Below are 57671 nucleotides of genomic sequence, written 5' to 3' on the forward strand. Positions count from 1 at the left end.
GCCCGATGCGCAGCTTCTTTTTTGGCTTGGGCTGCGGCTTGACCTGTTTGCTGTAGGATTTGCCCTGGTATGCCATGCTTCCATCCCCTTATTGCCCATTGCCTTGCCTAAAATCAAAACAGGCACTGCGAAGTGTTCACAGTGCCTCCTGTTTTTATTGAATGGTGTACGTGCCGCGCACCATGACATACGGATCGTTGGCCACCGCTTTGATCCCGCGCCCGTCATTGCGCGGTACGAGGATCAGGTGGTTGCTCGGCACGGCTGCGCCGTCCGCCAAGTCGGTGCTGGTCGACACGTCAGACAAGCCGCCGGAAGAAGAAGCGATCGCCGCAGCAGTGCCGGAGCGAACGATGATCTCCGTGCCTTCGCCGCCTTTCAGCGTCTGTCCGGTCCGCAGCTGAATGACCTTAAAGGTATCGACCCCGGAGACGGGAGTGGTGCTGCCGCCGGTAGTGCCGCCCGTGTTACCGCCGGTGTTGCCGCCAGTGCCGAGGCTTGCGATCTTCGAATCGACATAGCTCTTCGTGACGATCGGGTCGTCAGCAGAACCCGGCGTGGAACCGGTGTCAGCCTGACCGATCTGTCCGATCATCACCCCGACTGCGAGCGTCAATACCATGGTGCCTGTAAAGGCGATGCGTCTCTTCATCTCTGTGAGTCCTCCATCCACTACTGTATCTATGGCGACTCACTTCGACAAAAAAGTACCCTTTTCCTGCCAGACCCGAGACCTATTTCGACCCTTTGACGCGGTTTTTGTCGGACAAAACGGTGATCACAAACTGCGGCAAAACGAGCTGCCGTTTCCAGCGGCTGGGCTGGGCGAGCAGGCGGTAGAACCATTCCAGACGCATGTTCTGCCAGATTTTCGGCGCGCGCTTGACGGTCCCGGCAAAGATGTCGATCACGCCGCCGATGCCGATCATCACCGAAGCGCCAAGCTCCGCCTTGTGTGCGGAGATGAACAGCTCCTGGCGCGGCATGCCGAGGCCGACGAGCAGCAGCGACGGGCCAAACGCTTTGATCTCGCGAAGGATAAACGCGGTGTCTTCGTCTTTGAAATAGCCGTCATGCCCGGCCACGCGCAGGCCGGGGTGCTTTTGTTGCAGGTTGGCGACGGCCAGGCGGTTGGAATACTGGGACGCGCCCAGCAAAAAGACGCCGAGGCCATTTGCAGCGGCGTGTTCGATCAAGGCGGACGACAGCTCAGCGCCGGTGACGCGGTCGTGGAGCTTGGTGCCATAATACTGCGACGCCCAGACGGCGCCGATGCCGTCCGGGGTCACAAGGTCTGCCTCGTGGAGCAGTCGCATCACGGTCTCATTTTGCTGCGCGATCATGACGATCTCCGGGTTGGCTGTGATGATATGTTGGGGAGCATCCCCGTTTGTCATCGCCGTCTGCAGACGGGCGACGGTCTCGTCAAATGTCAGGGTGGAAAAAGGCACACCTAAAATGTTTACCATCTATGCATTCCCTCGCCTCAGTTGATCCAAAACGCCGTGGATGCGCTGGCGCTCTCCGTCACCTACGAAAAAGTACCAGAGCTGGTCCTGGTCGGAGATGCGGTTGACGCCGTCGATCTTCAGCGTTTTGATCTGTTCCGGTTTGTTATAGGCGTAGGACATCACCAGACGCACCCACTCGCGGGGCGGAACGTCTGTCTTCACATGTTCGCCAACGATGTCGGCCAGCTTGAACATGCGACCCCAGTTGTCCGGTTTGCCTCCTTGTTGAATCATAGCACGAATCACCTGCTGCTGTCTGCGCATGCGTCCCGTGTCCGCTTCGGCGTCATTGCGGAAGCGGGCGTAGTCGAGCGCCAGTTTGCCGCTGGAGAGCTTTTGGCCTTGGGCGATGTGGATCGCGGTGCCGTCGGTCGGATCGTCGTAGTGCATGGTCTTTTCGGCTTTCAGGTCGAGTCCGCCGATCTTGTCAACCACTTTGCGGAAGCCTTCAAAGTCGACCAGCACGGTGTGATCGACCGGCACGCCGATAAAATCCTGCACGGTGCGCTTGAGCAGAGCCAGCCCGCCCCAGCTCATCGCGTGGTTGATCTTCGTGTACCCGTGCCCGGCCACATTCACATACGTGTCGCGCGGGATCGACAGCAGATGCACATTGCCCCCCGCTTCCGGCACCGTCGCCAGCAAAATCGTGTCTGCCCGCGCCTGCTCCCCCCTCTGCCGCGAGTCGACGCCGAGCAGCAGGAAAGTCTCCACCTTCTTCGACTTCTTCTCCGCGAGCGCCTGACGGCGGACAGAGGAGGCCTTCGGCCGATCGGGCTGCATGCCGGGTTGACCGGACTGAGCACCCGTTTGATCGCTTGTCTGATTGCCGTTCTGACTGCTTGACAGGTTGTCTGTTACAGCGTTCGTATTCCCTTGTTGTATTGAATCAGGAGGCGGATTGCCTCCTTGGAGATAATGCAGATACTGAGTTGAATTGTCGCTGAGCGAGAACTGTTGGGCCTCGCCCGCTAAATGGGATGGATCGGGCTCGTATATTTGCGTTGCCACGCGGTAAAACTGGTAGAGTCCGCCTATTGTGAAGGCAACTGCAATACAGAGAACGACCCAACTGGCCATCCAGAAACGTCTCCGGTTTGGACTCCTTTTGTTCATCTCTGTCACTGCCCCTTTTTTCTGGTCTCCTCAATTAATATGGAGCAGGAACAGGCATTTTACCCGCAACATGTTTTGCCAGCGGAAGGGGCTGTCGGATGCTAGGTTTTGCTTTCCAACGGGGTAGCAAGCTGTTATACTAGTTCTGTATTTTCAGGCGTGAAATGGCAGATTTTGCCGCGCCCGACAAGTTAGGAAGTGACATGCTATGCCTCGCATTCTGGTATCCGGCTATTACGGATTTGACAATTTAGGGGACGACACCGTCTTGTACGGGATCATGTCCAGCATCCGCAAACGGCAGCCTGACGCGGAGATCATCGTGCTCTCCAACCAGCCTGACCGCACCGAAGCGCTTTTTGGCATCAAAGCGGTGAATCGTTGGAACTTCGGCGTCATCATCCGCGAGCTGATGAAGTGCGACATGCTCGTCATGGGCGGAGGAAGCCTGCTGCAGGACGTCACCGGCGGCCGCAGCATTCTCTATTATCTTGGGATCTGCAAACTGGCTCAGTTCATCGGCAAGCCGATCGTCTTTTATGGACAAGGCATCGGGCCGATCACCAAGCCGTTCTCTGAAAATTTGATTCGCCGCGTCGTCAACAACGTCAACCTGATCACCGTCCGCGATGAGAAGTCCCGCCAGGACCTGCTCCAATACGGCGTGACCAAACCGGAGATCTACGTGACGGCCGACCCGGCATTTGCCATCGACCCGGAACTTTTTTCAAAAGACGCCGGAGCGAAGATGTTAAAGGAATTCGGAGTAAAGACGAGCTATTTGGGCGGCATCAAGAAAGTCGCCGGGATCGCCATCCGCAACTGGCCGTCGAATAATACGTACTATAAAGTGCTGGCAGAAAATGCGGACGCACTCGTTCGCGACGGCTGGCAGGTCGTGTTTATCCCGATGCAGTACCCCGGCGACGTCGGCGCTTCGCAGCGCGTGCTGTCTTATATGAAAGAACGGGCTGTGCTGCTCAACCGCCAGTTCTCGTTCCGCGACATCGCCAACATCATCGCCAACAGCGACCTGATCATCGGGATGCGCCTGCACTCGCTGATTCTCGCCGCACACTGCGGCGTGCCGTTTGTGTCCTTGTCGTACGATCCAAAGATCGACCGCTTCGTGCAGCGCGTCGGCTACGACTATGAGATCGATTCGGTCAGCACCGTCACCTATGACTCCCTGCGCGCCCGCATTCTCGACTGCATCGAGAACATGGAGCATTACGAAGTGATGATGCAGCCACACGTCGAAGCCTTGCGCCAGGAAGCGGAAACGAGCGGGGAACTCGCCGTCGGCCTGCTTGGCAAACGCAAGAGCCAGCCGCAGCGCGCCTGATCCCAATTTTTATTCCAGTTGAAAATTTACAGTTGTTAAATCAGCTGGAATCTTCTAAAATAAGGGTATGGCAGATTAATTGAAAGGACGATTAAGGCCCATGCAAATTCACTTAGAGGAAATTGAGCGTTGTCGGCAGCAATTGGAAGAGGTTGTGTCGAGACACCAAGGGAATCTACTTCATCCGATCGTCCTCCAAGCCAGCCAACAGCTCGACACGTACATTGTGAAGTACCAACACTTCAAACATAATGGCATGACCAGCCAAAGACAGCATACGTTCAGTCATCAATAGCAAACCTCCGCCTGCGCAAGCCGGAGGTTTTTTCTTTATCAGGGGAGGAACCGGGAAAACATGAAAAAGATCCTGTTCATCGCAGCCGCTATCATTGTATTGAATTTCTTTTTAATCGCCGGGGAAGACGAAATGACGGCCAGCACGTACGCACAAGTCATCGTGACCTACAAAACGCCGTGCGGTGAAGAAAACCCGTGCCAAATCACCGTGCAAAACCAAATGGGGCAGCAAACAGAAATCACGGTGGAACAAAACGTCTGGAATCTGATCGAGCCGGAAACGGCGTACATCGTCAACTACACGCAGGAAGGCAATGAGCCTGCCGTGCTGACTTCGATCGAAAGAGCAGTGGTGACGCAAACAACGTCGTTATAAGCGCACAGCAAAAAAGAGAGGGGATCTGCTCCCCTCTCTTTTTGTGTGCCGTGATTTACTTCAGCGTTGCCATCTCGGAGGATTGATCCCAGCCGACAGTGAGGCCAAAGAAGTCGCCGAGGGCGCGGAGCGGCACCATGGTGCGGTCGCCGATCGTTTGCGCCGGGACGTCGAGCTTGACTTGCTTCCCGTCGACGGTCGCCACGTTGTTGCCGAGCTTCAAGGTAACTTTCTTGCCGTCTTTGTTGATCAGGGTGACCGTTTTGGTCTTCTCCTCCCAGAGCACTTGCGCGTCAAGCGATTCGCCGATCGCGCGCACCGGTACGAGGGTGCGGCCGTTTTTGACGACCGGTTTGACGTCAAACGCCGGCTTTTCGCCTTTGACGTAGACTTTTACGCCTTTGTCGCCTTTTTTGACGAGCTTCTTGGAGAGCTCGGTGTAGACTTCTTCGTTGTTGTAGTCGAGCTGCAGCGCGCGCTCCAGGGTGGAAACGGCCGCTGCGGTGTCGCTGAGCTGGTCTTGGGTCTCAGCGAGGACAATCAGGTCTTCCGGAGCTGCTTCGCCAACTTCTTCTTTTGCTTTCAGAGCTTCTTCGATCGCCAGCAGTGCATCGCGGTCAGACTGGGAGCCGTTTTCAGTCTTCGCCCAGAGGGTCAGCTGTGCCAGCTTCTCCTGCAGGTTGCCGACTTTCTTGCCGGACTCGAGGTGTTTCAAGATGTTCTTGATCTTGTTCGACCAGCCTTTTTTCTTGCCTTCGATCTCACCGCAGGAGAGCGTGTTATCATCATCGTCAGAATCGCCGGTGGTCACGCCGCCCTTGGAGTCTTTGCCGGAGTTGCCTTTGCCGTTCGAGCCTTTGGAGCTGTTGCCTTTGCCGTTCGAGCCTTTGCTTACTTGCGAAACGGTGGTGCCGTCGTCGGTAGTGCCGCCATCATCGGTAGTGCCACCGTCGTCAGTCGTGCCGCCGTCGTCGGTGGTGCCGCCATCATCAGTGGTGCCACCATCATCGGTGGTGCCGCCATCGTCTGTGGTACCGCCGTCATCTTCACCTGTATCGGTATCATCATCAGAACCGTCATCGTCCTGATCGTCATCATCTTGCGGTTCGCACGCACTGGTCGGCGGGGTGGTTGCATCGTCCTCGCCCGGCGTGGTCGGTTCGGTGGTAGTGGTGCCGCCGTCATCGGTGGTCGGCGGGGTGGTGGTGCCATCTTCAGCCAGTGCAGCCACCGGTGCGGTGGTCAGGGCTACTGCGGTCAGCAGTGCGATAAAGGTAGACTTTTTCATACGAATTACTTCCTCCTTTTGTCGTGTACGGATCAATAAGTGCGTTTGCCGAACATTCGGCAGCCCGGCTGCCATCGCATGAATTCATGCTTTAGGCCCGTGGCTTTGCGCCCTTGCCTTTCGGACAAGTTTGCCAGTAGGGGAATATAGTACTACTAATGGATCTAGTATAATAAGAAAAGGACCTCTTTGACAGAGGTCCTAAGAACTATTTAACGAATTGCTTTAACGTTTATGATCTCCACGCCCAAAATTTTGTTTGTCTCCGGGAATTGGTCTTTGCCGTTCGTATCGGTCTTCCACACGTTCAGGAACGCAAACTCCCCGAACGAATCATACAGCGCCACGCCGGCGTATTCGATGCGCTTGCCCGCTTCGGTCACCGGAACGTCCGGCTCCATCGCGAGGAACACGATATCTTCCGACGGGTCGCCTTCGCCGACCGCATCTTGCACAATCGCGCCTTCCAGACGGCCGTCCTTGTAAATGCGCAGCGTATGCGCGCCCGGCGTCAGGCTGAACATCTTCCACTGCGAGCTGTTTTGCCCCAGCACCGAGAACGTGCCTTTAAACTGGCTCGTCACGTTCAGCGTCACTTCCACGCCTTGGCTCGACTCCTTCAGCTCCTCGGCCAGCGTATCGCGAAACGCAGTGCCAAACTCGCTCATGCTCATCCCAAATTCACCGCGGAAGTTCGCATCGGGCGACCCCGTCCCCGCAAAGCGCTTCAGGTAGGCCTTCAGTTTCTCTTTCCCAAACTTCTCCGTCAGCTCCTGCACCGCCATGTAGTCCTGCAGCTCCAAGTTGTACGTCGCCTCACCCAGCGCGACCAGCTTCGAGTAGCTGCCGTTGATCAGCGGACGGTACGAACCGTCATTCAACGCGCCGAGCACCTCATCGCGGGACAGCATGTCCTGACGGTCGCGCAGCACCTGCGGCCCGTTTTCAAACGCGATGTCCAGCGAGGCCTGCCAAGCAAAGCCTTCATTCACCCAGCTCGGCAGATCCGCATCATTTTGGTTGAACAGCACATGCGCCAATTCATGCGCGATCGTCCGCACGCGCCCGTAATCGGACTCCTGCTTGTGCAACGGAATCACGATCGTATCGCCGTATGCCACACCGTTCGCCCATTCCACCAACTGCGCCGCTTCGGTCGACGAGGCGTCCGTCTCACGCATCAGCGCGGTCTTGTAACCCCCATCGCTGTTCGACAGGTAGATCCAGACCGGCCCGTCAAACGTGTACCCGGCCTGATTTTGCACCTTTTCCACGATCTGCTTCTGGATGATCTCCTTCTGCACATTGTAGACTTGGCCTTCGACCAGCTTCACGTCGCCGCCGATCACGCGGACTTGCGGCGCGTTGACCGACGTGATGTCGACCACTCCCGCCGGGTCCCACTCGACCCCGTTGCCAAACGACTCGTTGATAAAGCGCACCGGCACCATCGTGCGGTCATTGACCAGTTTCGCCGGCACGTCGAGCGTCACCGTCTTGCCGCCCACGGTCGCCGTCTTCTTGCCGATCGGCAGGCGGATCGTCACGCCGTCCTTCTTGCCGACCACCGTCGATGTTTTCGCTTCCCACGTCACTTCCGCCCCGATGCTTTCAAAAATCATCCGGAGCGGCACCAGCACGCGTCCACGGTCATTGATCGGTTTTACATCAAACGGCAATTTCTCGCCGTCCACATATACATCCGGCTGCGAGATCGTGCCCGCATGCGCCGGTTGGTTGCTGCCAATCGTCAGTACAGCCAGGCCCAGCACGGTACCGGCCAGCAATTTCGTCCACAAGTTACGCATAAGTCACGACTCCTCTCTCCACTCTATCATCCTACCTGTTCAGAAAGGAGAAAGGCAATTCACAAAGATTGGAAAAAGGATGAAAAAAAGAGCCTCTGCACGAGACTCCTTCCGTTTACCTCATATATACTTTTCGTTTCAAAAAGAAGATGACGATCCCGATCAGCACCCCGAGCCACAGCGTCACGAGGCGGATCAACAGCGTGATCGACACGGCGGTGCCTTTGGCGAGGCCGAAGTACATAAACATCCCGGTCATGCTGCCTTCCGCGATGCCCAAGCCCCCCGGCAGCATCGACAGTGCGCCTGCCACCGTGCCCAGCGAGAAGATAAACACGACATGCGTAAGTGTCAGCCCGAGGTCGAGGTTCACGATCAGCACATACAACGAGATGCACTCCATAAACCACGCGATCACCGACAACACCGTCGCGAACAACAGCGGCTTCCAGCGCAACAGCTCAAACGTGCTCTCATAGAGCGTCAGCATGCTGCCTTTATGCTTCGTCAAAAACGGCAGCCGTGCCAGCCAGTCGATCACTCGCAGCGAGATCCCTTTCGACTGCAAAACCAGCGTGATCAACAACAGCCCGCCCAGCACGATGAAAAAGGCCAGCTTGCCAAACGCAAACAAAGAGATCCCCACCCCGACCAGGCAGAGCATCGCAAACAGGTCGGTCAGCCGGTCGGTAAACACGGCCGGCGCCGAGCGCGCCATCTCCACCCCGGCCGTATTTTTCAGCAGGTACGACTTGAGCAGTTCACCGAGCTTGCCCGGCGTGATCGACATCGACAAGCCGATGAAATGAATGTTCAGCGATTCCTTCCACGGCACCTTGATCCCCAGCACCTGCAAAAAGAACTGCCATTTGAAAAATCGGACAAAATACGAGGCCAGCGTGGTCACCACCGCCAGCACGTAGGTGTACCACGAGATCGAGAAAATGACATCTTTCACTTCGCGCACATCGCCCCAGAGGAAAAACAGCACCGAGACGACCACCCCGACCATGACGCCGGTGATGATGCGCGAAGTGAGCTTCTGCCCTTTCCCCGCCATCAAATCCTGCGATTTTGCTTTCATCCGCCAACTCCGCTTACAGGCTCAAGCGCTTGAAAATGCGCTCCGGCACCGATTTGATGATCAGCATGATATAGCGCCAGAAAAACGGCGTGTACGCCACGTCGACTTTTTTCTGGATCATCTTGTAGATCGCTTTCGCCACATCTTCCGGCTTGGCAACCAAAAACATGCCCGGCTGCCCAAACGTCATTTTCGTATCAACAAAGCCCGGCTTCACCGTCGTCACGCTGACGTTCGACTTGCTCAAGCGGTTGCGTAAGCCTTGCAGGTACAAGGACAGGCCTCCTTTGGCCGACCCGTACATGAAGTTGCTCTGGCGTCCTCTGTCGCCTGCCACCGAAGACAGCACGCAGAGGAAACCTTCCTTTTTCGATTCAAAGTAGTTCGCCGCGATGTTCAGCATCGACACGGCGGAGAGATAGTTGGTCTCGATCACGCGCCGCGCTTCGGCAAACTCATTCTCGGCGCGCTTCTGGTCGCCGAGGTAGCCGTACGCCAGCACGATCCCGTCGATCTCCCCCGCCGCTTCCAGGCAGTTCGTGAAAAAGTCGGCGTGGCCGTCATAATCCAGCGCATCAAAACGGTGTACCGTCACTTCCACTCCGTGGCGGATGTTGATGTCCTGCGCGATCCTCTTCAGTTCTTCCACATCGCGCCCGGCGAGCAGCAGATTGTGCTCCTTTTCCGCAAAATGATAAGCGAGCGCCTTGGCGATGCCCGATGTTGCGCCCAAGATCAGTACGTTTTTCATCGCGATTCCTCCACAATCCCGAGTCTCCGCGCCTGTGAGGAGGAGAACACGTTCTTCGGATCGACACTCCCTTTGATCTCCTGAAACTTGCCAAGCGTCGGATACATCTGCGCAAATGTCGCCGGGTCAGCCTCCGAATCTTTGGCGAGGTAGATGCGGCCGCCGTGGGCGATCACCATCTCGTCGAGTTCGCGCAGGAACGGGAACAGCCCCTCGTCATGCACCGGGATGTCCAGCGCCAGCGTGTAGCCTTTGAACGGGAACGACAACAGCCCGCCGTTCTGCTCCCCGGAGCTCTTCAGCACGGCGAGGAACGACGAACGGCCCGACTCGCTCAAGCGCTTCAGCATCTCGGTCAGGCCGGCACGGCTCGTCTCCGGCGGGAACACCGCCTGATATTGCACGAAACCTTTCTTGCCATACGCCCGGTTCCAGTTGTGAATGCTGTCCAGCGGGTAGAAAAACGTGTCATAGTCGACGATTTTCCCAACTGCATCTTTATTCAAAATGTTGTAATAGCCAAAATTAAACGCCCGGATCGACAGCTGGTTCAGCACAAACGGCGGGAAGTTGAACGGCACGTTCAGCTTGGGCTTCTTCTTGATCCGCAGCGGATCGGCCTGCTTCACTTTCGCAGCGGGCGCGTGGTTGCCAAGCATCAGCACGGAGCGGCCGAGTTGGTCGCCTTTGGACAGGCAGTCGATCCACGCCACCGAGTACTGGTACTTGTCGTTCGTCTCGGCAAACAGTTCAAACGCATGATCGAGGTTCTTGGCTTTGATATAGTCGACTTCGATGTACGCCGACTCCACCGGGATCAGTTTAAAGCGGGCCGACAAAATCACCCCGGTCAGGCCAACGCCGCCGATGGTCGCGTGGAACAGGTCGGCATTGTCCTCCGGCGAGCAGTTGACGATCTTGCCCGACGCGAGCAGCAGTTTCAGATCGAGCACATGCTCGGAGAACGTGCCGTCGACATGGTGGTTCTTGCCATGCACGTCATTGGCGATCGCGCCGCCGACGGTGACGTATTTTGTGCCCGGCGTGACCGGCAGGAACCAGCCGCGATGCAGGAAATGGTCGATGATCTCTGCAAACGACACCCCGGCCTCGCACTCCAAAATGCCCTGCTCCTCGTCAAAATGCAAAAAGCGGGCAAACTGCGTGTGCAGCAAAACGCCCGATCCATCGTTGAGCGCGGTGTCGCCGTAGGAACGGCCTAAGCCCCGCGAAATATAGTTCCGTTCTGCTCCCGCCGCGATCAGGTCGGTGATGTCCCGCACCCGGTCCGGCCGATACACGTGGCAGACTTCCGCCGGATGGTTGCCCCAGCCGGCGATCAGACTTTCTTTATGCTTCAGCATCGATTGTTGTCCCCCAAGGATTACTCAAAATACTTCAAAATCACCACGACCGCCAGCCCGTACAGGAGCACTGTGACCAGAATGTGCTTGTCCTGAAACAGGTCGCGCTCCGGTTTCCCGCCCTTTTCCTCCATAAAGATCAGGTACAGGTAGCGGAAGATGCCGTAGATGACCAGCGGAATCGTCCACATCAGATGAATCGTGCGCCCCGAGGTAAACGTGAACAAGGCATAACTCATGATCGTCGCCGTGATCACGATCGAGTTGAGCTGGTTGAGCAGCTCCGGCGAATAGCTCTCCAGCACTTTGCGGTGCGAGCCTTTGTTGTTTTGCAGGAGCAGCAGTTCATGGCGGCGTTTCGAGATCGCCAGGAACAAGGCGAGCAGCATCGTGCAGAGCAGGAACCACGGGGTAAACGGCACCCCGATCACCAGCGCCCCGCCGATCGCCCGAAACACAAATCCAGAAGCGATGATCATCACGTCGATGATCACAACGTGTTTCAAACGGAACGAATAGGCCACATTGACCACAAAATAAAAGAACAGCAACGCGCCAAACAACGGCTCCAGATAGAGCGCCAGCGCGATCGACGCCACCAGCAGCACCAAGCCAAAGGTCAGCGCCAGATAGGGATTGAGCGCGCCTGACGCCATCGGGCGATACCGCTTCTCCGGATGCTGGCGATCCGCTTCGCGGTCGACAAAGTCATTTAAGATATACACACATCCCGACACAAAGCAGAACAGGAAGAACCCGACCACCGAGCGGAGCAGCAGATCGACATTGGCGACCTGAAAGGAAAAGATCAGCGCCGCAAAAACCAGCAGATTTTTCGTCCATTGCTTCGGACGGAGCTGCTGGAACAGCAGCATCATCACGTTCGCATCGGCGCGAACCGCTTCTTGTTTCAATTCTGACACCTCCAAGATGACACGCCGCGCCAGATGAAGCTCACCGCCAGCACGGCACAGACAGCCAGTAAAAAGAGCACCGGGAAATTATAGCGCGCCTGGCCTTCGAAGACAAAATAGATCAGGATAAAATAGCTCACATTCACCGTCGGCAAGATCATCCCCACCGGCAGTTTCTCCTCGCGCCGGAACAACGACCGCACGACCGGGATCGCCGCCAGCACCACAAAGGCAAACGCCAGCCCGTTCATGCTGTTCAGCAGCGCGTCCGACACCGCCCGAAACGCTTTCAGATCGCGCTCCAGTTGAATCGTCCACTGCGGTACGCCCGGATAGAGCCCGTTCATCGCCCAAGAGCCGATGTCCCACGCCCCGTTAAAGAACGTCGTCTGCACGCGCAAGATGCCGAGTTTCGCAAATTCCAGCGGATGCGCCAAGATCCAGCCTTTGCCTTCCGCCTTCAGCAGCGGGTCGAGCTCATAGGCCAATTTTTCGCTGCGCTTGCCGTGTTGCAGAATCTCGTCGATCTGCGCGCGCAGCTCCGGCGACGCCGCCGCGTCTTTCAGCGGCATCCAGCCTCCATTCACATTATTGGCATTGTTATTCAGGTATAATACATAGCCCGAGTTATACGAGACCGGGATGAACGCGTCATATTTCTGATAGTTGCGGTACGTCCACGGCGCAACCGTCACCGCCATCAACAAAGCGGTGGTCAGGACAAAGGCCAAGGTTTCCTTGAGATTCTTTTCACGAAGATAATGCACCGCAGCCGCCACGACCGGGTAGACGAGAAACACCGGCTTGGTCAATGCGGCCAGTCCGATGAAAATGCCGAGCAACGGCCAGCGCACCCATTTGTTGAACGTGGCCAGCTGCAAGTAGATCACAGCGGCAAACAAAAACGCCATAAACACTTCCGCCCCGATCACGCTGACATACGCGATATAGTTCGGTAAAAAAGCGGTCAATGCGTAGGCCGCGATGGAAAGTTTCCAGCTTTTCGTCAACTTTCGAAAAATCGGATAAGCCAAAAACAAGGTCAAGGTCGACAAAATCACATTAAAAGCCTTGCCCCACAGTACCGACGTCTCCCCGATCAACTTATAAAACAGGCCCAGCGCCGTCGGATAGCCCATGCCTTGGAACGCAATCGCTTCGCCTTGGAAGGAATGGCCGTAGCCGGTGGCAATGTTGACGGCGATCTCATGATAGGTTTGAAAATCATAGACCGGCGTATTGGGAATCTTCAAGACCCAGAGGATGCGCAAGGCAACCGCCGCGATCATAATGACCACAAACAAGATCAGTTCTGTTCTGCCCAACTTGAAAGTCGGCTTTGATGCTTTGTTTGGCTCGATAGTCTTCATATGTAGAGTCCTTTTCTTCCTATTCTACCCAATTTTCTGAAAGTCCGCAAAAAAAACCGCCGAGAAACAGGTTCCCCGGCGATGTAACAGTCAGCGATTATTCATAAATGAAATGAGAGCAGCAATCTTCCTCGTCACTCGACACCGTGACATTCGGAAACATACACCTGTACACCGAAATTAGTCAGCGATCGGAGTGGTGATCGAAGATTGAACAACTGTGTCCAAGACAGGTGTGGTAATGGATGCTTCGTGAGAAGTTTGGTTCACGAAAGCTACGCCAAGTGCCAATACCGCCAGAACGGAAAAGATCACTTTTTTCACAGGTAAAGCCCCCTCACCCTTAGTCCTTCCCTCATAGTGGAAGTCATTTTTTGCATATACTCGCTCGCTTTGTCTAACTCGCCCCGCGACTCGTAGATGCTTACAATATGAGAATAACACTTGGAGGCCTCGACGTGCAAGCCGTATTTTTCAAAAAGCGCGACAGAACTTAACATATACTCCAATGCTCTTTCAAAGTTTTGAAGTTCTTGGTACATCACGCCCATCGTGCGGTAGACGAATGCACGCTCACGATGTTCTTTGCCCAGAAGTTCCAAGGCACGGAAGCACCATTTTTCGGCTTCTTGATAGTTCTTTTTGCGGAAGTAGACTGTCCCGATCTCCCCGTATACGTTGGCAACGAGGTCGGTTTCGTCCATCGCTTTGAACTCTTCGGCGCACTCTTCGAACTGTGTGATCGCTTCGTCATACTGACCGAGTTCGTATTGCAGAATGCCGTAGTTTTTCTTCGCGACAACTTCATCGTAGCGGTTGTTGACGCTGCGGAACATGGTGATCGCGGTGCGGGTGGTATCCGCAGCTTGGGAATATTCGTTCATATGGTAGTAAGCGGTTGCAAGCGCCGTATAGGTTCGCCCCATCTGGAGCAGGTTCGGCGTGCCTTGCAGCGCGGTGATCGCTTTTTTGTAATACTCGATCGCTTCCTGTACCTCCCCCAGGTACGCAAGCGTTGCCGCAAAGTTGTGGTAGAGCGAACCACGCGAAGAGTTGTCGAACGATTCGCTTTTCGCAAGTTCTTTCATCGCTTGTTGGAAATAGTGTTTCGCCATGACATAGTCATGCTGTTCCATCTTGGCGCGGCCCAACCAGCGCAGCAGTTCAACCGCATGCGAACGGTCTTTGTCGAGCGCCACTTCTTCCAGCATCGATTCGAGCAGACGGGTAGCGTTGTCGAATTGCTTGGCATAAATATACGCCGAAGCGAGCTCTTTGCGCACTTCGTTGCGGTCAACAGCCGGCTCGTCAGCCAAACCTTCCAAAACCTGAATCGCTTTGTCATATTGTTTAGCGGAAATCAAAGACTTCGCCAGCTTGTGGCGAGTGTCATGTTCCAGTTTATCCTGCATATCCATCAAAAACTGGTCGATTGGCACGTCCAGTTTGCGCGAAATGCCTTCCAACAGTTTGAAGGAAGGATTCGCCTTGTCGCTCTCGATCTGTGAAATCATGCTCGGAGTAACAAGACCCTCTGCCAACTCGGTTTGCGTGATCCCCTTGCGCATGCGCCATTCCCGTATCTTTTGCCCCAGTGTCTTATTCATATCCGTTCCTCCCCCAGGCGGTCTATCATTCACGAAGTAGTTTACTTAACGTTAATCTTATACGATGCTTACGATAAATAAAAGTATATAATGCACATTCTGCCCACATTTTCGAAAGGCAAACCAACTTTACGCAAAATCGGGCTGTTCCCTTCGTGGTTTCAGTAATGAAATTCCGTATCCCACGACCAATGGCAGAACGAAGAAAATGGTGGCCGAAACGGCTTGAACAGCCTCTCCGGACAGGAACAAAGGAATGCACATCAGCACCGTATCGAACGTCACATGCGCAAAGATCACCGTCTCCAGTCCATAATGCAAGTAGCAATAGCCGATGATTACCCCAAAGATCGTCAGCTCGATGAACCGGGTGTAGATTGGGTAGATCGGATAAAGCGAATGTCCCAGCGCCCAGACCATCGCCGGGAGCAGCGCGGCGACGAAAGAGTATTTGAGGTAGCGTTTCAGGAACGTCACTCCGAACAGACGGTAGGTGATTTCCTCGGAAATACCGGCGAACCACGCCAAGAGCGGAAACAGGGCGGGCACCCACATGTTGGCGGGCGACATCGAGAGGTCATTTTCATACCAGACCCCAAAATAGTTCTCTCCTATAAAGTAGAACAATCCTTGGAAGCCCATCCAGGCAAACGCCAGCGCATACCCGCGTTTGGCGGCGGAGCGCATGCGGTCACTCCATTCCGGGTCACGCCGGTTCAGCCAGAGCGACGGTTTGACTTCGCGCACCAGCATGCCGCCGGTCATCGTCAGCGGATAGTTGCTCGCCCCGATCCAGACCGAGGTGACGACCGCGAGTCCAATCGCCAGTGCGCCGGTCAGGAGCAGGCTCATCATGCCGCCTTCGTCGAGGGCCTGGGCGCGGAGCAGAGGCCATTGGTTGACGTTGCTCACCGCGTAGAGGACGAAGACGAGCAGGGACAGTCCTAGGCTCGACCAGTAGGGGCGCTTCTGCTGGAGCAGGAACAGGAAGACAAACGCGAACACCAGCAGCAGGAACGACCCGAGCAGGCTGACTCCGGTCAGGAGCGCAGCGTACAGCGTCTGCCGGTCATGCCATTCGGTAAACGCGTCGGGGACGTAATAGGCGGTGGTCACTTCGGTGACTTGTGCGCCGTTCAGGTACACATCGTAGTAGAGCTCCGATTCGCCGACTTTGTACTTCGTGTCCTGCCAGGAGAAGCTCAAGGAGTTGGAGCGGTATCCCTCGTCGCTTTCCAGCACTTCCGCTTCGTCGAGCATCTCCTCTTCTGTGGTGAGCAGTTCCAGGCGCGACAAGTCGACGCCAAGCTCTCGGAGGGCTTGTAGAGCTTTCTGCAAGCCGGCTTTTCCGGTGATTTCCGTATTCGTATCAAGAGCCGGACGGTAATAGCCCAGCACCTTGCCGCTTTTCAGGTCATGGTAGGTCTCATAAGTAAAAGCTTCTGTACCGCGCTGCGCTTGCTCGTTGTAGAAAATCACGTGCCAATAGGTGACGGGCGCGTTGTCGGGCGCTTGCTTCTCAAACGCTGTATGCAAGTCCTCTTTGCTGAGGTAGCCGTCCATGCTTTCCGCGCTTTCCATCACCGCGCTGACTTTGTATTTGGACAGGTCGATGTTTTCTTGCTTCCAGGTAGCTTGAGCCTTGAGGATCACGTCGTCGCGGGAGAGCATTTTCCACTCCTGCGCCGCGAACAGATCTTGCCAGGAGAAGACGAAATACATGATCAGGCCCAAGATGCCAAGTATCCATAAAAGGCGGTCGCCCCGCTTTTTCATCCCCATGCTGTTCCTCCTCGATCTTGTTTCTTATCTGCCAGTGTATACCATCGGCTGGCTCCGCATTCTTGCTGTTTCACATCACGTGGTACTGTGCTGCGAGACCTTCCAGCCACCAGCTCAGTCCAATCACCGCTGCAACGATCGGCACCAACGCCCGCGGGGATGTCCACAGATAGCGCAGCACGTACGCCGCCAATAGAATGATGAACGGCATCGCGGGCAGTTGGTAGCGGGTCTGCACGAAGAAGATGGAGATCGTGCCGAGGAAATACCCGGCGATCAGGACGGGCAGCAGCGCTTGGCGATCCCGCCAGCAGGCGAGGACTGCGCCGACCAGTCCCAGCGACATCAAGGTCCATTGATAGCGGGCTAGAAATGGCTTGGAGTACAACGGGATGCGGTACCATTCGTAAGGGTCGGCGATCCAGTCTTTGTGTGCAGACAGGTACATCTGGAACCGCTGCCAAGTCAAGCCGGCAAATTGGCCAGGGTTGTTGAGTATCCATGCTTGGCCTGCGTCTTTCATGATCGCGTCCCGTTCAGTGTCCGACTTATCGCCGGCCATCGCGTTATGAAAAGCAGGGAGGTCGTAGATCTTCTCGGTAAAAATGCCGTCCGCATAGTCGTTGTTGCCGATCAGCAGGTTGAGCCCGGCGGTGGTGTCGATGAGGACGAACTGTTGTTGTTCGATCGCATTGCGGATCGTCCACGGTGCGATCACCGCCGCCATGACCAGCGCCATCAGCCCAAGCCGCCCCCAAGTCGGGCGGGGCAGGCGGACCGTCTTGGCGGCCAGCATCAGCCAGATGACGGCGATAACCGGCAGCAGCAAGGCCACCGAGCGGGTCAGCGCGGCGAGGCCAAACAGGGCGCCTGCGAGGAGGTACCAAGAGAGCTTGCCGTCCTGTGCGCCGCAGAGAAAGGCGTACAGCGCGTATGTAAACAAGGCCAGAAAAAGCGACTCGGTCAGCAGCACACCCGAGTACCCGATAAACGGCACATACAGTGCGCCGATCAGCAGGGCGAGCAAAGCGACTTGGCTGTCAAACAAGCGCCGTCCAATCAAATAAATGGCAAACAGCGTCGCCACCGACAAAAGCGATTGCACGCCGTATACCATGCGGTATTTGTGTCCAAAGAGATCATACAAGCCGCCGAGAAACAGCACATACCCGGGAGCGCGATAAGTGGCGCCGTGTTCTTGGCCGGTCACAAACGTGCCTTCCTCCGCCAGCTTCACCGCCCGTTGGTCATAATCCCCCATATCCGAGATCGGTTTCACGTCCAGCCCGGAGATATATTCAAGCCGCATCCATAAGGAAACCAGCAAAACAAGTACGATCATAACCATACTCCAAGATGGTCTGCGCAACACCAAAGCCCACTCCCCTTCCACAGCAGATGTGGTACTTTTTGTAAGCATACCCTATTCCACACTTATTTCCAAGGAAATAAAAAACGCACCTGACGACAGGTGCGTGTCGAAAAAATGATTGATGCTCTTGATGCTCTTGATGCTCTTGATGCTCTTGATGCTCTTGATGCTCTTGATGCTCTTGATGCTCTTGATGCTCTTGATGCTCTTGATGCTCTTGATGCTCTTGATGCTCTTGATGCTCTTGATGCTCTTGATGCTCTTGATGCTCTTGATGCTCTTGATGCTCTTGATGCTCTTGATATTCGTAAAAAACTCTTTTATAAAAAATCTCTCCCCCGACAGGGGTCGTGTAAAAGGTCTCTTAATCCGCCTGAATAACAACAGCACCACTAACAGATTCAACTCCACCATCCAGTACAGTCTTCAACGCATCCACCGACAGATAGCTCACCCCGTTCCGCAAACGCACCTGCCCTTTCAAACCAGTATCGCGGCCCTCGACGAACACCTTGCCACTGCCCAGCTCAATTCGCACCGCATGACCCTCCAGCGTAAACTCGACGGAGTTGGTCTTCGCCACCCAGTTCACTTCCGAGCCAAACGCCTCCACCACATACCGCAGCGGCAGGAAATCCCGTCCTCCCTCAACCAAAAGCTTCGGCACATCTAGCAACTGGTTGCCATTCAGATTCCCCACACCGCCTTGCTTCTGCAGCGTCAAAGTCTGCACCCGACCCGGCAGCAAGTTCTGTACCCCGGCATTGACCATGACGCTTTGCGAAGTGAGACGAAGATCCGGCGACAAACCAACTTTTTGGATCGAAGTCCCATCCCCCAGCTCCCACGCATCGACCGACAGCTTCAGCACCCCGCCATTCGGCAGCGGAAACGGCTCCTGCATCGTCCCTTTGCCGTATGTCTGCGTCCCGATCAACGCCGCCCGTTCATTCACCTGCAACGCACCAGCCAGCATCTCCGACGCGCTGGCGGTGTGCTCATCGACCAGCACCGCCAGCGGCATCTCCTCCGTGCCCAGCTCATCCGCGCCAATCGCCTGCAAGCCGCCTTCCTCGTCATGCACCACCAGCAGATTGCCTTCCGTCAAGAAATGATCGGCAATCTCCAACGCCGGCAGCACCGACCCGCCGCCATTGCCGCGCAAGTCGAGCACGATGCCATTCGTCGACGTCGCCTCCAGCTCCGCATACGCCTCAAAAAACTCCTGCGACGTATTCCCGCCAAAGGTCAAGATGCGCAGATACCCCACACCATCGCCCAAGTCCTTCGCCGTCACGGTCGGCAGCGAGATCGCCTCCCGCACCACCATGACCTCACGCGGCGCTGCACTGCCCCGTGCGATGGTAACGACCGTCTCCGTCCCGGCCTTCCCGCGCAGCACCGCTGCCACGCTGTCCGCCGTTTTCCCGTTCATCGCCTGACCATCCACCGCGAGGATCACATCGCCCGCCTGCAGACCCGCCTTTTTCGCAGGCGACCCTTCATAGACCTCCGTGATCAACACCTCGCCGCTCTTGGCCGCATTCAGCGACGCCCCGATCCCCGCGTACTGGTTGTCGAGCGCCTGCATGAACTCCTCGTATTCCTCCGGTGTCATGTACGACGTAAACGGGTCCTGGAGCACGTCCAGCATCCCTTTGATCGCACCTTGCAGCACCTTGTCTTCATCCGGATGTGTATAATGACTGCCGACGAGCAACTGATACAGCTCCAGCAGCGTTTCAGCTCGTTCATCTGTCTCCGCCGACACCGCGCCCGCCTGTCCAAACAACAGCGACACGCTCAGCGCCGAAGAGATCAGCAATGGTTTCCAACGCATGAAAAAACCCCCTTTCCGACTCTATTCGAGCCAGACAGGGGGTTTCCTGCTCTGCGTCCTTACAGACGCTTCATTTTGCGCATTACTTTTTCGGTGATGATCGCTGCATCCGCACGGTTCAGGAACGCATGCGGGTCGAAGCGATAGGTCTTCTTCTTCTGCGAGCCGGTCAGCTTGTTTTCGATGCCGACGATGATGCCTTCCTTCGCCACGGCGGTGATCGACGATACTGCATAGTAGTCGACGGTGCCTGCGTCGGTAAACAGCTTCTGCAGGTTTGGAATCTCCTTGTTCGTATCCGGGTTGACCTTGAGGTTCATCGCCCGAGCGATCATGACTGCCGCTTGTTCACGGGTCAAGCTCTGGTTCGGAGCGAAGAGACGCGGGCCAACGCCGCGGATCATCCCGCGTTTCACCGCGGTCTCGATGTAGCGGTAGTCGTACAGCGAGCCTGCGATGTATTCCTTTGGAACGTCGTTAAACGTCGGGTTCAACGGGTCGTAGGACAACGGCAGATCCAGCATTTTGACCATCATCGTCGCGAACTCGCCGCGCGTGATGTTGTCATATACGCCAAATTCATTGTTGTTCTTCGGCAGCATGACGCCTTTTGCAAACATCGTTTCCAGATGGTTACGCGCATAGGAGTGGCCGATCACATCATTGAACGAATACGCATCATAGAACACCGCATAGTAGCCAAATCCGTCAAAGGAAGCGGTGACCGTCTTCTTGCCGGTGTCCACGACGCCGCCGAGGTTCTTCCACGTGTTGTTGTAGAAGCGCCAGATCGACAGCTTCGGCGCGGTGACGTTACGAATGTCTTCATTGTACTTTAACGTGATGTTGCCGCGCTGCGACGGTTCCATCCACTTGTTTGCGGTACGGGTGTAGAACTCATAGCCAACGTTGTACGGATGCTGGCCGTGTACGGTCGACCACTGGCTCGGGGTCACCGCATCGAAGTAACCTGCATCCACCCAGAACAGCTTGGATGCGTAGCCAAAGTGTGACGGAACGGACAGCAGGTCGGCTGCGATATCCATCGGCGAGATGTCGCGGATATCGCCGTCATCGTTGTACTTCTTCAAGGTGCGGCCGTCTGTGCGGTCCGCGATGCCAAACAGGATGTTCTGCGAGTCGAACAGGTCCACCGTGCGCGCATCTTGGCCCGGCGTGTTGTTGACTTGGCGCAGGAACGTATTTTTCGGCAAGGACAGGATCAGGTCGCTGTTGAACACTTTGACCGAACCGGCCTTCGGAATGGTGGTCTTAAACTGGCCGCCAATCGTGTTCGAAGCTGCATAGTTCACTTCAAACTCGCCGTCCAACTTCTGTGTGCCGCGCATGACGGTGAACTTGACCTTGTTGATGCCTGCCTTCATGTTGCGCAGTTCGTAGCGGAAGATATCGTCCGCTTCCTTCTGCATCGCTACTTTGCCGATCAGCACGCTGTCCGCGCCTTCTGCCTGGATCGCGATGTTCAAGAAGTTCTGGTTGACCACGCGCTCATTCGGCAGTTTCGGAGACAAGATGATGAACGGAGACAGCTCGCGGGTGATCGCCAGCGTCGAAGCGACGCTTGCGCTTTCCAAGTTCGCCTGAATCGTGATCGAGCGCAGGCCGCTGGACGGCAACAGGTGCTTGATCAGGCGCAGCGTGTAGCGGCGCTCCAGCGGATCGTACGAGTCGATGTGCAGCACGCGGTCGTCATCGGAGATGAGGGTGCCGGAGCTGTCATTCTCAGCGGTGATCAGCTGCGAACCGTCGACGGTGACAACCACTTCGTCAACGTTGGTCACGGTAAACAGGATGTCCGCTTCTTTCTCGTTGGTCACGTATTGCAGCGCGCCCGTGTTCTGGAACTTCAGATTCGGGTCATTGACCAGCGGAGACAGCGGATCATGCGGCACCGGCTTGATGTCGGTGATCACCGGCACCTGCTCGGAGAACAGGTAGACGGTGTAGGTCGTGGTGACCGGAACGCCGTTCGCGACACCCGACACGGTGATCAGGTTCGGGCCGTTGACGAGCAGCATGTCACTCGGCACGACAAACGTAAAGTTGCCTTGCGCGTCGATCGTCGTCGCCGGAGCCAGGTGGTCGATCAGGCGCACGGAGCGGCCGTTGATCTTCACCTGAACGGACGATTGGTCCGGGTCGCTGCCCGTGTTGTTGAAGTTGACCAGACGGCCTTTTAAAGTCGTGAATTTGCGCGGATCGTTCTCATCCGCCGGGTAGGTGCCGTTGGTGTTAAACACCTTGCCGTTGTACAGGTTGTTCAATTGAATGAACGGAGCCGGCACGTAGTTTACGCGCACCGTTTGCGTCTCTGTGCCGCCCGCCGAAGTGACGGTGACGGTCAAGACTTGCTCACCCGCCGGCAAATTGTTGATCTTGAAGGCAACATCGCCGTCATCGGTGAGCTTCTTGCTGTAGTTAAAGACAGCAGCCGGAACGGTCACGCCGTTTTGAGTGGACGACAGAGTGACGTCGGCGATGTCAAACGTATTCTCGATCTGCGCTTCCAGCCAGATCGGCAGCTCGAAGATCGTCGTGTTGTCTGCAAAGACGGTGCTGGAATCATACGTTACTTCGGTCGGTGTTTCCACCACGTTGTAGATCTGGTTCAGCGCCGAGATATAAGCGGTGTTCGCATTGCGATAGTTGAACGCGACCGGATAGCTCGCGTTCTGCGTGCCGTACGTGCCGCGCACGAGCAGTCGCCACGGACCGTTCATCGTAATGTTCGCATCGGTCGTGGAGGTGTACGAGAAGACCGTGTGGCCCGCCGTCGTCGTCTCACGCGTGACCGTGGTCGCAAACGTGATCGGAATCGGGTTGGAGCCATCGTACAGTTCCAAAGTGATCGCCGGGTCCGGCGGGGTGGTGTTGTCGGTAGCAAAGATGAGCTGGCCGGAGATGCGGCCGTTCAGCGTACCGCCGCTGTTCGGACCAACCGTCGGAGAGTTGTCCAGCACGACCGGGTTCGGCGTGCCGCCGGAGTTCTCAATACGGTTGTTGTAAGCGGTCGGGAAGCCGTTGAAGTAGACGAGCTGACGATTGAGCGAATAGGTCATCGTCTCATTGCTCGCCACGATCGCCAGCGGGTTGAGACCCGGCTTCAGCGCGAGGTCTGAAACGATATACGCATCCTCGCCCGCCGAGTACGCGATGACGCCGTTGACGGTCACGCGGTCGGAGTTCGGAGCTTTCAGCAGAAGAACTGCATCAGGAGACGTGACGATCTGCGGCTGTCCCGCTTCGAGCACGCGTCCGTCGACAAGCTTGATGTCATAGAGTACAGGTACATTCGAGAAGTAGACATAGCAGACGCCGGGAACTTGGTTGCCGCTCGGGTTGGTCCCGTAGACGGTGATCTTGTTCAACCCTTGGAACAGCTGGACGTTCATAAACTTGAACGTGTTGCCGTTCTCGATGATCGGGTTGACGCCCGTTCCCCGTGAAATTTGCACAGATTGCCCATTGACGATCTGTTCGACCTGATAAGAGATCGAATTGGACGATACGCCGTTGAACGAGCCGACCAGTTGCACCACATCGGTGTTGACCTGCGTCGGATCTGCCATGTTCGACGAGAAGTTGGTGAAGCGGAAGTATTGCGCATCCGCGTTCGCCACGCCAAACGGCAACAGCGTGATGACCATTGCCAGAATCATAAACAAACTGAGCAACTTGTGTTGCAATGGTTTCACCCTTATTTCCTCCCTTGCACGATTTTTCATGTGATAACAGATTTCGACAAGATCAGGGAGACTCCTGCCTAAAAGGCCTAGTTCCTTCTTACCAAATCTAGGTGCTTTCTCTCTTTATGTCGGTCAAAACTCAAATTACTTTATAGTAGATTACTGGAAAAACAGGAAGGGTATAAAAAAAGACCACCGTTTCCGATGGCCTTAGGCAAATCTCCTCTGAACGAACTCCGAGAAGTCGTTGTAGAATTCGTCATGCAGATTCTCTGTCTCTTCTATATCAAATGACTTGCTCGTCTGCGCTTCCATCACTCTTACGATAACTTCCCCGTGCAGGCTGGGTATCGATTTAAGCGACCACCAAGCTCCTACAAAAGGGGCCGCGATCAATACGATCAAGTAGGCGAAAAAGTTTAGCTCATTGCGAATTTCCTTTCGAAACAGAACAATCGTGATCGCTGTAAGCGGGGCCACTACTAAATAGAGAAGGTGCAAGGTGAAGTCGCAGAAGGCAAAAGCGTAGAGAATCGGATTCCGAATGCGCATCGTGACCAGCCCAATGATCAATCCAAGGTACATCACGACAATCAGCATGATCAACACAATCCGTAATCCCATTACATACTCCATCCTTACCACCTCCGTTATCCTGTTACCCCGTTTTGCTTATTCTCATAATAATCGCCCACGAAAGTCTTAATCCAAGAGCCAATGCGCTCGAGAATACACAGCGCGGGATACCCAATCATACAGATGACGAAACACAACCGGCCAATTTGAAATTGCAAAGGAGTTTCCGGAAAAAAACTGAATGACCGATGCATCCGCGTAAAGCAAATCTGCGAAGTGGACCATGCCAACAAGATTTAGCACAAGGAAGATAAAGCTGTAGAGGACCATTAGAGCGTAGTACCCAGAGATAACAACTTTTCCTTCTTTTTTGGCATTATGAAAGAAAGAGACATAGTCATAGGTCATACAAAGTGTGTAGATGGCTGTTGCTCGAAAGAAATCTACCGAAGTGCCCGGTTTGGGCATCAGAAATAGCCACCCAAACAAAACAATCAAGATCCTTACCAGACCCAAAACACTCTTCCTTCCGTTGGCTAGCATTCGATTGCCATATATTGTTGTCTTTATAGTATCATACTTCATTTTCTTTGTAACCCGCTACGCGGAAACCAACTCCATCTGTGCAATCCCCCTTACTTGTAGCACCGCTAAAAGATAACCGAGATGAGGAGGATTAACAGAAACATCAGTAAAACTCACGTCACCATCTACAAGAGCATCACCTTGACTTGGGCACCGGTGCAAGAACACCCCGACCCTCACGGCGGGCAAGACCTACTACATCAAAGTCGTTGGCTACAACAACGGCAGCGTCCATACCCGTCTGGCAGTGACCCTGTAAAAAAGTGAACATGAAAATGCCCCGCCAAGACTTCCTCTTGACGGGGCATTTTTATGATTCGGGTGTCACTTGATGGAGCGGGTCAAGCCAGACGAGTTCAAACACGTCTGCCTGACGATACCCCCACAAGCGCCCGGCTATGCTAACTTTGATGTGATACAGGTGATCTTTGCTTAGTCTCTCAGGAATCCGATACTCCATTGATCCCTGTGGTACCCGATCCCGTCCCAAACCTTTTTGCCCATTTATTCCTCGGCGAGTTGGGAGTAGTACTGCACCATCGCTTCTACCGAGATGACCTCATTTGATCCCGTTTGAAGCCATGGGTCCTCCTGATGCGTCAGGTTTTCCAAGCGTTTAGCCGTAAAGTCCCCATAAGCTTCCCATACTTCCCCCAAAGTCTCCAACTGCTGCATCGTAAACAATTCGGCTGGGTTAAAATCTTCTAAATCAGAAGGGTCGATCGGCTGCCATTTATAATCACGGTACTTGTCAAACAGCGCGTAATTCGCCGGACCATGATCCCAATGCTCAAACTCTTCTTCGAATAAACGCTCACTTTGATTCCAAGTTGCATACCAGGCCTGTGCGTAATAACAGAGCTTTTGAAGTTTTAACGGGGTGATGTTGTCACCAGCTTCATAATCCACACGTGATCGAAAATAATCTGCCACATCAAAGATCGTTGCCATGCATCTGCCCCCTTTTGACCATATTATAGCATAGCCAAAACAGGAACGCACGTTCCCACATGGCGAGCCATATCAAATTTATTAGACGTGGCTTCACTTTCTACCTTCTCCAACGGCTCTATAGAAAAGGAGGAGATTAGACAGATGTCCTATACGCCCAAGACCAACTGGCAGTACGACGAAGTGCTGTCCGAAAAAGACATGAACCGCATCGAAGGCGGCATTGGTGCCAGCCAAGAGCAGCTCGACGCCCATCTCGCTGATCGCAACAACCCGCACGGCGTCACAGCCGACCAGATCGGAGCCGAGACGCCTTCCGGTGCCCAAGCCAAAGTGGACGCGCATGCCAATGCCACAACAACTGCACACATGGCAAGCGCCATTGCCTTGGATGACGCCGGAAACAACTTCACCGCCACCGATTTGGAAGGGGCGATGGTTGAGCTTTTCGGCTCTGTAAGTAATGGGAAAAGCCTCGTCGCGACCGCCATTACTGGTAAAGGGGGCACGGTAGCAGGGACTGCCCCATACAGCTTTCAACAGCTGACCGACGGAGTGAACAGCATCAAAACCGGGTACGCGCCGGGCGAAAACATCCCACTGACCGCCCTCGGGTCGAAGGTGCTGATGGACAAGCGTTTCGACATCCCCGGTCTGCACCATGTCCGCATGATGAACGAAGACCGCATCCATACCATCAACGGAACAAACCTTTACTCGGTCGATCAAAACGGCAATTTGCTTTGGTCCAATGCGTATGTGTCAAGTGATGTCGTTGATTTCGACGTTGACGCTGTCACGGGCGACACGTGGGTCGCTAACAGCCCAAACAGCATTAAGCACTTCACAAACACCGGCGTCCTTCAAACCGGTTATTACATGTCAAGCGTGACCGCTATCCGGGCACATAACAGTATTCAATACTGGGGCGGAACAGACGGCTTCATTCGAAAAACGGGACCTACTCCCTCGAACGCCATCTGGAGTTTCAACGATGCCAGCCAACCGATCCGTTCCGTCGATATCGACGCCCAGGAATCGGTCTATTACAGCTTCAACAACACTGCCGCAGGCAATGTGAAAAAACGAGATAAAAACGGGGCCTTGATCTGGAGCAGCGAAGCGATCAGCAGCCCCCTCGTCCATGTTAACCGACCCACCGGCAACGTGTACTTGCAAACGACCAACAAGAACCTTGTACGGCTCAACTCTGCCACAGGGGTCACCATGTGGATCAAGCCGATCAACGACGCTGTGCTGGTCGGGTCGGACAACACCGGGAACGTCTTCGTGCACAGTCCAACAGCCGGGCTGTCCAAATACGACCCCAACGGCAATCTCGTCTGGACAGAACCCAACCTGCGCATCCCCCACAACGTCGCCAAACGCACCGTGTTCGGAGATAACATCTACCTCTTCAACGGTGCCAACAACACCGTGCAACTGATGCGCCTGCGGCAATCACTGGTAGTTTCGTAATATAACCCTCTCTTAAAGAGAGGGTTTTTATTTTTTAGCAAACATACTTCGGGGATGGACATATGAGTATACCGAATCTCACCAATATCGGAGTTCATATAGATGCAAAATCACGAGATCGTGCGACTTTTGATCACTCACAGGAATTCCAAGGTGCCCCTGTCGCAACTTCACACTAACCAGACTTACACTTGTCAGCGCGCTTTGCCCCCTATCTCGATTGGGATTATTTGACGACAGAAAACAATATGCTTGCAATTCCCATGGATTATTACGATCATAAAGTTGTGACCAACATTCTCCGGCAGAAGATCCCTTACGACACGAACTACCTGCCTCTTACGGACGCTGCGATATTTTAAGCCCACAAGGAAGCGTATTATCAAATGTATTATGAGACTTACGACGAGTATTGGAAATTCCTCGCAATGTTTGTTGAAACGGGTCAATGGCGCTATTAATCCATCAGCTGTTGGGAACTATCCCAACAGCTTTTGATAATATTGGAGGTCATACCGATGCAGATAAGTATGCAAATCTTGTTTACTGCAAAGTTACGCGAGCGTACAGAATTTGATACGCTTCTGAGATCCTACGGAGTAAACCAAACGCAATTGCCGAAAGGGCCGCCTGCGCAATTCGCAAAAGAAATTGAGTTTCTTGACTATGATATTATGCTGCCTAACAACTCCGCCATTTTTGATGAATTACCAGACAAGCTCAATGCTCTCGGCGTTAAAAGCATTACTCGATCCTACTCCTTTTCCTTTGAGGAATCTGACTACGAACAATCCCCATTGTTCAATTTGCTCGGAACAGGAAACTCACCAGACGCTTTTCTCGAAGACCACGGTGCAGAATTTGAATTGGAGATTGTTTGTGACCACTGCAAGCTCCATAAGAAGCACCTAAACTCTCCACTCGTCATCGATACCTCCGGGTTAGCTTATCGCCATATGGTTTTTGTAGACCGTCAATTCCTTGTGATTTCTGAGCAGATGGCAGAGTTGCTAGAAGAATGGAAGATCACCGGCTATGACTTGAAGCCTGTCACTCACTATGGCGATCAGGAAGAACGCCAACCCGCTTATCAACTCATTCCGACAAGGGTTCTCCCCGCCTTGAGCAAAGAGACACCCGATTTAGAAGTCCTTGGAATGCGGAAATGCCCAGTATGTAATCTCAGAGGAAACGTGAAGTACCCTTTGCATTATAACTCCTATGATCTGCATCAATCGATACAGGACTTCAACGTAACTAGAGAATACTTCGTCAATGGCAATACACTCACAAGATTGCCCTTGATTAGTTCCAGTTTTCGCAAACTCGTGATCGAGTACGGAATTACCCCCGATATTCGAAGCGGAGAAGAAACAGGAGAATTGGATTGGAGATTTGAACCAGTTGCTACAGTATGAGGACACACAAACACCTTGCCTATAAGGCAAGGTGTTTTCTTTGTTCAGGATTTTTACTTCCGACAGTACAGGAGCTTGATTCATCTTTAGACCACTTGAGCGGCTCTAAGAAAAGGAGGTGTGTATCATGCCATACATTCCAAAAACCAACTGGCAGTACAATGATGTCTTAACCGAGCAAGACATGAACCGCATTGAGTCCGGCATCTCTGAGAGCAAGCAACAGATGGACACTCATCTGGCTGACCGCAGCAACCCCCATGCCGTAACAGCCGCACAGGTGGGCGCGATCCCGACTTCCGCCAAAGGCGCAGCCAGCGGCGTTGCCACACTGGACGCCTCGCAGCGTCTGACCGACTCTCAAGTGCCCGAACGCTTGAACAACTTCAGCAAATACGCGAGTCTCCCGGATGCGAACGGTCAATACATACGAGTGGAGTACACGTATGGCCAGTATACACTCGGCGGCACAGGTTCTTCCCCGTCGAAGTTTGGCGGTGGTCGAGGGGGTGGCGGCGGTGGCGGTACAGCAGCCTTCTCAACGGGCTATGTCACCAGCAGCGGTAGTTCTGGAGCTAGTTCAGTTGGTGCAGGAGGAAATGCTGCTGAATACCAAACGTCTGCTGAAACCGTTGCAATTGGTTGTGGTACCTTAGCGAATCCCCCGGTAAATGGTACAACAAACTCTACTCCTCAGGTATCTGGAATCAATGGTGCAGGTGGTGCAGGTTCTGCCGCTGCTTACGATGAAACTGCATGGACAGGTTCTGGTAGCAGCACCTATCACGGAGCCAAAGGCGGCAATGGAGGAGCCTCCACCAACGGTGGCGGTGGCGGCGGTGGAGGTGCGGCGGTCGTCTACACCTATTCTGGCACCACGACCGCGTATCAGCGAACAGGAAATGCCGGAGGTACTCCTACAGGCAACGGAGGCGGCTTGATCCTGATCATCGCCAAAGGCAACATCATCGTGAACACCGGCGGCAAGATCACGGCGAATGGAGCAAACGGCGGCAATGGCGGTTCGGGGGTCGGCTTTGCGGATACCGGTTCTGCAGTCATCGCGTACGGCGGTGGCGGCGGTGGTGGATGCGGCGGCGGCTGTGTCTACCTCCTGCACAAAGGCACCCATTCCAACAGCGGCTCGATCACCGTCAACGGCGGCTTGGGAGGTACAAGGGGCAACTACTTCAAATATGGAAGTACTGGCAGTGCCAGCGTTGCCGACCCGGGCCAGCCTGGTACAAACGGCACGATCTTTACGAAACAACTTACCTAGCAAGTAGAAAAGACCTGAGTCCGTAGAGGCGGTACTCAGGTCTTCTTTATGTGACCAGGAATCAAGTTAACGGTAAGCCTCCAATTTGAATCGCCCTAGTATGGACATTTGTACTCTGCAGAAGGTACAAGATTTATGTTTGTGAATACGTGCTGATTCACAAAATCTCGAAACCTTTCCGTGACAACAATTGTACCTGGCAAGCCAATGGGCCTAAATACATCCACTCCGTCCCAAGTGTCCTCATCAATCACAACATTTTTATATGTGTGGATTGTCCCGATTTTGCAAAACTGACAAGTCGGCTCGCTGACATATTCTATTTGCGAAAGAGTTGGGTTTACCTCAGTTCGACTGCCGCCATATGGGACAACGGCTTGATAATACACCGGGGGTTCATACGGTGACTTTCCTTTCCTTACAACTTTCACCACTTCTAGGGATTGGAAACTTTCGATCCCCTTTAATCCCGATTGAGCGTATAGTTTTACCACTCGTTCCGATACAACAAATGGTGAAACTGAACCAAATGCGAAATCCCCGTACGAGGGCTTGGACAACTTAATATGGTAAGGAGGTAACCATTCGCGCTGGCCAACTGGATCGTTACTGTTACTACTGCCCTATAATGTCCGTAAATTGACAGGCTCTGCTGTCCAAGAATTGACGAAAAAGATGACCGCGTGAGCGATGTTAAACCTGAAAGAAAAAACGGGAGAATCAAGTCAATTCTCCCGCGATTACCCGTTTCACCATGTGGTCGTCAATGATTCGATGCTTATTTGCTGCTCCATAGATCAGACTATGTGTGGCAGCCTTATTAACCAAGCGAATCGTACCACTTGAATAACGATAGATCTCATCGACCGCACCATCCGTGAAAATGTCACGGCTAACGCCCGCATATTCCAGATGACGAGCTATGTACGCCCCAACCTGTGCGCGGTCGTAGTGAACCAGTTTGCACTGTAGATCAATCCTTTGCCGAATGGCCGTAAACATCTGGAGTTGAAGGCGATCCCACAGTTCATTTTGTCCGACCAGGATCAGAGCCATTGGACTCTGGGCATCCATTTTGAAGTTCAGCAGAAACCGTACTTCTTCAAACATTTCTTTGTCTAGCAGATGCGCTTCATCGACCACCACGACTGGTTGCAGGCGATGAATCCCCCGCATCAGCTCAATTTCCCGATGCAGTTGTCTCTTGCTGTCCCCTCGATAAAACTTCGCTTCACACCCCAACTGTTCAAGCAATCCCTTGTAAAAATGGCGAGGCGTTAGCTTTGAATCGGATAGGTACAACAGTTTAAATCTCGATGTGTCGAGCACATCCGCGAATCGGCGGATGGTCGTTGTTTTACCAGTTCCGCAATCGCCGGTCACAACGGAGAACCATTGCCTTTCGGCCGTATATTCCAATCTCTCAAGCGTTTCTTCCAAAACATCCGACGCATACAGCTCATGGGTAGGCATATCACGAGAAAAAGGGGTTCTCGCCATTTCATAAAACGCCTCAAACATCTCGCTTCGCCTCCTCCCGAATTTTGCGGAATGAGACGGCGCGTGTTTGACGTTCTTTCCTGACTTGATTCTTCTTCTCCGCAGCGTCCAGTAACCGTGAACCTTCGACTATAAGCGGTTCAATTGTCGACGGGATAGAGGGGCGTCTTCCTGCCCATTCACCTATGATCAGTTCTTTCGCCTGCCACGGTGTATGGCTGCCATACTCAATTGTAATCGTCGAGATGTCACGCGGGTCGTAGACGACTTCAACCTTTTGTCCAATGAAAGAAAGCCCGACCTCGTATTTCTTCCCCATAAAACTAATACAGCCAGCCTTGTCCACTTTTCTCGTTTCGCTGTGTAAAAACGCATCCGCAATGAGAGATTCCTCGGCGAGCCGGAGCGGCGTCGAGCCGCTTCGAAATGCCACCTGCGGGCTAGAATTGTCATCGAGTGCGGAATGGGGTTTGGTCTGGTAACATTCGGTGAGCCAAACTTGGAACAACAGATTGAGCTGGTCGAGTGTCTGGGGCTTTTCAAGCGCAGCTTCCGTTAGGAAACTGTCTATGACCCGGTTGAAGCGCTCGATTTTCCCTTTGGATTCGGCTGCATATGGCCTAGTAAAGCGAAGACGTATGCCAAGTTTTGCACATGTACGAGTCATACTTTTGGTTCGAAATTGCTTGCCGTTATCAAAGTAGACAGAATCAGGTACGCCATTTGTTTGTATTGCGAAACGGAAGCAGTCTTCTACGATCGTTTGGTCGAGTGTTGGATAGAAAGCCGCATGCAACACATAACGAGTCGCATCGTCGATGAACGCAACGAGATAGACTTGCTTGTTGGCTCCGCCTTCACCAATCGGTAGATACGGCCCGAATTTTATGTCAGCTTGCCACAGTTGGTTACGCTGTTTGTGTTGAAAGCGTCTGGCCGCAAGGCCAGAGGTTGAGTATAGTCGCATGTGGCGAGTGCTGTAGCCGTTCTCCATCAATTTTTCCTGCAAGGTGCTGCGCTTGATCTCACCGGGCTTCGCTAAACCTTCCCACTCCAAGATCTGAATGATTTGTGCAACACTGCGGCTGGGTACTTCTCGGCGAAGCAGGATGGCTTGCTCAAGGAGATAGGGAGTAATTGCTTCGGCTGTTTGCCTTTGACCCTTCCCTTGAGGTCGAAGTCCGGCGAAACCTTCGGCCCGGTAGGCAGATAGATAACGACGGAGAGTTCTTTCGGATAAGCCGGTTTGTTCACAAATGGCTTTCTTCAGCTCTTTGGCTTTTCCAGGGTCAATACCATCGGCCAACAGAGGAGAGATCAACTGCATCCGTTCGACGGCGATCTCTTCTGCCTTTTTGTCGTTTTTCATAGGAATCTACAGTCCTTTCCAATAGGATGTAGATTCACGATACCTTAGGGAATCGCGGACAAGAAGGCGAAACGGGTATGTACCCATAATTGAGAATGAACGATGGGTCGGACAACTCTCGCCAGCCAACCTGCCTCTTGTCCAACGTAATGTCCGATCCTTTGGAGTGCAGACGGTGAAGGTACGGACAATGGCTCCACCGGATTTTCTTGACGCGCTGCAACCGTTGATAAACAATTAACCCAGTATTGCCAGCACACCTTGAACCAAATGTGCCAGCGATACAGGGTTGATTCATCAGCGGCTACGTCTGAGGTCTGCGCCTGAGACAAGACTGCTTCAAGGCATTCGGCTTCATAACGTTTATAAGGAACGAGCAGGTCCGGCAACTCATGATGGATCTTCCCGCACCCCTTGCAACGCAAACGACGAATGATATAGGTGACCCGTTCACTGGTTGGCTTACGCCCAATGCGACTCCTGCTACCGATCACGAACAGTTCATGCTCACAGACAGGGCAGATATGCTGCTCTGCACTCCTAACGAAAAACACCACGTTTTCTATTTTCTTCGAGCCCATAATTTGATAAAATGATCATGCGATTTTTTGGGACGACTCTGGTGCAACTGTTAGCGCAGCGGCACATCATACAGAGTCGTCTTTTTCCTTTTTTTAATTTGTACGTGGTCATTATATCCGTCAATTTTTGGACAGGCAATAGCGTCAGCTTTTGGTCAATTGGCATTGGCTGTAACACGTTACATTCCGGACACCGCGGAGCATCCCCAGTTTCCAACTCGGCATATTCCGTGAAAGCGAAATGTCGATCATTGAACAGAGTCATTTCGATCACAAAAAATTCCATACAGCTCCTCCTGCTCTATTGTTCTCCTTGTCCACCTTTGTATTTTAGATTTACTCCGGGTATCCTTTGCCTAATAGCTGGCTCTTGATGTAATGCATGCAGATAATTCCTAAAGCTTTCAGGAGTAGCTTTCGGATTGTCCTGCAGCCATTTAACTACCCGACTATCATATTCTCGATGCCAGGTTTGATATCCTTTATGAGCATCGGCATCTGTTGCACGGTATTTAAAGGCTGGATCCTCTCTGTCGAAAACTCCTTTTAAAGTTGCATGTTGCTTCAACTCATTCATGATTTTGTTTGACAACAAATGATGAATTTGACCTGTTGAATTAACAACATACGTAAAAGTTGCCGTTGCTCCAACCACAAAGAATCCTGACGTGTCAAACACTAATGTCGTAGGTTGAACATCCGCCTGGAAGATAGTTGCAAGCATTAGCACGGATTTTCTCAGCTTGATTATGATACGAATCCATACTTTTCTTGTTTTTTGCTTTATTCGCTATTTGCCACATAACTCCAAGTCGGCCTATCTCCATTGCAGCAGCCGTGTTCAGCATGCTATCGTACTTTTGACTCGGATGTGACCCACAAGAAGGTCACTTTTTTTCAAAGTGTCCATCTTGTGGGTCATAGTTCAGAGGCGGTACTCAGATCTTTTCATCACTTTGATAACGCAATCGCTGTTCTGATTGCTTGTGCTAAGGCTCCTGCACCCAGATTAATACCACAAGAGATGCTCTCATCCTCCAAATGGTCAAATCCATTCTTACCGGAGTTGATCGTTGGAATAACAGTGTAGCCTTCTTCTACATTCCATTCCAAACTCACATACTTCATGTTTTTGACAGCCTTTACATACCCTTTCACCTTTACAACTTTTTCTATTACCGATGGCTTTAGTTCCTCACTAGGCTCCATTACGTTCCAATCATCAACTACTTGTTTTACGTCTGACTCCAGCATTTGGTCCGTATATCCGCTTTCCAAAAAATGAGGCAACTCAAGGTCTATGATTGCCCCTCCCCACTTTTTAGAGATACCTCTGGGCAGAATATATAAGTCTCCGTTCGATGCAGAATATAGACTCACCATTTTAAAATCCAACCGAATCATCCCGATTCACATGACCAAAAAAGTTCTGGTGCCAAAAATGCACACCCCGTTTGTTATAACGCAATCAAGCGACTTCATCAGTCCAAACGCCTCTTGGGATACGCCTAGAATGGACATTTGTACTCTACAGAAGGTACTAGATTTATGATTGTAAATCCGTGCTGGTTCACGAAATCTCGAAACCTTCCGTTACGACAATTGTACCCGGCAATCCAATTGGCCAAAATACATTTGCTCCATCTCAGGTATCCTCATCAATCACAACATTTTTATATGTGTGGATATTGTCCCGATTTTGCAAAACTGAAAAGTAGGCTCGCTGACATATTCTATTTGCGAAAGAGTTGGGGTTTTCTCAGTTCGACTGCCGCCGTATGGGACTACTGCTTGATAATACACCGGGGGTTCCTCTGACGACTTGCCTTTCCTTGCCACCTTCACCACGTCTAGGAGTTGGAAACTGTTAATTCCCTTCAATCCCAATTGTGAGTACAGTTTTACCACTCGTTCCGATACAACAAATGGTGAAACTGAATCAAATGCGAAATGCCGATCATTGAACAGATTCATTTTTATTGAAAAAATCCATGACCCCTTCTCCTATCGTATTCATCTACTCGATCAATTAGATTACGAAGAGACCTGAGTCTGGAAGATTCCAGCTCAGGTCTCATTTTGCTAGTTCAGAAGAGTATTACAAAGCAGGTGAAACGTTCCTTGTAAACCCCGATATGGATTGTTCCAGTACATGGCCACTTGATTCAAAGGGCGGATTTTTTTCGTCCCGTTCATCAATTGAATCACCCAACCGTAATCTTCATCTGATCCCCAACTTCCTCCAAATTTGCAACGTAACAGTTCTCCGAAGTAGGCCGCAGCATCGCAGAGAAAATCCCAGTCAACTTCAAGACTTTCATCTTCTTTGCTACGTATTACCTTCTCCAGCGCTGCAACGGTGTCTGGATTGGTATGATCAAGTTGATGATCGTATTCAAAGCGCTTTACTCGCTCCGTAAGATTGTCCAGTACGCTTCTTGCTATCTCATCTGTAGGCTTAGGCACACCTTTCGCACTTATCTCGAACCAAGAAAGCCCTTTGTCCACAATCAGTTGAACCATTTCAGCTAAGACTTCCTTCAAGTTCTCTTCGTCTGTATAATACCACCAAATATCTTCCCTACCAGAAAGTGTTGCACCATAAATACCCACTGGGTCCCGACTCGTTTCCAAAAAAACGCGCACAGCCTGATGGCGATGACCACTCTTGTCAAAGACGATATATTGAGTCAAGTTACCCATCTGTTTACTGTACGTCCACATATTTGCTCCTGATCTCTTAGGGTCTAAAGAGAACCCCTGCTCAGTGATAGGAGCAGTAGCCATTAGCAGCATTTTTTTCAAACCCTTGGACATATTTCTGACCTCCCTGGTTCTTTCATTATGGGGAATTCACTAACCCCCCAATGGTGGAAACAGATACCCGGCAATTTGTATTCCTCTAATTATAAAGTAAGCAGTTGTACCAGCTGCTGCAGTTTGGTTCACCCGATCCCAAGATAAAGAGCTGCTGTTACCGCTTTCCGGTTTTTTTACCTCTCCGTAGTAAATTACTCCAGGATCTGTGTCATAAAAGGTGTACAATCTCAGTAATTTATTGGAGTTTGTGGGATGAGGAAGATCCAAAAAATCCGGATTCCATGAAACTCCCGCCTTAGTTTTAATACCGTAGGTTGAACTCCAGGCATTTAAGTATCTATTCAACTGCACCTTCCCTTGCTTATTTTTATCCGTGGAGCCATGGTAGGTAATTGGTTTTAATTCGTAGATTTCAAATATAGTGAAATCTTCATCCCATAACCCCATATCAAGTCGATTCTTACCATCCGGAGTTTGCGTTTCAACCCTTGCATGTTCTTTGCCAAATTTCCCAAGAAAGTAAGCTTCAACCTCTTGATGAACCAGTATCCCGAACAAGTTCTTACGTTCTTCGTAGTAATTGGGATCCTTAGTTACCCCCTCTTGCCTATGTCCGGACGGATCGATATACGTAAGAGGATTGTTCTGAACATACGAATACAGGTTCAGACTGAGCGGGTCGTTTGCTTCCCCTTCATACGTGTCTTCGTTGATAAAGCGACCTTGGCTTGGATCGTACCAACGGGCACGCAGGTAAATCAGCGATGTAGACGGGTCTTGGAGTTCGCCTGCGTAATGAAAGGAGTTGTGAACCTGTGCCGTTTCGGTCAGTTGGTTGCCCCAGATGTCATACGTGTATTGGTTCAGCAGGGCTCCGTTTGCATCACGGATTTCGGTGACATCGCCGTGACCGTTGTGGAGATAGTAGGCTTTTTGACCATCGGCCGTTTCCAATGCGGCAAGACCGTTGCCGCGGATATAGCGGACTTTCAGTGAAGCTGCACCATTCACTACATCAGCTTCAGCGATGATATCCTGACCATCGTAGTAATATCGGGTTGTCGCTCCATTTTCTTTGCGTTCGTAGAGCAGACCATCGCCGTCATATGCATATTCTACCACGTTGCCATCCGCTGCGGTTACACGGATCAGACGATTCCACTCGTCATATTCATACCCTGCTGCAGACGGTTCCAGCGGACGGTCGGATTGCAGAGAATTGCGGTTGCCGCGCACGTCATAGGCGTAGGTTTCTGCAAACTGGCTCGACGTTTCGACACGGCGCTGCTTGTCATAGGTGAACGTGAAGATGTTGCCGTTTTCCGTCTTTTGGGTCTGGTTGTCAGCCGCATCATATTCATAAGCAAAGGTGTTCAGAGCAGCGTTGGTTTGATCCTTTTGTTCAAGAGCAACGAGGTTCTTGTTGGCATCGTACGTCTTCCCAATGGTAATGCCGTTCAGGAACGTTCCTGTCTTGACCTGCCCGATCGAGTTGTACGTATATGCAGCTTCGGGAGCAGCTGTCGCACTGCCAACGGAAAGCGATCCGATCTGATTGCGTTGATTGATGCTGTAGAAGATCTCACGACCAAATGGATCGGTCATCTTGGTGCGGTTCCCCGCTGCGTCATACGCGTAGGAGATGGACTTGCCATCCGGCAACTGGACAGCTGCCAGGAGACCCAACGCGGTGTAGGCATATGCTGATATGCCGCGCACATCGGTCATCTTGGTTCGCTTGCCCGCAAGGTCATACTCATAAGAAACCACATCAGAGGGCGTTGATTTGCTAGTCAGCTGGTTGCGATTGTCATATGCGTATTGGATCGTTTGGCCTTTGCGGTCGATCTTACTGAGCAAATTGCCATTCGCATCATAGTAATATTTCTCGGCTTGTCCTAATGGATCGACTTTTTTGATCAAACGGCCGAGTGCATCATACGTTTTGACTGTTTGCTTGCTGTCCGGGTACAGGATGTTCGTCTGATTTCCCAGCAGGTCATATGTGTAAGAGATGATCTTGCCATCCGGATCGGTAACGCTCGTCAGCTCTTGCACGGCATTATATTGATATCCGGTACGAGCTCCTTTGCCGTCTTCTTTGAAGATCATGTTGCCGGCAAGGTCATAGCCGGTCTTCTGAATGACCTGATTGCCTTTTACAGCATCGACCGTTTCATTCAGGACAACGCGGCCCAACTTGTCGTACGTCTCGCGCTGTGTCGCGCCATCCGCATCGGTGACCGCCTTGTTGCGCAGGGCATCGTTGTAGAGGATCGTGGATTTGGTCAGGTCTGCGTACGTAAGTTCAATCGGGCGTGCCCAAGGATCGTATTTAGTCGCAGTACGGTTGCCCAGTGCATCTTCTTCCCAGATCGGGTTGCCCGAGTTGTCATACCCGTATTTGGCTTTCGCTTGGTACACGCCGTCAAGGATTGCACCTGCTTCTGTTTTCCAGCCGAGCTGGTTGAACTTCGTCAGGCTCTTCAGCCCGAGTTCATCAACCGTTTCCACCTCGTTTTGCAGATCGCGGTAAGTCACCGTTTGCGTCGAGAGGTCTGCATTGGTCTGCTTGACTGTACGGCCGAGCTTGTCGTACTCGTAGGCGGTGCTGTTCCCTTTGCCATCGGTCCACTTGGTCATCGCGCCGAGCGGGAGGCTGTACTCGAACGATTGGCTGCTCGTTTGCACGGCACCGTCGATATCTGTGGTTTGCACGGTGAGTTTCGTCGGGAATGCGTATTGGTACTGCGAACTGTACTCCACTTGCTGCACCAGATCGCCGGTCGTGCCTTTGTCACGGGAGGAGATCACGTTCCCGTAGCTGTCGTATTCGTAGTTCTGTTGGCGGAGCAGTTGATCGTTTTCTTTGATTGTCACTTGCAGCGGGCTGCGCTGCGCGTTGTAGGTGAACTCCGTCTTTTTCGTTTGCGTTGCGCTGATCGGCTCTGTAACGCTTTTCAGCAAATGGGTCAGCGTATCGTAGACGTATGTTTTGGCGGTGCCGTTCGGGTCGGTTTCGGTCATCACATTGCCGTAGTCATCGTACGTCTGGGACGTCGTTGTCGCCTCAGCCGGGGTACCTGCTTTGATGAATTGGTTGCTGACCTGGTTAGGTACAGGCAGTCTGCGCGTCTCATCATAGGTCTTGGTCACGAAGCGCTGCTCATCGTTGGCGCTTTGTGTGACTTTGGTGTTGTAGTAAACAGCTCCCAGCGAAGAGTCAATGTAGTCTTTCTTTTGATCAAACTTACTAGCGACGCCTTCTTTTTGAATCGACACGGAGAACGTCATGTCCGTGGAGTAGGAACTGCCCATATCCCCGGTGTAGGTGATCGTTTTCGTGTTTTTGTTTTCGACCGTTCCGTTGCTGTAGACCAGTTGATCGGAAACGGAAGCGAGTCGGTACGTTTCGTTCACCGCCGAAGAAGCGAGGAAGCGCTTGGTTATGTTCGGCTCGTAGTTGTATACCGTTTTTGCGCCGGTCGGATGGGTGACGCCGGAGACGAGCGCATAAGGGTTGGACGTGTTCGGCGTGCTGCCGAGCAGGTTGAATTTGGCTGCTTTGATCGCGTAATCATACGTGGTGCGACGCCCTGCTTCGTCGGTGACAGAGGTCAGCAGCTCTTTGTTGCTGGCAGCCGTGGAAACTTGCTTGGTGTAGACGACGGTGCGGTCGCCTTGGGTCAGGCGAACTTCCTGCGGCGTATAGGTGATCGCGATGGCATTGCCAACGGAGTTTTCGATACGGGATAAAACTTTGCCATAGGTTGCATGAGTCGTATAAAGGAACTGCACATAGTTGCCATACGTGTCTGTCATTTTGATCAGACGGCCCGTGGCGTCAAAATATTGCTTGGTGCCGGAGTTTTCCGACTTGAGCACAGACGCGGAAGTCACGCCGTTTACCACGACAGACGTGTCTGCCGTGTAGGTGAGATCTTTCCACGTGTAGCCCTTGAGCGAGGAACCTGACACTTCATAGGTGCCGCTATCTGCAAGGTGTACGTACTTCTTGCCATCTTTCGATTCAACAGACGGCATTTTCCACGACCAGCCGGTGCCAATCGGATAGAGGGTTTCTTCGTACGATTTTACAGTCCGGTTGTAATAGCTGGTGTATGAACCGACTTCTACAGGCTGGATTTCCGGAGCGGAATCGCTGTAGTATGTTACATCCCTAATACTGATGTAGTACGAATCGCCGCGCCAGGATGAGGAGGAGAAGACGCTACCGTTTTTGCTAATGACGCTTGATCGATAGGAATCCGCCTCACTATAAGTTGCAAATGGAGAAGTAACCAAGGTGGAATTGGATGCGCTGCTAATTGATGCTGTAGAAGAGGTAGCGCTGCTGGAAATCGAGTAAGGGTTAACTTCGTAAACGTAACGTATGTAGGGTAGACCATTACTGGTGTCCCACCCTCCGTAATGCACTCTGCTCTTCAGAGAAGTCATCTCGCTGCTTAGCCCAGAATTCGTGTAGTAAACTTCAGACCCGGTTTTATTTGTGGAAGAGATAACAATCCCACCCTTATAATCCGGGTTATAGTCGCCATTTCTGTCTTCTTGATAATCTTGCGTTTCTACCCACGTGACATTGTAACCGCGCGCTTCTCGTAAGGAACGAACGTCAAACAGCACGCGATAGTCATATTCACTTGAGGTTGATGAAGTGGTAGACATATCGAATAACTGGGCATTTTGACTCGAATACGTGCGCTCCAGAGAAAAATCCAGTCCGTTTCGTCCGACCAGTGTCATATCGGACGCATTCAGCGACAAGGCTCCGGAGAGGGTCGAGATGTTTTCATCACCTAACGATACCTTGTAGGGGGCCTCATTAATTTCACCGCCGAGGTCTTGCGGCGGAGTTACGACCGGGTCGGTGACCGAAGTTACAGCCACTGCCATTTTCGGATCGGAAGGCACAAGAAGCTCTGGGTCAGCAACAATTTTACTCTTCACTTCTTTTGACTTGTTTGCCTGCTGAGGCTTAAGTTGTTTGAGAGTTTCTTTGTAGGGCTTCTTGGTCCACTTGGAGAGTTTCAAAGCATTGCCAAGTTCAGTTGCGGATACGCCTCCATTTAACTCATCCTGTACGAATTGCTCGGTTACACCGAACTCTTTGGCCAGTTTGGAGATCTGATTGTTCTTCTTGTCAACCTTATCAATCTTCGCAGCAGAAACAGGTGTAGTTGTCGTGAAAATCATCGACATAATGAGTGTCGCGACGGCCAGCCTGTTTAATCTTCTATTTTTCATACGTTGCCCACTCCAATCCGAATTTTACCATGGTACATGCAGGTGTCCTACAACTGGTCGAAATCAGTTTTGAAGATTGTGAATTCATCAATCGGTAAAGGTTGATGAGCGATGAACGAGGATGCAAGTTCCTCAGCACTCCTTGCAATAGATGAGAATCGGATATCTTCATGCAAAGTGTCTAATTGCTTACTTGAACCAGAATCGCCAATATAAATAGTCGGGTAGATCTGACTCGGCAATTTAGGCGAAGGGACAGTTGCCACCCGGACACCGTCTACGTAGGCCGTTAGCGCGGCTGGATTCCAGGTCAGTGCGATACGATGCCAACCTACCGGCGTTTGAGCATTACTAAAGGTAAGTGTACTCATCTGGTTAAAATCGTTATAGGTGTGAACTACCCACTGCTTCAAGTACGCATCGTGATGAAAGCGAATGCCGTAGGAATCCAGCATTTTTTCGAGAACAAACAGACTTCCCGTTCTTGACTGTAGCAACGTCTCATCGATATACACCAGCTGTTCCCAGGTACCTTGAGATTTTGTTTTTACTGGTTTGTTCAAATTGATAGCTAAATTTTCTTTGCCACCAAATCCAGGCGCAAACGAAGTTGCGACGGGATTGTTTTCTTTTCGCACCCATTCTAAACTTACTTTTGCCTCTGCCCCCTCAATGAACAAGGATGACATGCCTCGCAAGTTACTTTGCGAAGTTGTCGTAAATACGACTTGGTACCATCCTCCGCCTTGTTCACTGATTGTTGCAGTACCGCCGTTGCTGGTCTCGATTACCATCGTTTCCAGATTGATCTCAAGTCCGACATCATTTAACGTCGTGCCATCCTTTTGCTCATAATCATTAGCCAACTTGAATTTTGCACCGGGTGCTACGGATTGTTTTCTAATCCAGAAGGAATCGGTTAGAATTCCCCCTGTGGGAAGCGTGATCCAGTTCTTGTTCTGCTGATATCCGAAGCGACCACTGCTGCTGTCTGTCTTTTCAATCTCGATCCGCTGCGTATCCGCCCGTACACTTCCCGTTCCAGTCGCAGATTCGGTCGCATACGATTTCCAGTCATGCTGCCCATCAAGCCAATAAAAGGCGGCATATAAATTGCTGTAAGCATTCTCAAGCCCAACCGCTTTGCCGACTCTGTTTGGCGACACCCAGGCTGTCACATCAGGTTGTTTTTCAAATTGAAGACCATCCAGATAGACTAATTTCGTCTCCGTAGACTCGGCTTCAACTTGAATTCCATATCTCATGATAATTTTCCCATCTGAATTGAACTTCGCCTCCGAGTTACAAGTAAGGCGTTGCCACGATCCGTCAGCGGCAATGCTTGAGCATGCAGTGACAGCAGAGGTGTCATGTAGTGCCAATAGATGAATCCTTGTTCCCGCTTCTGCTTGAACATAGGTTGAAAAGGTGTAGATGTTGCCAGCTTCTCCACCCTGCAATGGCACTTCTGCAGCGAGGTAATCTTGATTGTCAGCAAGCGTGACACGTACACTCGTTTCCCCTTCCCAGTGCCGTTCTGACGTTACCTCAATCGGTCCGGGGAACGGAGTCACCCCCCAGTACTGCATCGTCCCAGTTGCGATCTCTTTGGGCAAGATGTTCTTCGATGCATGGCTCGCGAAATACCCCTGCTCCATACGTGGCTGGTGATGATAAAGGACCTCTTGATTGCGATTGTACGATACACTTGGCCTCTGGAAGTTCAATCGGAAAATCTCTTTGACTGAAATCAGATTTCCAACGGCATCGTAGGTGAAACTCTTAACAGGCTGACCATCCTTCAGCATTTGAGCTAACCGATTGTTCGAGTCATAGACGTATTCATAGATGGATCCTGCAAACACCATTGTCGTAAGTTGAACCATCAGCAAAAGCAGGCAAAGCATAGTTGTCAGAACCCGAAAGCACTTTTTCTTCGACACGACCATCCCTCCATTTTGTTAGATTCTGATTCATTATATATTCCAAGAATTGTATAATCAATGATTAATTTAGTATATTGTTATTATTTTAAATTACACCAAGACTCGATTGCTTTGTGTTTTGACTGAAAATATAAATTATTAAGTCCCTCATTCGCTCAGTTATCCTTTTCTCGCCCACTCCTCATTCAGGTACTTACTCCGACACCCGCTCCATCACTGGCAGCATTGCCAACTCGGGCCAAAATGGTGCAAACGACACGATCATAACGAAACAACTTACCTAGCAAACGTAAAAGACCTGAGTCCGCCATCAGCGGTGCTCAGGTCTTTTATCCATCAGTGCGATTCCATTTCTTTGATTCTTCCAGCCAGTATAGTGGAGTTGTAACCTCGAACTGTCATACGATTAATTTGAATCCAGATACGTTCGCAGACCATCAAACTCCTTTTGAAAGTACTGCTCAGTGCATATCTTCCAATTCTTTTCCTGACTATCCTTCATAATCTCATTGCAATTGATCTCCTATTTCTTGATTTTTGCTGGTTTTTCTGTGATTTCAGTAAAGACGACTTTCCAACCAGCGTCATCTTTTACCATAGGAAGAACAGCGGTCTCTTTCTCACCGAACTCGTTCATGAATTCGATGGTGATATCGACATGTTTCGAATCCTGCTTATTCGTGCTGACGATGTTGATGTCTTTTGCCGGGCTGTTCACATTCATTTCTTTGTACGCTGAAAGAAGTGAAGCAGGATCCGGGAATCGGATATCCTCTACATATTTCACTGCTTCCTCAGCATTTTGTCCCTCAACTGCGTCGAGGTATTTGACTGCAGTTTGTTTCGCTTCTTCTTCTACGGTTGCAGATGCGAAAGTTTGGATTGAACCGAATACCAGCACACCAGCAGCCGCGATTACAACTGCCCCGCCAACAAGCATGTTCTTCTTTTTCATTTCTTCATCTCCATTGGATCTAAGTGGTGAATGGGATTTGCATATAGATTCGTTAGTAGGACGATTGCTGACTATGAATTGTTTCACTCTGAGCACTATAAAAAACAAAAGACCTGAGCCCGCAAACGAGCGGTGCTCAGGTCTTTTTATCATAACGCAATCCCACGTTTCCCCAGCGAGTCGATCAAATACCCGTCCAATGACTTCATCTGCTCAAACGCCTCTTGGATACGCCCCTGCTGATTCAACTGCTCACAACGTACATTGACCGCTTCCCGGAGCTCGGCCAGCATCACATGATTCATGAAAATCCGGATCGCCTTTTCCAGAGCCTTGTCCGCTTGCCCTTGTTCACCTTGAGAAGAATAGAGCCCGGCTTGCAAGCGATAGAGTTTCCCCATCGCCGGATGATGCGGAGACAAAAGCTGTTTCGCCCGCTCTAAAGTAGCTTCCGTCTCCGCCAACGCCCCATTCTCATATTGCACTGTGGCCGCATCCAGCAGTGCAACACCTGCGTTTTCCTGCTCCTGATTCGCCTGCAGCGTGGACGCGATGCCGATCAGCTCATTCACCGTTTCTCGCCACTCTCCCGCGCTTCTCTGCAGCATGAGCAGTTTCTGCTTCCATGTCAGGAGGGCGTGCCGATCTTCCAGTTCTGCCAGTGCCGAGTACGAGCGTTCCGCGAACTCACTCGCTTTTTCAAAATCGTTCTGGCGGTAAAACGACTCTGCCAGCCCGAGATAGGTCTTCGCCTTCTCCTTCATGCTGAGCAGCCCGCCGCTGATCTCCAAGGCTTGCTCATAGAGGTCGGATGCGGTTTTGACTTCCCCGATGTTCTCATGGATGGAAGCTAGCTGCGTGAGGATCTGAGCGTGCAGGAAAGGGTCTTGAGCGTCCAGCGATCTCATGACTTCCAGTGCCCGATACCCGTGATGCTTGGCGACCTGGTATTCCTTTTTCCGATTCGAGAGGTCGGCCAGTTGCAACAGCACTTGCGCCACCCAGTCATTCTCTTGGCGCAGGCTGGCTGCGTCGACGATCTTATTGAACAGCAGGGACGATTTATCATATTCGCCGGTTTCCATGTAGCACTTGGCCAGCTCGAACTCCACTTTGAACGGAGAGACCTTCGTCAATGTACTCTCCGCCAGTCGTTCCAAAAGAGGAATCGCTGCACCATACGCTTTCGCTTTTGTCATGCTCAGTGCCATCTTATATTGACTGGCCTGTTCCAAGTCCAGTTCGATATCCTTCAAAAGGTTCTCCAGCGGCGTCTCCAACTTCTGCGCCAGCCCAAACAGCATTTTATAAGACGGCCGTGCCCGGTTCGCCTCGATCTGCGATACCATGCTCGGCGTACAAAGCCCGGCGGCCAGTTCGATCTGGGTGATGCCTTTGCGCAGACGAAGCTCACGTATTTTATCACCAAGGGTATTCATGTCAATTCCCTCCCGCTGACTATTAGCTTATGTAAAAATAATAAACCAACTCAATTTGCTTGAGTTGGTTTGATAGATAATAGCAATGTCGTTGGGAATGAAAAATATGTCAGAAACTTTCAGCGACATGTCAGCCACCTGTACTGACAAATTCGAAACGATTGGAATCAATTCTAGCCTTTATACATCACGAAAGGCCCAATTGGTAGGGTTTCTGCCACACTCTTTGTCTCCACATGCTGATTCAATGACATGACCGAGACAAGTCCAAATACTGCGATTGCTACCCCCAAAGACAGAAGCACTTTCTTTCTCATCACATATCCCCCTCATCAAAATAAACCAATTTGCTCGCAGAAAGCATTCTACCCATTTTATAGTACTTCATGAGCAAGTCGGAGTCATCTTGATAACTATAATAGCTCATGAGGAATGCACATGCTTTATGCCTGATTTCGATATTGATTGTGGTATCTTTAAGCACACCTTCAGCATAGGAAGGTGTATTATGCACAACTGAAGAGAAGATGCTTAGTTTCGCATGGAGATCTGAGTATTCTTTAGATCGAGTTAGGTACTCGTTCAAGACCTGTTTCGCAACTTCAAAATGCTTTAGTTTGATCAGGCTTTTCACGTATTCCTTCGCGATAAAAATATTTGTGTAATGACTGATCTCATGTTTTTCCATAGCTGAACACAAAATTTCAGCCGACTTCTCGTAATTTTTAAGGAGGTACTCGTAATGAGCAACGTTTACCATGGCACGGCAAATCTGCTCTTCGTCAAAGGTTTGCTCTAAATATTGCAACGACTGATACGCATGCTCTCTGGCTATTTCCAGATTCCCTCTGTCCTCATTAACCTTCATGCGGATATAGTGAAGCCCGCCGAGAGATTCCGGTCGTTCTAATAAAGCATTTTCTACTTCCTTTAAAGTACGTTCGATGTTGCTGTATTCTTTCAGAATGATATAAGTCAACATCAGATTACATGTGACCAAATGAAGCAATTCGTTATCGCCGTACAAATTATAACAAAGAGTCGCATGTTCCAAAGCTCGCAGCCAGGCTGTATGAGCCTGATCATATTTCCCTAATAAGTATTGAACTCTACCGAGATTGTTTAGTGATACTGCACGTTCAGTTGCTCCTAAAGCAACTGAAGCGTTTCTTTCTGCTAAGTCTATAGCGTGCAAAAGCATTGTTTTTGTTTTACGTTGAGCTTTTAGAATAGTCATTAGTTCTTGTTCGGCTTTGATCGTATCTAATTGCTTCAGTCGATCGACACCAATGTCCAAACCTTTTGTTATCAATTCAATCTCAGAAGGCAAAATTGTTCGTCCTCCTGCTACCATGATACGTAAAGTTTCACGATTCATGCCGATCCGTTCAGCAAATTTACGAATGGAGTAGGCCTCTCCCTTTTCGTTTAATATTTCTGCAATACGTCTTCCAAGAGGTATCCTATTCCCTCCTGTAGTCGCTATATATTGAAGCGTCGACATGAACGTCCCCCCAAAAATGAGCAATGTACCAAAAGATAAAGAAAACCTAATAGTTCCTCACTTGATAATTATAGGTTATGCAATTGTAATTGTAAACAGAATGTACCGAAAACTCTAAATATAAAAAGACGACCTGTACAGGTCGCCTCGGAAGTTTCATTTTGACTTCATTGTACTTCAACTGTGAAAGCAGAGAAATCCGGTGTCTTCTTTAAGAGCTGGTTCTCACGCCAGGCGAATGTCCAGACCCGGCTCTCCCCGAAGCGGAGCGAGCCAAAGTTCTTCAAAGTAAATGTCCCGCGGGCAACTATCTCGCCAGTCGCATCGATAAGTGAGAGCGGCATCTTTTCAATCGTCAATTCCTCGTCGACTTCCCATGCATTGCGAATGAAGACGCGAACAAAACAGCCGCCCTGATACATACCTGTGTCAAAGGGCACCACATTCACTTCGCCAATATGAAGCGGTGGCAGGCTCAGCAATTGTTCCTGCATCCGTTCTTTTTCTGCTTCGGAGTATTGTTGCTCCTGTTCAGGGGTAAACGCGATGATCGTATGGGGCAGTGTTTTGCCTACCGTAGGGATTGATGCTTCATCTACTTCCTGAGGCTCAATCACTTCGATCTGGTCGCCTGTTTTTCGTACAAATAAACGGGTGAAGAGCCCGCCTCGATTCTGTTCCATCAGTACTGATCCTCCCCAAATTGTCTCAATGTTACTAAGTATACCGTAACCCTTGCAACAATACAAAAAGAGCCACCCCGAAGGGTGGCTCTTACTTGTTCTTGATTAGTTAGCAGCGGTTACAGTGAAGTTGAGAACTGCGGACTTACCGTTCGCGTTAACAACAGTCAGCTTGAAGCCTTTGCCAGCAGTCCAAGTGGATTCAACAGTACCAGTGGTGGTACCTTCGGTGATCGCGATCACACCAGCGTTTTCATCCAGGATTTCGCCGTCAGCGAGGGTGAGGTCGTTAGCGGAGAAGTAGTAGGACAGGTTGCCAGCAGCGGACAGGGAAGTGCCGCCGAACTGGTCAGTTACAACCACTTCAACACCATCGGTGTCAGTGCCTTCGAAGAGGTTAACACCTGTGAGCAATTCGGTATCGTTCGCGAATGCGAACTTCTCGATCTTCTCGCCGTCGGCATCAACGAACTTGATGTCGGTTACAGCAAGGTCAGCAACGGAAACAGTTACTTCGCGGTTGACAACTTGTGTGCCGGTCGGGGTGTTGATAACAACCGTTACGGTCGACTTAGCGTCAGCAGTCAAAATAGCGTTTGCGCTGTAGATCTTCTTAGTTGCAGCGTCAACGAGGACTGCTGCAGTGTTGGAAGAGATCACGCTTTCGATTGCGTTGGACGGCAGTGCAACTTTCACACCATTAGCGTCGGTAGCAGACACGGTTACAGCCTTAGCGTACGCGTTAGCAGCATCAGCTGCGCCCTTGTAGAGGGTCGGCAGTTCGCCTACAGCGTAGGTCAAGGTTTCGGTCTTGCCGTCGATAACGGTGAAGTTCTTAGTAGCGGAGGACAGAGTTTGGGAATCATCTTCCTTCACTACGCGAACGGTCAGCTTGTATTCACCTTTCTTCGCAGCGTCTGCAGCCAAGGTGATTTCCGACAGAGCGGACTCAGCCAGAACCGGTGCAGCAGTTGCAGTGGAGGTCAGACCAGCGTCATCGCCGGAAACCTTGGTGATTGCGAAGGTAATCTTGTTAGCGCCATCAGCGGTGAACTCTTTGCCGTACTGGTCGTACAGCTTGAAGTCAACCTTGGTGGAAGCGCCTTGCAGCAGCTTGCCAGCGGTACCGGTAGCAGCATCTACGATTTCAACCTTCTGAGCAAAGCGAGCTGCTTGAACATCGAAGGTAGTGGTCGAAGTTTTGCCGGAAGCAGATACAACGGTGATGGTAACGGTACCGGTACCAGTTACGTTAGTGAGCTTCAGCTTACCTTGGTTTTCGCCAGTAGCCGTTTCAACATCGTAGCCAGCGTCGAACGATACGCCAGTGGAGGAAACGAATGCCTTAACCGAAGCGTCATCAGCCAGGTCTGCTTCAGCCAGTTGCTTAGCAGTCATAACAGCACCGAACTGATCCTTAGCGGTCAGCGGGAGGTATACTGCAGCATCGCCGTCAGCGATAACATCGGTCGGAGCACCTACGGTTACTTCATCAACCAGAGCCGGCTTGTAGAGCTTCACGGTGATGTTGGAAGTTTTACCGGACGGAGCGATTGCGGTCAGAACTACAGTTTCATCTGCGTTCAGAGCGTTGGAAACTGTCAGCTTGATACCAGCTTTGCCCTTTGCAGTGTTCAGACCAGCAACTTCTTCGCCGTCTTCGTCGAACACAACGTAGGAAGCGGAAACGTTAGCGGAGGAAGATACGATTTGCACTTTCTCTTCGCCAGCATCCCAGCTGTTGTCTGCGTCAGTGTCAACGATCAGATCCAACGGGCTGGACAGAACGTTGCCATACTGATCTTTTGCTTCGAAAGCAACATATGCTTCGGAGTCTTTAGTCAAACGCTCAGCATCTTCATCAACGTTGGTTACTTCGCCCAGGGTGAAGGTGTCAACGATAACTTCTTTGCCGATCTTGAAGGTCTTGGAAGCCTTCACACCGTTGTTAGCTACAACCGTTACGGTCAGGTCGGAGTCAACTGCGATGTTAGCGTTGGAGATGTTTACAGCTGCATTGTCAGCGGAGTTAGCGTTGGTAGCCAGTGCGGTGCTGTAAACCCAAGTGAATTGAGCAGCGTTCGGAGCCAGTTCCATGTCTTCGCCGTATTGGTTCAGCGCTTTGAAGCCGAACTTGGTAGCGGTAGACTTCGGCAGGATGTTGCCATCCAGCTCGATGGAGGTCAGTGCTTCAGCTGCAACTACAACGTTAGCGGAGGTGGAGGACAGGCCTTCCAGACCGGTAACAGCTGCAGTGTAGGTGCCAGCGGAGAAATCGTCAGCTGCAACCAGGGTTGCAACAGTCTTGTCAGCGTTCCACTGAACTTCTTCGATTACTACAGATACTGCACCCTTCTTCAAGGAGAACTTAGCAGCTGCAGAATCAACAGAGGAAGTGAACTTCACTGCGATCTTCTTAGCGCCTACAGCTTGTGCGCCAGCGAAGTCAGCGCGTTCGCCGGTGGTTACTTCGAAGGTACGAGCTTTGTAGTTTACGGTGTAAGTGGTGTTAGCAGTCAGAGCGCCAACGGTAACGGTAGCGGACATCTTGTCTTCTGCCAGTACCGGGTTGGATACTGCAACAACCTTGCCGGTTGCTTTTTCTTTAACAACTACGTCAGTAGCTGCCAGAGCGTCTACAGCCTTGTGGAAGGACAGTTTCAGCGAAGTAGCGGAGGTAGCTTCAACGTTCTTCAGCTGAGCTACTTTGTAAGCTTCAACAGCTTTCAGGAAGTTGGAAGCAACTACTGCAACTTGTTGACGTTCAGCGTTTGCTGCCGGGCTGAATTTGCCGTTTTCGCCGCGAAGCAGTTCAGCTTCAACTGCGAATGCAACTGCGTTCTTCGCGTAGGAAGAGATGGAATCCTTGTCGGAGAAGTTCAGCTTGCTAGCGTAACCGGTTACGTCTACGCCCAGAGCGTTAACGAAAACGGTAGCCATTTGTTCACGGGTCAGGTTGGTGTTGGTGCCGAACTTGCCACCACCAAGACCGGAGATCAGCTTAGCTTTTACTGCAGCTTCTACAGCTGCAAAAGCGTAGTGGCCAACCGGAACATCGGAGAAAGTAGCAGTAGCCGGCGGGTTGGTCAGATCAAGGTTCAGAGCTTTCGCCATGATGATCGCGAAGTCTTGACGCTTGATGTTAGCAGTCGGGTTGAAGTTACCCTTCTCGTCGCCGTTGATGATGCCCTTGGACACCAGTTCGTTAATTGCTGCGGTTGCGTAGTTGTTCGGGATGTCGTTCAGAGCAGCGGATGCTACCGGCGCTACGATTGCGGATGCAACTGCGGTTGCAGCTACAGCAGCGGTAAGTTTCTTGCTTTTGTTCACAGAGACTTCCTCCTTCTGATTGGCGAGATCTGTATGAACTCTTCTTCGAAACCTCTGCAACAGTTCAGAGATTTCGACAGCTTTCATCAAATCTCTCTTGTTGAAAAATTGTGATTACCCTTGAGGTTATATTTGCTCCCGTCGATCGAGCAATCGACAGGCTGGCTAGCAAGTTGTGGTTCTGGTGGCGCCAGAACCACTACCCGGTGAGGCTCTCATGACAGTCTCACGGCGGTTAGGTTTCTCAAGGGCTCGAGCCTATGTCTGTAATATTAGCAAACTAGCATTCGTTTGTCACTACTTAGGAGACATTTTTTGTCTACTAAAATATGTATTAGTTCCTTTTTTGCCACATTCATTTTCGACAAACAATTCCTGCCAAGTTTGCTATTCCGACATATGCCCACAAAATAGACCCCTACTCAAAGTATTCGAGCAGGGGTCGCGATATACGTCCTATTTTGTTGGCTCCAGCAAATCTTTGTAGACTTTTGTCGTTTCATCCACCAGACGGCGCATCGTGAAGCGTCGATACACCATTTCCTGACCCGCACGAGCCAGCTCCAAACGGCGCTCTTTGTTCTTTACCAGGAGACAGATGCTTTCGTACAACGCCTGCGGGTCGCCCGCCGGCACCAGCAGGCCGTCCTCGCCTGAGGTGATCACTTCCGGCGATCCGCCCACCGCCGTTGTCACGACTGGCGCACCGACCGCCAAGGCCTCGAGGATCGACAGGGAGAGCCCCTCCGACAGCGATGGCAGGCAGAACACATCGAGCTGCGGCAAGAGGTCCGGGATGTCCTTGCGGAATCCGAGGAACCTGACATACTGCTCCACGCCCAGCTCCTTCGCCTCCGCCTGCAGTTCATCAAAGAGATCCCCGTCCCCGAACCACGGGAACACCACGTCCTGACGCTCCTGCACGATCTTTTGAATCGCCTTCAATAAATACGTATGCCCTTTGACCGGATGCAGACGCGCAACTGTGCCGACGATCGTCACATCGTCACCGACGCCGATCAATTTCCTCAGCGACGTCTGCGGCACATGCTCGACCGGCTCGTCGGGCAGTTCGATCGCGTTATGGATCACGCTCATCTTCGCTTCCGGCAGGCCGATCTGCAGGAAATCGTCTTTCATCGCATGCGACACCAGGATGAAATGATCCACATACGGCCAGGTGATCTTCTCAAACGTCCCAAACAGCGTGCGCTTCCACGCTTGCGGGTAGTCGAGCGCCAGGTTGCTGTGCACCGTCGTCACCGACTTGGCCGGGTAGCCTTGCGACTTGTTGGCCAGACGCCCGATCATGTTCGCCCGCACCCCGTGGGTATGGATGACATGCGGACGCCAATCGCGAATCAGGTCTTGGAGCGGGTTCAGCCCGCCCATCGACTTGGCGTCGCTGTGCAACACGGTCGTCGGAATCCCCAGCTCCCGCACGCGCTTGGCAAATTCGCCTTCATAGAAAGCGGCCACCTGCGGGTGAAATCCGTGTGTATCCAGATAGTTGACCAGTCCGAGCAGGTGCTGTTCCGCACCGCCGAACTCGCCGCCCCCGATCAGATAGAGGACGCGAATCGGCTTTTCCACAATGCATCCCCGCCTGTCGTTTATGCTTTCGCCTTCTGTGCCTGCAGGCGCATGCTCACGTAGAGCAGCGCGATCAGGGTCCAGAAGTGCGTGATTACGTTGAGGTCTTCAAAGATCGCAGCGGTGAAGTTCTCCACCAGCATACCGCACAGCGCCGCGACGATCCCTGCGTTCAGCGCGAACAGGAACGTGTCGCGCTGCTTGTTGAAGAATACGTTCTTCATGCCGTTGATCACCGGCGTAAACACCATCGCCACATAGGTCAGCGTGCCGATGATGCCCGTCTCCGCCAGCAGCTTGAAGTACTGGTTGTCGATCCACGTTGCGCCCGGCACCCCGTGGCGCGTCGCCACAGAGTCGCCGACGGTGCCGATCCCGGTGCCGAAGACCGGATATTCGCTAAAGATCTTCAAGGCGCGCGCCCAGAACTCCACGCGGCCGCCTTCCGATGCTTTCTGCCAGTACTCCGGCGTAAAGGCCAGCGTCAGACGAGCGACGACCGTATCGGCAAAAATCGCCGCGGCTGCCAGCACAGCAATGCCCGCCAGCGCCAGCCATTTGTTGCGGGTGATGATCGTGTAGATGACCATCCCGGCCAGGAAGCCGAGCCATGCGCCACGCGAGTAGGTCAGGATCAGGCAGTACAGCATGATCAAGGACGCGCCCCCGTACAGGATGCGCTGCCCCCAATTTTTCGCCCACAGGGTCAGGGCGATGGCGATCGGGGTGATCAGCACCATGAAGCCGCCAAGGGCGTTCGGGTTGCCGATCGAGGAGAAGACGCGGATCTTGATGCCTTTTTCCACTTCCGAATAGGTCCAGGACGGCGGCGTCTCCCACCCGGCCAGCTTTTGAAAAATACCAAAGGCTGCGACCAGCGTCGCCGCCACGATCATGCCGTGGATCATGTCTTTGATCGTATCTTCATCGTCGATCAACGCATTGAGCACGAGGAAGTACAAAGTTGCTTCGAGCAGCGTCCGCAGACCGTCGATCACGATCGGCAGCGTTGCGGTCACCTGCACCCAGTGATAGGTCGGGGAGATGTCCAGCACGTAGGGCTTGATGATCCAGTTCGAAGCGGCCGACAACAGCGTCGCGATAAAGGTGAACAGGATCAGCCAATGCAGGCGGCTTCCCTTCCAGTCGATGCGGCCCTCCGCCTTGGACTTGAGGTAAAACATCAGGTAGAGCAGGAAGATCAAGCCTTCCTTCCACGCCGGGATCAAGGACCCGATCAGCGGGATATCGCCAAACAGCTCACGCAGCATGTAGTTGATGATCGAGAAAAAGGAGAGGATCAAGAGCAGGTAGTAGGTGATATCACGCACCCGTCCTGCGCGCAGTCCGAGCTGAGGTTGTGTCTGCATTATTTATCGTCTCCTTTCTTCCCGTTCGCCGCCTTGGTTTCGGGGCGCAGGTCTTTCAGCGCCTTGGCAAACATATACGCCGTCGCCGCACGGTCGGCGTTGTCATCCGGCTTGAACAAGCCGTCGGTATTGCCTTTTGCATACTGGTTCGCCACCAGCGTGCGGATTTGCTTCTCATACGGATGCCCCACGATGTCAGGCAACGGCGATGCCGTTTCGGTGGTCAGCGGAATCTGCAGCGTCTGCACGACCGCATTGGCCAGCTCGCCGCGGGTGATCGGCTTGTCCGGCTGGAAGCCGTCTTTGGTGTCAAACGGCAGCGGGCCGCGCTTGACCGCTTCGGCCACCGCACCCGAGGACCAGTGCTCGACCGGCAGATCGGGGAACTGGCTCTCCGCAGGCTGCTGCAGCTCATCAGTCTTCACCCCGTTGATCTTGAGCGTCAGCGCCACCAGCTCGGCGCGCGTCATCTCTGTCTCGGGGTAGAAGTTCCAGACCGTCTCATCGCGGCCTTTCATGTAGCCTTGATTAAACATGTATTCGATCTCGTATACTGCATAGTGTCCGCTCGGGACGTCTTTGAAGACCGTCGACCCAAAGGGCAGCTGATAGAAAAAGACCAGCGTCATAAGATACAGGGCCGCCATCACACCGGCGAACCACTTGAACGTCGATTTCCTGCGCATGTTATTCCTCCATCATTCCGTCATTCATCCGTCATTCAACTCAATTATTGTAAGTCTCCAGCTCTCTTGCGTCAATTCACAGCCTGTAGACATTCTGTTACGATATGGTGAGACCACATCCAAGAAGGAGGTTCACTTCTTGCTGCCATCCTACCGCACGCTGCTCGCCCCGGGCGAGGAAACGATCATCATCAAGAAATCCCGCTTCATCGGCTACGCAACGCCTGTGAATTCTGAAGAAGAAGCGCTCCAGTTCATCCAGTCGATTCAAAAAAAGCACTGGGACGCCACCCATAACTGCTATGCCTATGTATTCGGCCCGCATCAGGAGATTCAAAAGGCCAATGATGACGGCGAACCGTCCGGCACCGCCGGAAAGCCGATCCTCGAAGTGATCAAGAAAGAGGATCTGCGCAACGTCGCCGTCGTCGTCACCCGTTACTTCGGCGGCATCATGCTTGGCGCCGGGGGCCTGATCCGCGCCTACTCGCAGACGGCCGCCGCCGGACTGCACGCGGCTGGCATCGTCACGCGCAAGCTGTTTCAGGAGATCGCGATCGACATCGACTACACCTGGCTTGGCAAAGTCGAAAATGAACTGCACGCCGTGGAAGACTTCCACATCGACCGCATCGACTATCTGGAGCGGGTCACGGTGTTTGCGCTTGTGCCGGCCGCCGATACGGAGCGCCTGCACAAGCTGATCACCAACGCGACAAACGGACAAGCGGTATTGCTCAATACGGAGCAGAAGTATGTATTCGAACGAGACGGCAAGCTGGTCAAAGCGGAACAGTAATGCCGAAGTTCATCGTCTCTTTATAAAAGGTCTGCACGATCCGGGCATTGCGCAGCTGCTGCACCACAAACTCGCTGCTCTGCAAACACTCCACCTTCTGCCCGCCGCGCAAGTGCAGCGTGCAGGAGGTCGTCTGCAGCCCCGGCACCACGCGTTCGATGAGATGGGTCGCCACATAGCCTGTCGTCCCGTCTTTTTGAACACGCGGCAGGCGCATCTTCACCGGCACCAGGGTCAGCCTCGGCGCAAACGGCAATGGCACATGCAGTCTTCTTCCCAGTATATCCCCATAACGCTCCCGAACAGCCGTCAGATCCACGCCAAAATGTCGTGCCACTCCTTTCAGCACGACAGGCACCGGCCGCGGGTCGTTCCACATCTCCCCATCGCAGGTCACCACTCTCGTCATATCCCCGCCGCCTTCCACATACACAGGTGCGAGCACCGCCAATTCTCCTATATAGGATTCGACGGATAACGTCTGCATTTGGTCACAGTCAAAATGCATAACTTCCAATTTCCTTGCTCCCTTCACCATCACTTTATTATTACTTAACCAACTCCTTATTACAGTATTTTAGGATTCCAAATAAGTTCAGTCAACCCGAACTTTGACAAAATTTGACTCGGGTTCGACTCACGCCCAGTCGGCATCCGGCCAGCCCCGCTCGTTCGCGACTGCACACCGGGTGCTTTTTTTACGAACTGCGTGTCTCCCCCTATGCTGAAACTGCGTATACGACATCGCAGAGGACCGGTCCTCATCAAGGGGCACCACGAGATGACAGGAGCAGACCGCTTCGCCGAGATCGTCCGGCAGGCACAACAGCAAGACAGCGCACAGTTGCTGGTACTGCTGAACGAATTTGAAAATGTGATCGGGGGCGCAGCGAAACGCTTTTACGTCCCGCCCAGTGAGCGCGGCGACCTGCTGCAGGAGGCGTACATCGCCTTTTTGCTCGCCGTGCAACAGTATGACCCGGCGCGTGGCGTGCCCTTCCCCGCCTATGCCAAAGCCAAGACGCACGAACGGGTCTGGCAGTACATCCGCGTGCGGGGACGGCATCACGCACGGGAACTCGCCGACAACCCGCTGACCGACGGCGAAGGCGAAACGGGCACATTGCTCGGCCTGCTGCCCGATGCGCAGGCCGAGCAGCCGTTTTGCGAACTGGAGTGGCGTTCGCTGCTCACCTCACTCTCGGAGCGCGAGGCGCTGGCCGTGGAGAAGATCGTCATCGACGGGATGACGATGGCCGAGCTGGCGCGGATGGAAGGCGTGTCGGCCGGCACGGTGAAAACGTGGAAGCAGCGCGCCTTGATCAAAATGCGCGAGGAAATCAAAAAGACCCGGGGCTGATCCCCCAGGTCTTTGCTTGTACGTTAGCTCTAAATGCTACTCTTGCTTCGCGCCCAGCGCAAAGGTCAGTTCGGCTTCACAGACCAGCTTGCCGTCGACGAGCGCACGCGCCTTGCCTTTGCCGACCGGGCCTTTGAGGCGGGTGATCTCAACTTCGAGGCGCAAGGTGTCGCCCGGGCGCACCTGTCCGCGGAACCGGCAGCCGTCGATGCCGCCGAAGAACGCCAGACGGCCCTTGTTCTCTTCTTTGGCGAGCATCGCCACCGCGCCGACTTGGGCCAAGGCTTCGACGATCAGCACGCCCGGCATGACCGCATAGCCCGGAAAATGGCCTTGGAAAAACGGCTCGTTGATCGTGACGTTCTTGATGCCGACCGCGCTCTGCCCGATCTCCAGCTCCACGATCTTGTCGACGAGCAGGAACGGGTAGCGGTGCGCGATAATGCTTTGAATCTCCTCAATGTTCAGGACTGTCTCCATGCGCTATGACCTCCTATGTATTCCAGTGTCTCTATCTTACCAAATCTAAGAAATGGAGCCAAACCGCATAGTCAAACTTTCCCTGCACATACTACGAGTGCACCTTCCTATGCCTTTTTCGGCTGGCGGAAGTTCACATAAAAAGCACCTCTGCCGTTGCAGAAGGTGCTT

The 57671-nt window shown here is 52.4% G+C and carries 49 protein-coding genes and 1 riboswitch (1 of these 50 cut by a window edge); of the genes, 9 read left to right on the plus strand and 40 right to left on the minus strand.

Going from position 1 to position 57671, the window contains the following annotated elements; genetic code table 11:
- The 4 genes from CBW65_RS04795 to CBW65_RS04810 form a co-directional block, all read right to left on the minus strand.
- Positions 1 to 76, minus strand: partial view of an LCP family protein gene (locus CBW65_RS04795; protein WP_087455857.1) — the beginning only. The gene continues 857 nt to the left of window position 1, outside the view; 76 of the gene's 933 nt are visible here — the first part of the coding sequence; its start codon is at positions 74 to 76; the stop codon falls past the left edge of the window.
- Positions 77 to 154: 78 nt separating this feature from the next.
- On the minus strand, positions 155 to 652 hold the full coding sequence (locus CBW65_RS04800) for a hypothetical protein (RefSeq protein WP_087455858.1): 498 nt from the start codon (positions 650 to 652) through the stop codon (positions 155 to 157).
- Positions 653 to 734: 82 nt separating this feature from the next.
- Complete coding sequence (locus CBW65_RS04805) at positions 735 to 1469, minus strand: WecB/TagA/CpsF family glycosyltransferase (RefSeq protein WP_087455859.1); 735 nt, start codon at positions 1467 to 1469, stop codon at positions 735 to 737.
- Entirely contained in the window at positions 1470 to 2225 is a 756-nt protein-coding gene (locus CBW65_RS04810) for an LCP family protein (protein WP_157721773.1), read from the minus strand.
- A 610-nt stretch (positions 2226 to 2835) separates the two neighbouring features.
- On the opposite strand from CBW65_RS04810, the gene csaB reads away from it, so the two are divergent.
- The 3 genes from csaB (at position 2836) to CBW65_RS04825 (ending at position 4645) form a co-directional block, all read left to right on the plus strand.
- Positions 2836 to 3972 (plus strand): polysaccharide pyruvyl transferase CsaB, encoded by a 1137-nt coding sequence (csaB, locus tag CBW65_RS04815; protein ID WP_087455861.1) that lies wholly within the window; start codon positions 2836 to 2838, stop codon positions 3970 to 3972.
- 100 nt (positions 3973 to 4072) lie between these two features.
- Positions 4073 to 4267: an aspartyl-phosphate phosphatase Spo0E family protein gene (locus CBW65_RS04820; RefSeq protein ID WP_087455862.1), complete on the plus strand. Its 195-nt coding sequence runs from the start codon at positions 4073 to 4075 to the stop codon at positions 4265 to 4267.
- Between the two features lie 60 nt (positions 4268 to 4327).
- Positions 4328 to 4645 (plus strand): hypothetical protein, encoded by a 318-nt coding sequence (locus tag CBW65_RS04825; RefSeq protein WP_087455863.1) that lies wholly within the window; start codon positions 4328 to 4330, stop codon positions 4643 to 4645.
- Positions 4646 to 4700: 55 nt separating this feature from the next.
- Here the strand turns inward: CBW65_RS04825 and CBW65_RS04830 are convergent, their stop codons facing one another.
- The 11 genes from CBW65_RS04830 to CBW65_RS04875 form a co-directional block, all read right to left on the minus strand.
- Complete coding sequence (locus CBW65_RS04830; protein ID WP_087455864.1) at positions 4701 to 5933, minus strand: copper amine oxidase N-terminal domain-containing protein; 1233 nt, start codon at positions 5931 to 5933, stop codon at positions 4701 to 4703.
- Positions 5934 to 5988: 55 nt separating this feature from the next.
- A riboswitch (cyclic di-GMP riboswitch) is annotated at positions 5989 to 6078 on the minus strand.
- A gap of 67 nt (positions 6079 to 6145) precedes the next feature.
- The gene (locus tag CBW65_RS04835) at positions 6146 to 7741 is read right to left on the minus strand and encodes a stalk domain-containing protein (RefSeq protein ID WP_087455865.1); all 1596 of its coding nucleotides are present in this window, start codon (positions 7739 to 7741) and stop codon (positions 6146 to 6148) included.
- Positions 7742 to 7856: 115 nt separating this feature from the next.
- Complete coding sequence (locus tag CBW65_RS04840; protein WP_087455866.1) at positions 7857 to 8825, minus strand: lysylphosphatidylglycerol synthase transmembrane domain-containing protein; 969 nt, start codon at positions 8823 to 8825, stop codon at positions 7857 to 7859.
- A gap of 13 nt (positions 8826 to 8838) precedes the next feature.
- On the minus strand, positions 8839 to 9576 hold the full coding sequence (locus CBW65_RS04845; RefSeq protein ID WP_087455867.1) for an SDR family oxidoreductase: 738 nt from the start codon (positions 9574 to 9576) through the stop codon (positions 8839 to 8841).
- Complete coding sequence (locus CBW65_RS04850; protein ID WP_087455868.1) at positions 9573 to 10940, minus strand: FAD-binding oxidoreductase; 1368 nt, start codon at positions 10938 to 10940, stop codon at positions 9573 to 9575. Before CBW65_RS04850 ends, CBW65_RS04845 begins: the two co-directional genes overlap by 4 nt.
- Before the next feature lie 20 nt (positions 10941 to 10960).
- Positions 10961 to 11872 carry a decaprenyl-phosphate phosphoribosyltransferase gene (locus CBW65_RS04855; RefSeq protein WP_408646551.1) on the minus strand — a complete coding sequence of 304 codons (912 nt, stop codon included), beginning with the start codon at positions 11870 to 11872 and terminating at the stop codon, positions 10961 to 10963.
- Positions 11851 to 13224, minus strand: coding sequence for an ArnT family glycosyltransferase (locus tag CBW65_RS04860; protein WP_087455869.1), 1374 nt, complete (start codon positions 13222 to 13224; stop codon positions 11851 to 11853). The genes CBW65_RS04855 and CBW65_RS04860 overlap by 22 nt, the downstream gene beginning before the upstream one ends.
- A 180-nt stretch (positions 13225 to 13404) precedes the next feature.
- Complete coding sequence (locus CBW65_RS24080; protein ID WP_157721774.1) at positions 13405 to 13548, minus strand: hypothetical protein; 144 nt, start codon at positions 13546 to 13548, stop codon at positions 13405 to 13407.
- Entirely contained in the window at positions 13545 to 14831 is a 1287-nt protein-coding gene (locus CBW65_RS04865) for a tetratricopeptide repeat protein (protein ID WP_087455870.1), read from the minus strand. The genes CBW65_RS24080 and CBW65_RS04865 overlap by 4 nt, the downstream gene beginning before the upstream one ends.
- A 129-nt stretch (positions 14832 to 14960) precedes the next feature.
- Positions 14961 to 16613 carry a CPBP family glutamic-type intramembrane protease gene (locus tag CBW65_RS04870; protein ID WP_087455871.1) on the minus strand — a complete coding sequence of 551 codons (1653 nt, stop codon included), beginning with the start codon at positions 16611 to 16613 and terminating at the stop codon, positions 14961 to 14963.
- A 70-nt stretch (positions 16614 to 16683) separates the two neighbouring features.
- Complete coding sequence (locus CBW65_RS04875; protein WP_157721775.1) at positions 16684 to 17955, minus strand: glycosyltransferase family 39 protein; 1272 nt, start codon at positions 17953 to 17955, stop codon at positions 16684 to 16686.
- A gap of 144 nt (positions 17956 to 18099) precedes the next feature.
- Here CBW65_RS04875 and CBW65_RS24530 point away from each other — a divergent pair, with 144 nt between their 5' ends.
- A complete protein-coding gene (locus CBW65_RS24530; protein ID WP_198299751.1) occupies positions 18100 to 18366 on the plus strand; it encodes a hypothetical protein in 267 nt (88 codons plus the stop codon).
- Here CBW65_RS24530 and CBW65_RS04885 read toward each other — a convergent pair.
- The 5 genes from CBW65_RS04885 to CBW65_RS04905 form a co-directional block, all read right to left on the minus strand.
- A complete protein-coding gene (locus tag CBW65_RS04885; protein ID WP_087455873.1) occupies positions 18350 to 19825 on the minus strand; it encodes a S41 family peptidase in 1476 nt (491 codons plus the stop codon). The genes CBW65_RS24530 and CBW65_RS04885 overlap by 17 nt on opposite strands.
- A 59-nt stretch (positions 19826 to 19884) precedes the next feature.
- A complete protein-coding gene (locus CBW65_RS04890; RefSeq protein ID WP_198299752.1) occupies positions 19885 to 23541 on the minus strand; it encodes an S-layer homology domain-containing protein in 3657 nt (1218 codons plus the stop codon).
- Between the two features lie 201 nt (positions 23542 to 23742).
- The gene (locus tag CBW65_RS04895) at positions 23743 to 24168 is read right to left on the minus strand and encodes a hypothetical protein (protein ID WP_087455875.1); all 426 of its coding nucleotides are present in this window, start codon (positions 24166 to 24168) and stop codon (positions 23743 to 23745) included.
- A 66-nt stretch (positions 24169 to 24234) separates the two neighbouring features.
- On the minus strand, positions 24235 to 24576 hold the full coding sequence (locus CBW65_RS04900; protein WP_157721776.1) for a hypothetical protein: 342 nt from the start codon (positions 24574 to 24576) through the stop codon (positions 24235 to 24237).
- Positions 24577 to 25197: 621 nt separating this feature from the next.
- Positions 25198 to 25644, minus strand: coding sequence for a Panacea domain-containing protein (locus tag CBW65_RS04905; protein WP_087455877.1), 447 nt, complete (start codon positions 25642 to 25644; stop codon positions 25198 to 25200).
- A gap of 144 nt (positions 25645 to 25788) precedes the next feature.
- Between CBW65_RS04905 and CBW65_RS04910 the strand changes: the two genes are divergently transcribed.
- From CBW65_RS04910 to CBW65_RS24085, 3 genes are all read left to right on the plus strand, one after another.
- Complete coding sequence (locus CBW65_RS04910; RefSeq protein ID WP_087455878.1) at positions 25789 to 27123, plus strand: outer membrane protein assembly factor BamB family protein; 1335 nt, start codon at positions 25789 to 25791, stop codon at positions 27121 to 27123.
- A gap of 518 nt (positions 27124 to 27641) precedes the next feature.
- Positions 27642 to 28541, plus strand: coding sequence for a hypothetical protein (locus CBW65_RS04915; protein WP_087455879.1), 900 nt, complete (start codon positions 27642 to 27644; stop codon positions 28539 to 28541).
- A 127-nt stretch (positions 28542 to 28668) separates the two neighbouring features.
- Positions 28669 to 29820, plus strand: a complete 1152-nt coding sequence (locus tag CBW65_RS24085) for a hypothetical protein (RefSeq protein WP_157721777.1) — start codon at positions 28669 to 28671, stop codon at positions 29818 to 29820.
- Between the two features lie 95 nt (positions 29821 to 29915).
- On the opposite strand, the gene CBW65_RS25315 is transcribed toward CBW65_RS24085, so the two are convergent.
- The 18 genes from CBW65_RS25315 to CBW65_RS05015 form a co-directional block, all read right to left on the minus strand.
- Positions 29916 to 30314 carry a hypothetical protein gene (locus CBW65_RS25315; protein ID WP_408646528.1) on the minus strand — a complete coding sequence of 133 codons (399 nt, stop codon included), beginning with the start codon at positions 30312 to 30314 and terminating at the stop codon, positions 29916 to 29918.
- Between the two features lie 226 nt (positions 30315 to 30540).
- On the minus strand, positions 30541 to 31341 hold the full coding sequence (locus tag CBW65_RS04940; protein ID WP_087455883.1) for an ExeA family protein: 801 nt from the start codon (positions 31339 to 31341) through the stop codon (positions 30541 to 30543).
- On the minus strand, positions 31334 to 32689 hold the full coding sequence (locus tag CBW65_RS04945; RefSeq protein ID WP_087455884.1) for a DDE-type integrase/transposase/recombinase: 1356 nt from the start codon (positions 32687 to 32689) through the stop codon (positions 31334 to 31336). Before CBW65_RS04945 ends, CBW65_RS04940 begins: the two co-directional genes overlap by 8 nt.
- Before the next feature lie 44 nt (positions 32690 to 32733).
- Positions 32734 to 33270 (minus strand): DUF6431 domain-containing protein, encoded by a 537-nt coding sequence (locus tag CBW65_RS24730; RefSeq protein ID WP_232463330.1) that lies wholly within the window; start codon positions 33268 to 33270, stop codon positions 32734 to 32736.
- Between the two features lie 301 nt (positions 33271 to 33571).
- Positions 33572 to 33994: a hypothetical protein gene (locus CBW65_RS24090; RefSeq protein ID WP_157721778.1), complete on the minus strand. Its 423-nt coding sequence runs from the start codon at positions 33992 to 33994 to the stop codon at positions 33572 to 33574.
- Positions 33995 to 34221: 227 nt separating this feature from the next.
- Positions 34222 to 34665: a hypothetical protein gene (locus tag CBW65_RS04960; protein WP_157721779.1), complete on the minus strand. Its 444-nt coding sequence runs from the start codon at positions 34663 to 34665 to the stop codon at positions 34222 to 34224.
- Between the two features lie 687 nt (positions 34666 to 35352).
- Positions 35353 to 36087, minus strand: a complete 735-nt coding sequence (locus tag CBW65_RS04965) for a hypothetical protein (protein WP_087455888.1) — start codon at positions 36085 to 36087, stop codon at positions 35353 to 35355.
- A gap of 39 nt (positions 36088 to 36126) precedes the next feature.
- Complete coding sequence (locus CBW65_RS04970) at positions 36127 to 41355, minus strand: RHS repeat domain-containing protein (RefSeq protein WP_087455889.1); 5229 nt, start codon at positions 41353 to 41355, stop codon at positions 36127 to 36129.
- Positions 41356 to 41402: 47 nt separating this feature from the next.
- Entirely contained in the window at positions 41403 to 43298 is a 1896-nt protein-coding gene (locus tag CBW65_RS04975) for a LamG-like jellyroll fold domain-containing protein (RefSeq protein ID WP_157721780.1), read from the minus strand.
- A gap of 526 nt (positions 43299 to 43824) precedes the next feature.
- The gene (locus CBW65_RS04980; protein WP_087455891.1) at positions 43825 to 44256 is read right to left on the minus strand and encodes a hypothetical protein; all 432 of its coding nucleotides are present in this window, start codon (positions 44254 to 44256) and stop codon (positions 43825 to 43827) included.
- A gap of 149 nt (positions 44257 to 44405) precedes the next feature.
- A complete protein-coding gene (locus CBW65_RS04985; RefSeq protein ID WP_087455892.1) occupies positions 44406 to 45695 on the minus strand; it encodes a helix-turn-helix domain-containing protein in 1290 nt (429 codons plus the stop codon).
- A 173-nt stretch (positions 45696 to 45868) separates the two neighbouring features.
- Positions 45869 to 46012: a hypothetical protein gene (locus CBW65_RS24095; RefSeq protein WP_157721781.1), complete on the minus strand. Its 144-nt coding sequence runs from the start codon at positions 46010 to 46012 to the stop codon at positions 45869 to 45871.
- Positions 46012 to 47199, minus strand: a complete 1188-nt coding sequence (locus tag CBW65_RS04990; RefSeq protein WP_157721782.1) for a helix-turn-helix domain-containing protein — start codon at positions 47197 to 47199, stop codon at positions 46012 to 46014. Before CBW65_RS04990 ends, CBW65_RS24095 begins: the two co-directional genes overlap by 1 nt.
- Positions 47200 to 47366: 167 nt before the next feature.
- Entirely contained in the window at positions 47367 to 47882 is a 516-nt protein-coding gene (locus tag CBW65_RS04995; protein WP_087455894.1) for an SLAP domain-containing protein, read from the minus strand.
- A 105-nt stretch (positions 47883 to 47987) separates the two neighbouring features.
- Entirely contained in the window at positions 47988 to 51212 is a 3225-nt protein-coding gene (locus tag CBW65_RS05000; RefSeq protein ID WP_198299753.1) for an S-layer homology domain-containing protein, read from the minus strand.
- Between the two features lie 456 nt (positions 51213 to 51668).
- On the minus strand, positions 51669 to 52805 hold the full coding sequence (locus CBW65_RS05005; protein WP_087455896.1) for a glycosyltransferase: 1137 nt from the start codon (positions 52803 to 52805) through the stop codon (positions 51669 to 51671).
- Positions 52806 to 52825: 20 nt separating this feature from the next.
- Positions 52826 to 54175 (minus strand): O-antigen ligase family protein, encoded by a 1350-nt coding sequence (locus tag CBW65_RS05010; RefSeq protein ID WP_087455897.1) that lies wholly within the window; start codon positions 54173 to 54175, stop codon positions 52826 to 52828.
- A complete protein-coding gene (locus CBW65_RS05015) occupies positions 54175 to 54861 on the minus strand; it encodes an S-layer homology domain-containing protein (RefSeq protein ID WP_087455898.1) in 687 nt (228 codons plus the stop codon). Before CBW65_RS05015 ends, CBW65_RS05010 begins: the two co-directional genes overlap by 1 nt.
- Positions 54862 to 55000: 139 nt before the next feature.
- On the opposite strand from CBW65_RS05015, the gene CBW65_RS05020 reads away from it, so the two are divergent.
- Positions 55001 to 55660: a YigZ family protein gene (locus tag CBW65_RS05020; protein ID WP_087455899.1), complete on the plus strand. Its 660-nt coding sequence runs from the start codon at positions 55001 to 55003 to the stop codon at positions 55658 to 55660.
- Here CBW65_RS05020 and CBW65_RS05025 read toward each other — a convergent pair.
- Complete coding sequence (locus CBW65_RS05025) at positions 55644 to 56105, minus strand: hypothetical protein (RefSeq protein ID WP_087455900.1); 462 nt, start codon at positions 56103 to 56105, stop codon at positions 55644 to 55646. The genes CBW65_RS05020 and CBW65_RS05025 overlap by 17 nt on opposite strands.
- A gap of 336 nt (positions 56106 to 56441) precedes the next feature.
- On the opposite strand from CBW65_RS05025, the gene CBW65_RS05030 reads away from it, so the two are divergent.
- Positions 56442 to 57020, plus strand: coding sequence for a sigma-70 family RNA polymerase sigma factor (locus CBW65_RS05030; RefSeq protein ID WP_157721783.1), 579 nt, complete (start codon positions 56442 to 56444; stop codon positions 57018 to 57020).
- Positions 57021 to 57056: 36 nt separating this feature from the next.
- Here CBW65_RS05030 and fabZ read toward each other — a convergent pair whose 3' ends face one another.
- Positions 57057 to 57500 carry a 3-hydroxyacyl-ACP dehydratase FabZ gene (fabZ, locus tag CBW65_RS05035; protein ID WP_087455902.1) on the minus strand — a complete coding sequence of 148 codons (444 nt, stop codon included), beginning with the start codon at positions 57498 to 57500 and terminating at the stop codon, positions 57057 to 57059.
- Positions 57501 to 57671: the final 171 nt, after the last annotated feature.

It is taken from the genome of Tumebacillus avium, assembly GCF_002162355.1.
Taxonomy (GTDB): domain Bacteria; phylum Bacillota; class Bacilli; order Tumebacillales; family Tumebacillaceae; genus Tumebacillus_A; species Tumebacillus_A avium.

Coding starts and splice junctions, on each gene's coding strand:
- CBW65_RS04800 (WP_087455858.1), bottom strand. CDS start 652: ATGAAGAGACGCATCGCCTTTACAGGCACCATGGTATTGACGCTCGCA.
- CBW65_RS04805 (WP_087455859.1), bottom strand. CDS start 1,469: ATGGTAAACATTTTAGGTGTGCCTTTTTCCACCCTGACATTTGACGAG.
- csaB (WP_087455861.1), top strand. CDS start 2,836: ATGCCTCGCATTCTGGTATCCGGCTATTACGGATTTGACAATTTAGGG.
- CBW65_RS04820 (WP_087455862.1), top strand. CDS start 4,073: ATGCAAATTCACTTAGAGGAAATTGAGCGTTGTCGGCAGCAATTGGAA.
- CBW65_RS04825 (WP_087455863.1), top strand. CDS start 4,328: ATGAAAAAGATCCTGTTCATCGCAGCCGCTATCATTGTATTGAATTTC.
- CBW65_RS04830 (WP_087455864.1), bottom strand. CDS start 5,933: ATGAAAAAGTCTACCTTTATCGCACTGCTGACCGCAGTAGCCCTGACC.
- CBW65_RS04835 (WP_087455865.1), bottom strand. CDS start 7,741: ATGCGTAACTTGTGGACGAAATTGCTGGCCGGTACCGTGCTGGGCCTG.
- CBW65_RS04840 (WP_087455866.1), bottom strand. CDS start 8,825: ATGAAAGCAAAATCGCAGGATTTGATGGCGGGGAAAGGGCAGAAGCTC.
- CBW65_RS04845 (WP_087455867.1), bottom strand. CDS start 9,576: ATGAAAAACGTACTGATCTTGGGCGCAACATCGGGCATCGCCAAGGCG.
- CBW65_RS04850 (WP_087455868.1), bottom strand. CDS start 10,940: ATGCTGAAGCATAAAGAAAGTCTGATCGCCGGCTGGGGCAACCATCCG.
- CBW65_RS04860 (WP_087455869.1), bottom strand. CDS start 13,224: ATGAAGACTATCGAGCCAAACAAAGCATCAAAGCCGACTTTCAAGTTG.
- CBW65_RS04865 (WP_087455870.1), bottom strand. CDS start 14,831: ATGAATAAGACACTGGGGCAAAAGATACGGGAATGGCGCATGCGCAAG.
- CBW65_RS04870 (WP_087455871.1), bottom strand. CDS start 16,613: ATGGGGATGAAAAAGCGGGGCGACCGCCTTTTATGGATACTTGGCATC.
- CBW65_RS04875 (WP_157721775.1), bottom strand. CDS start 17,955: ATGATCGTACTTGTTTTGCTGGTTTCCTTATGGATGCGGCTTGAATAT.
- CBW65_RS24530 (WP_198299751.1), top strand. CDS start 18,100: ATGATTGATGCTCTTGATGCTCTTGATGCTCTTGATGCTCTTGATGCT.
- CBW65_RS04885 (WP_087455873.1), bottom strand. CDS start 19,825: ATGCGTTGGAAACCATTGCTGATCTCTTCGGCGCTGAGCGTGTCGCTG.
- CBW65_RS04895 (WP_087455875.1), bottom strand. CDS start 24,168: ATGGAGTATGTAATGGGATTACGGATTGTGTTGATCATGCTGATTGTC.
- CBW65_RS04900 (WP_157721776.1), bottom strand. CDS start 24,576: ATGCCCAAACCGGGCACTTCGGTAGATTTCTTTCGAGCAACAGCCATC.
- CBW65_RS04905 (WP_087455877.1), bottom strand. CDS start 25,644: ATGGCAACGATCTTTGATGTGGCAGATTATTTTCGATCACGTGTGGAT.
- CBW65_RS04910 (WP_087455878.1), top strand. CDS start 25,789: ATGTCCTATACGCCCAAGACCAACTGGCAGTACGACGAAGTGCTGTCC.
- CBW65_RS04915 (WP_087455879.1), top strand. CDS start 27,642: ATGCAGATAAGTATGCAAATCTTGTTTACTGCAAAGTTACGCGAGCGT.
- CBW65_RS24085 (WP_157721777.1), top strand. CDS start 28,669: ATGCCATACATTCCAAAAACCAACTGGCAGTACAATGATGTCTTAACC.
- CBW65_RS04940 (WP_087455883.1), bottom strand. CDS start 31,341: ATGTTTGAGGCGTTTTATGAAATGGCGAGAACCCCTTTTTCTCGTGAT.
- CBW65_RS04945 (WP_087455884.1), bottom strand. CDS start 32,689: ATGAAAAACGACAAAAAGGCAGAAGAGATCGCCGTCGAACGGATGCAG.
- CBW65_RS24730 (WP_232463330.1), bottom strand. CDS start 33,270: ATGGGCTCGAAGAAAATAGAAAACGTGGTGTTTTTCGTTAGGAGTGCA.
- CBW65_RS24090 (WP_157721778.1), bottom strand. CDS start 33,994: ATGCTTGCAACTATCTTCCAGGCGGATGTTCAACCTACGACATTAGTG.
- CBW65_RS04965 (WP_087455888.1), bottom strand. CDS start 36,087: ATGTCCAAGGGTTTGAAAAAAATGCTGCTAATGGCTACTGCTCCTATC.
- CBW65_RS04970 (WP_087455889.1), bottom strand. CDS start 41,355: ATGAAAAATAGAAGATTAAACAGGCTGGCCGTCGCGACACTCATTATG.
- CBW65_RS04980 (WP_087455891.1), bottom strand. CDS start 44,256: ATGAAAAAGAAGAACATGCTTGTTGGCGGGGCAGTTGTAATCGCGGCT.
- CBW65_RS04985 (WP_087455892.1), bottom strand. CDS start 45,695: ATGAATACCCTTGGTGATAAAATACGTGAGCTTCGTCTGCGCAAAGGC.
- CBW65_RS24095 (WP_157721781.1), bottom strand. CDS start 46,012: ATGAGAAAGAAAGTGCTTCTGTCTTTGGGGGTAGCAATCGCAGTATTT.
- CBW65_RS04990 (WP_157721782.1), bottom strand. CDS start 47,199: ATGTCGACGCTTCAATATATAGCGACTACAGGAGGGAATAGGATACCT.
- CBW65_RS04995 (WP_087455894.1), bottom strand. CDS start 47,882: ATGGAACAGAATCGAGGCGGGCTCTTCACCCGTTTATTTGTACGAAAA.
- CBW65_RS05010 (WP_087455897.1), bottom strand. CDS start 54,175: ATGCAGACACAACCTCAGCTCGGACTGCGCGCAGGACGGGTGCGTGAT.
- CBW65_RS05015 (WP_087455898.1), bottom strand. CDS start 54,861: ATGCGCAGGAAATCGACGTTCAAGTGGTTCGCCGGTGTGATGGCGGCC.
- CBW65_RS05030 (WP_157721783.1), top strand. CDS start 56,442: ATGACAGGAGCAGACCGCTTCGCCGAGATCGTCCGGCAGGCACAACAG.
- fabZ (WP_087455902.1), bottom strand. CDS start 57,500: ATGGAGACAGTCCTGAACATTGAGGAGATTCAAAGCATTATCGCGCAC.